We start from the raw sequence: 57,671 nt of genomic DNA on the forward strand, positions 1-57,671 counted from the left end.
AAACGAATTCATAGTAGCATTGGTTATAAAACTCCTCAAGCAATAGAAGATCTAGCTAAAAAGGTAGCTTAGATTTAACTTTTTTGTGTCCAAAATATTGACTCAAATCCACTAATAAAGAGAAGGTAAACGTACTTGATACAAATATATTGGATTATAATTTGATATTCTAAAAGATAACTAATTAATTTACCAATTCTCACTTTATATGTATTATCAGTCTTAGATTTATTTAGCAAACAGATTATCACTTCTACAATTGGTTTAAGAATAACATTATAGTATAGGAAAGTATCATTATGTTTTACAAAATTATCCGCACTATCCTTCTTAAAAATAGTTGTTATAACAACCAAATTTCTCAATACATTTTCAGGATTATAGACCCAAATTCTGTATTTAAATAATTTTAGGCAAAACTAAAGAGCACGAGTTCGTTAAGATAACAAACTCATGCTCTCAATAAACTTTCTAATATGTTAGTGTTATAAGATTACTGTCTATTTCCCAACGTATCCTCACTTATTTCAACGCACGCTTCGGTAATTTATCAATATTTTCTAACATAATACCTGTACCAACAGCAACGCAATGCATTGGGTTTTCAGCGATTAATACTGGTACTTTTAATTCTTCAGCAAGAAGCATGTCAATGCCGTGTAATAAAGCTCCGCCACCTGTTAAGATTACACCGCGGTCAATGATGTCTGCAGATAATTCTGGTGGAGTACGCTCTAATACACCTTTTGCTGCTTGCACAATGATTGCTGCGTTTTCTTTTAATGCTTCTGTAATTTCTTCTGAACATACTGTAATTGTACGTGGTAAGCCTGTTACCATATCACGTCCACGAATTTCAAGTTCTTCGCTACGTGCACCTGGGAATACTGTACCAACTTTGATCTTAATGTCTTCTGATGTACGTTCCCCAATTAATAGTTTATACTTACGTTTAATATAGTTTAGAATCTCCATATCAAACTTGTCACCAGCCATTTTGATAGAGGAAGAGGTAACAATATCACCCATTGAAAGTACGGCAATATCTGTTGTACCTCCACCAATATCAACAACCATGTTTCCGCTTGGCTGGAAGATTTCCATACCAGCACCGACAGCAGCTACTTTTGGTTCTTCTTCTAAAAAGACTGTTTTTCCACCTGAACGTTCAGCAGCTTCACGAATTGCTTTTTGTTCTACAGATGTGATATTTGTTGGACAACAAATTAAAATGCGAGGTTTTGAAAAGAAGCTCTTTACGTCCAATTTGTTAATAAAATGTTTTAACATTGCTTCTGTAATGTCAAAATCTGCAATTACACCATCTTTCAGCGGACGAATCGCTACAATATTACCAGGTGTACGTCCTACCATACTTCTTGCTTCTTCACCCACCGCTAATACTTTTCCTGTATTACGATCAATTGCCACAACTGATGGTTCATTTAATACAATACCCTTACCTTTTACATGAATTAATACGTTAGCCGTTCCTAGGTCAATTCCGATATCTCTCGCAAACATTCCTATGTTTTCCTCCTCAATATTCAAAGTCAGGTTGCACCCGAATTCTTTTACACCTAATTTCTGATTTTATCATAAATTTAACAGAAACGTAATATTCGCAAAAAGAATTCTTCTTAAAATTATGAAGAAATGCATAAGGAATGTTTGCTTTATAAGCTTTTATTGTTGCACGGTTTTTTCTGTATCTTCTTTTCTATATTTCTGTTTTGTTGCTTCTCCTCCACGTAAATGACGAATTGACTTATGATAATCAAGAATTTCCTTTACTTCATTTGCGAGCTCTGGATTAATTTCTGGCAGACGCTCTGTTAAATCTTTATGGACTGTGCTTTTTGATACCCCAAACTCCTTTGCGATTACACGCACTGTCTTTCTTGTCTCCACGATATACTTACCAATCTTGATAGTTCTCTCTTTGATGTAATCGTGCACACCACTCGCCTCCCTAAATTGGATGTGAGAAGCGTGAAATGAGACTCGCTGCATACGACTAAGAAGTAAATTCGAGTGCTGTTTGTAAGCGTTAAATATTCTAGGATTTATAATGAAATGCTTCACGATTTCTCACCTCAAACACTCTCTTTGCTTTGGTTTATACCATTGTATTGCCCGCATTACTGATATATGCTACATGTTCACTATTTTTGCGGACTAAGTGAAGAAAAATTACAAATTTGTGTGAGAAATACGTTAACAATGACAATTTTCTCGTTCAAAAAATGACACTCCTAAAAAAAGAGCGTCATTCTTCATGATCATATTCTTCTTCTAATAATTGATGGTGGGGAACTTCCTTCTTGCTCGTAATGTAATAATATAAAGTGAATAAAACGAACAATAAAATCATGACACTCGTCAGAACAAATGCAAATGACAGAGTAATCTCCTCCTTTTAGACATATATATTCGAGAATACCGTTATTTTTCCTTGTTCTTGCCATTCTTTCCTTACAATTAGTTACTTGTATATAAAAATAAAAAAATCAACCCTCGAAAGTCGGATTGATTTTTTATTGTATTATTCTTGTGTAGAAGAATTGCTAGATGATTGTGTAGAATCATTTGTTGATTTTTCTTCTTTTTGCTGCTTGTCTTCCAGGTTGCTATTTGTAGATTTATCCTCTTTTTGCCCTTTCTCTTCAGGCTGGCTATTTGTGGATTTATTTTCTGTTTTACCTTTTTCTTCAGACGTGCCGCTTGTAGACTTATCTTTGCTTTGCTGTTTATCCTCAGTTTTATTCGCAGCACCGCTTGTTGCTTTCGTTTCGCCTGCTTCTGCTTTAATGTCCGCTACAGATTTATTTAAGTAGCTCTCTGGGTTAACAGCCACACTATTTTTACGTACTTCAAAGTGAACATGAGAACCTGCTTCTTTATTCATCGCACTTAGGCCGGATTTTCCTAATACTTCACCTTGTGCAACCTTTGCACCTTTTTCTACTTTTACACTACCTAAGCTTTGATAATATGTTGTAACACCATTTCCATTATCCACTGTTACAACATAACCAAGTAATGAGTCTTTTTCCGCCTTTGTTACTGTGCCGCTCAAAGCTGCGGTCACATCGAACTCTTTCCCATTCTTGGCTGCGATATCCATTCCTTTGTTTGGAGAATATGTGTTGTTATAAAAGACTAGTGCTTGTTCTTGCTCTTTCTCCGATGCTCCGTCCTCATAAAACTTCTTCTGTACTACTACTTCTGCATTTGCTGCAGCCGGCATTTTCACAACTTCAGAAGACTTCGTTACTGGAATTCCTGGATCTTCTGCTTGATTATACGGCGTTGCTCCCTCATGATTTGGCGCTTTCTTTGGATTTGCTGCCTGAAACCATAGAGCAACTGACAAAATGACTGCCGCACAAGCAATGTATATTGCCGGAAATACCCAACGTTTTTGAAATAAATGAACTACTTTTCGCGACTTTTTATTATTCCTTCCTCGCATTCTATCATCACCTCAGCAATCATTTTGAACAAGATTCCTTCATCCTATACAACCTATAACAAATTATTTTTCGACAAAATCTGTAAAAATATGTATAGCATTTGCAAAATTTCCGAGGAAATGATGAAAAAAGAAAAAACTGAGCAGTTTGGCTCAGTTTTTAGTCTAATTGTTTCTTTTTATAAATAACGAGAAAAGCGATGACAGTTATGATTAACCAGATCGCCATATGGAATACGTTTAATTGAATAGCTGAGAAACCTTTTCCCTCTATTACACTTACAATGGCTTCCAAAATATGCGTCGTCGGTAAATACGCTGTTATCTTTTTTAAGATTTCGTTCTTAATCATTTCATTTAAAAACGGCGCCACAAATAAAATCATCGAAATAGGTGTTGCCATTACAGAAACTTGTACTAAATTTTTCGATAGTAAACCAATTAGAGATCCAAAAACCATGAATAATAACGTTCCGATTATAAAAATCATTAACAGCAAGAAGATACTTCCTTGCAAAGCATTTAATAACACTAAGCTTATCATATTTAACAAGATACTAAAAATGACGATAGGCAATGATTTACCAGCAATGATTTCAAGGGGAGATGCAGGCGAGAGCATGAGTACGCGCAATGTATGTTTTTCTTTTTCTTCTGCAATTAAAGTAGCTTGTGAAACTGTTGTGACCATGCTCATAACCATAACAACAACAATTCCGCCCATAAATTCCTTACCGCCTCCCAGTTGTTTATAGAAAAGCGCTAATCCTAGTGGCATAATGGCCATCAGTAAAATTTGTGCATTATTTTTTAAATCTTGCACCTCTTTACGTAAAATAGCTGAAAATCGTTTACTTGAAAATGTCATGCTAAATCCCTCCCAGTTACTTCAATAAAAATCTCTCCTAAAGTTGGTTCATAGGAATGAATGGATAGCAATTCCCCTTTTTTCATCCATTCCGAAATACGTTTTGCACCTAATTCATCTTTTTGTACCGTTTCTTTTTTCTTATCTTTTAATACAACTTCAATTTTATCTTTCGCATATTGTAAGCGAAGGTTTTCGGGCGTATCAAGCGCCACAATTTCCCCGCCGCATAAGAAGGCAATGCGGTCACAAAGCGTTTCTGCTTCATGCATGTTGTGCGTTGTTAAGAAAATTGTTGTCCCCTCTTTATTTAAGTCTTTTAAGATATGATGAATGTTTTGGACGTTTCCTGGATCAAGTGCTGATGTTGGTTCATCTAAGAAGAGGATGTCCGGTTTATGAAGAATAGCTCTCGCTAATGTGACACGCTGCTTCATCCCTTTTGATAACTTCTTAACTTGTGTTTTTTTATCTTCTATTAAGTTCACTTGCGTGAGTACTTCATCAATTCGTTCCCTTTTACAATCGTATAAGTCACAAAATAATAGTAAATTATCATAAATGCTAAGTCTTTCATATAAGCCGCTATTATCTGTTAAAATACCCATTCGCTTATAGTCGATGCTGCTTGGCCCTGTAATATCCGCCCCTAATACTCTCACTGTTCCAACACTATGGAGTAACTGAGACGTTAAAATTTTCACTGTCGTGGTTTTCCCTGATCCACTTGGTCCAAGGAAACCGAAAATTTCTCCTTGTTTTACTTCAATATTGACATTTCGAAGTGCTGTTTTTTTGTCAAAGGTTTTCATTACATCTTTCATTTCAATTGCCAATGTCATTTCGTCATCCCCTTTGTTTTTCTTTTATAGATCATTTCGCCTCAGCTTGCTGCGTTCGCTGTTTCTGACCTAATCATATGAAAAACAAAGGGTTTACGCAGTAAAATACCGGTAAAAGGAGTATTTTTACCGGTGAATGCATCCCATTTCGGCTCTACTAGAGCATCATTTATAGTCCAATGACATCTTTCAATTCATCCATTCTTCCTTTTGAAAGCGGAATGGAACTTTTGCGCTCATCATCTAAAATTAAACTGAAACTATTTCGCGTCCAAGTGATGACTTCTCTTACACGTTGTAAGTTCACAAGGTACGATCGGTGACATCGAAAGAAACCGAATCCTTTTAATCTATTTTCTAACTCACTTAATGTTAATGTACATATAAAATCCCCTTCATGAACATGAATATGAGTTGTGCCACTTTGCGTTTCAATAAAATGAATCTCCATCGGATCCAACAAAATAATTTTGTCATTCACTTTTGCTGGAATTCTTTCTAATTTCATTTGCGGAATCATTTGAATGCCTTTTTCTTCCTCTTTCTCTTCTGCTTCTTCCTGTTCAAATTCAATCTTTTTTACACCTTCTTGATTTAATATGTAGACATCCTCCGTTAAGGATAGTGCATCAGATAAAAAGGATGATGTAATAAAAATGGCTTTTCCATTCTCTTTCATCTTCATAATTGCCTTGCGAATGATAATTGTACTTTCAATATCTACATTTTGCTCTGGTTCTTCTAAAATAATTAAATCTGGATTATGAATCATCACTCTACCAATATGAAGACGACGCTTTTCAGAAAATGATAGCTTCTCTATCTTTGTATCCAACTTATCGACTAGCCCAACGCATTGTACAACTTCTCCTATGCTCATATTTGAGTCATACAACCCGGACAAAAAGGAAAGATATTCTTTTACTTTCAAACGGTTATATGCTTCATCTTTTAAAAAGCAAAATCCAATGCGGGAATATGCACTTTTACGAATTGGTTCTTCTTCAAATAATACCATTCCGGAAGAGGCCTCTTCTTCTCCAATGATAATGCGGTGCAATACTTTAGCGGTATGATTATTACATTGCAGTACAACGCATTGCCCTTTTTCAACGCTCATATCTATAACCGGTAACTGATTTGTCTTCCCTAGTTGTTTTAACTTGAGTAACGCCATCTTTTCTCCTCCAGATGATTTTTTTATCTTATTATATCAAACACCCCATGGAAAATTATGATATTTTTTCCATCACAAAAAGGAGCTCATGTAAATGAACTCCTTTTTGTTTCGAATCACCGATCTATTTTTAAACGAGCGACACTCACATATGATGAATCCCTTGTCACCTAATTTTTTGCCATTAACTTGCCTTCATAGTCATTCAACGTTTTAATTTCGATTCCTTTATAATAATGCGCAACAATCTCTGTATACCCTTTTCCCTCTTTTGCCATTCCATTGGCACCATATTGACTCATGCCAACGCCATGCCCGTATCCTTTCGTTGTGACGACAATATGATTCCCCTGTTGTTTCCATGTAAAATCAGAGGAGCGTAAGCCAAGCTTTGTTCGCACTTCTTTCCCTGTTAATACTTTCCCTTGAAACTCGACACCTTTTACACGTTTTCCTTCTGTACGCTCTTGAATATGACCGACTTTTCCATTTTCCAGCACCTTTACCCCAAGGCGCTTTTGAAAGTCAGCTACAGTAAATGTTTGTTCACTCGTAAATTTCGGCGAAGCTTGATCCCATGGACTGTCTACACTCTTTAAGTACGGGTAGTCATTTCCCCAATAATCCGCAGCATTTTCCGTGCGTCCATTACTTGTGGAGAAGAAGGACGCTGTAATCGGGTTACCTTCATACGTTAAAACTTGTCCGGCCGTTTTCGATACAGCTTCTTCAATTTTTTTAAAATTTTTATCATAGTCCTTACCCCATATTTTCTTTAATTCTTCTTTACTTTTGTACACTTGATCATTCACCGTGTCTGTCACATCTGCATTCTGTTTCTTCGTACCGCTTAACATACGCTGTACGATAAATGTTCTAGCTGCTAGTGCCTGTGCTTTTAACGCCTCTAACTCGAAGCTCGCATTCATTTCAGATGCTACAACGCCTGTAACATATTCTTCTAGTGGTAACTGTTCGATACTTTTTTTGGCATCGCGATATACTGACACTTGAACAGCAGTATTTACCTTCTGGGGAGCTGGCACATTTTGAACGACTGGAGGATTTTTAAACGACTGACTTACTTTCGTTTTTGCATATGGAATGACAAGCATGGCTGGCACAATAATAACGAGCGCTATTAAGAGCGCCATTGTAATGAAAAGTGGCTTTGAAATTTTCATCTTTTTCCCCCGCTATAAAATTAGATTCATTTTATTTTTATGGGGAATGGGAGATTTTTAGAACAAGTCTTACTTTCCATTTTACTCTTTAAATTTTCTAAATTTTTAAGCAAAACAGGCATAAGTCACGGAATTATTGACTATAACAGTAATAGAACAAAAAAATAGCCCCCAGTCATGAGACATAGGGACTATTTTCATCATTATGCATGAAGGTCAGAAACTTCTTGTTCTTTCACTTCTTCCATGTTTTCATTGATACGTTCAATCGTTGCACCTAGTGCAGCTAGTTTCTTATGGAAGTTTACATACCCACGATCTAGATGTTTTAGTTCGGTTACACGAGTGTGACCTTCTGCTACTAAACCAGCTAGAATTAACGCAGCTGCTGCACGCAAGTCAGTTGCTGATACTTCTGCACCTTGTAAATTATTCGGTCCGTTCATAATAACAGAGCGACCTTCAATTTTAATATCCGCGTTCATACGACGGAATTCTTCAACATGCATGAAGCGGTTCTCAAATACCGTCTCGGTAATCATACTTGTTCCGTCAGCTTGTAATAATAATGCCATCATTTGTGATTGCATATCTGTTGGGAAGCCTGGGTGAGGCATTGTTTTAATGTCAACGGCTTTTAATTTGTCTGGCCCGATAACACGTAATCCTTCATTTTCCTCAATCACTTTTACACCCATCTCTTCCATTTTCGCCGTAACAGAGCGTAGATGTTCTGGTACTGCATTTTCAATTAAGATGTTACCACCTGTAATTGCTGCTGCAACCATAAATGTTCCCGCTTCAATACGGTCAGGAATAATAGAGTGGTGCGTACCATATAATTTATCAACGCCTTCAATGCGAATGGTTCCCGTTCCAGCTCCGCGTACTTTAGCACCCATTGCATTTAAGAAGTTCGCTAAGTCAACAATTTCCGGTTCTTTCGCAGCGTTTTCAATGATTGTTGTCCCTTTTGCTAATGCAGCAGCAGACATAATATTTTCTGTTGCACCTACGCTTGGGAAGTCTAAGTAAATTTTTGCACCTTTTAGTTCTCCCTCTACGTATGCCTCAACGAATCCATTACCAACTTTTACTTTTGCTCCCATTGCTTCGAAGCCTTTTAAATGTTGGTCAATTGGACGTGAACCGATTGCACATCCGCCAGGCAGAGCAATGCGAGCGCGACCGTTACGTGCTAATAATGGCCCCATTACTTGGACAGATGCACGCATTTTACGTACATATTCAAACGGCGCTTCAATTTTTAACTCTTTTGAAGCATCGATTGTTACTTGGTTATTTTCAAATACGACTTCAGCATTTAAATGACGTAATACCTCATTGATTGTGTATACGTCAGACAAAACTGGTACTTCAGATAGTACATTCTTTCCATCACTCGCTAATAGGGCTGCAGCGATTATAGGTAATACAGCATTTTTCGCGCCCTCAACACGCACTGTGCCGTTCAACCGCTTTCCGCCACGGACGATGATTTTTTCCAATTTATTCCCCTCCGTGTCCTTTTTTCAATATCTATTCATTCAATACTCAGAAGTTATGATCGGTGTGCCAACCACAATTGTATCTTTGTTGTCTGTAGAACGTATTGCTATTTGCACATTTATTTTCTCTCTATTTGTTGAAAGAGCGTCATTCCACTTTTTATTATATGCGGAGACTGACACAAATGCTCTTTCTTCTATTTTTTCGATCGCTCTTGCTGAAAGATCTTTTAAAACCTGGTTGGTTTTATTTTGCAAAACACCTTCAATCTTATCATTCAGTACACCCTTAACACAAGTGTAAATTATAGGTTTTGTACTAAAAATTGTATCCATTTTTCGAATGTTTTTTGGATCCCATTTTTCCCCGCTTACTTCAAAGATAATGAAAGTGTTTTCTTTATTATTTTCCTTACTCCAAGTGACTACTATTCGTTCTTCATAAGAAGAAAATTTTTTATATGCCGTTACTTTATATCCATCGTGAGATTGTTCTAATTCCCACTTCTGAACATTTGCTTTTTCCTTTACATCGTTTAACAATTTTTGAAACGTATGTATGTTAGAGATTGTTTTCGTCTCCCGCGCTAACCATGACCATCGCTCCACTTTTGCTCCATTCTTTTCAAGAGCGGCGATCATACTCTCCATTTTCTCTTCATCGTTTATCGGTTTAACCCCTTTATATCCAACTAAGAATACGACCATGATTCCGACAACGATAAGAATTGTTTTTAGACTCTTCAAGTTTCATCCCCTCCTATCCCCATTCTTAACGGAGATATGAGGTTCTATACCCTTACTTGACCAAATACGTTAAACTCTTCGAATACCCTAAATAATCAAGAAAGAAGTTACTTACAGACGTACCAATTGCAATTGTAACAAGAATAAGTAAGATTCTTGTTTGCAGTACTTTTCCAGATTTCATTAGGCGTTCGATATGAATTCCTTGCAAAGCCCACCATGTAATGGTAATAAACAATAAATGCGACACCATTGCAATCAGTGCTTGTTGCCCTAAAAGTTGCGCCAAAAAAATCGACCCCTTTTTGACCGGCTTTCATGATTAAGATGTGCAGCGCAATCTTAACGCTGGAAGCCATCATACTTTTTCTCGCATACATAGACGCCATAACCTTCAAAACACGAGAAATCATGTTTCTACGTGCGCGTTTGCACGCAAATAAAAAGTGTAGAGTAATCACTCTACACTTTTTATTTCCACTATTGTACCATGTTCCCTGTAAAGAAGAAATCCTTCATAAGCGGAAAATAGTCATGAAAGAAATTGTAGCTAATTTCTGGTAAAACTCCGAGCATGACAGTTGCGAGTGCGCAAAAGCAAACTACGGCTTTTACATTTATCGGAATGTGCACGCTGTCCTCTTCATTTCCTTTCCGGAAAAATATTTGCTGTAAAATTCGGAAATAATATATATAGGAAATAACCGTTGTTCCCATCATTACAGATGCGAGTACGTAATAGGACGGCTCTATCACAAATGCTCCTAAGAAAATATTTACTTTCCCAATAAAACCGGCTGTTCCTGGAATACCTGCTAAAGATAAAATGAAAATTGTCATCATCAACGCTAGGAATGGAGAACGTTTGTACAAACCAGAGAAAACATTTATATTTTCATTTTCACTTTGTAAGATTAATGCGTGAATAATCGCAAACGCCCCGGCATTCATCAATAAATAGGCAAGTATATAAAACCACATGCTGTCCATTGTAAAAGGGGATAGCGCCACTAGCGGAACGAGTAAATAACCAGCATGAGCAATTCCTGAGTAAGCAAATAACCTCTTTATATTATGTTGCTTTAATGCAATCACGTTACCAATAATCATCGTAATCCCTGCTAAAACAGCAATATAGACACTCATATAATGAAACAGTGTTTCTTCCTTCCCTTGGATCGTGACGCTTCCAAATGTCATCAAGAATAGCCGTACAATCATAATGAATCCAGCAATTTTAGAAACTGTTCCGAGAAACGCTGTTACTGGTGTCGGCGCCCCTTCGTATACATCCGGTGCCCACATATGAAATGGTGCCGTTGCAATTTTAAATGATAATCCGACGAACATTAATAAGAAGGCAAGCGCTAATAAGAGTTGAATACTACCTGCCACACCTCCAGCAAGAACACGCTGCATTTCCACTATGTTTGTTGATCCCGTAATACCATATACATAACTCATTCCAAACAACGTAATAGCTGATGCAATCCCTCCATTAATCACATATTTCATCGCAGCTTCATTGGAAGCACGCCTTTTCTTTCGAATCCCAACTAAAATATATGACGAAAGGGAAAGTAGCTCTAAACTGATAAAGAGTGTAATAAAATCGACGCTAGATGCCATAAACATCGCACCAAGTACCGCCATGAGAAGTAAGTAGTAATATTCTCCTTTATATGGAATTGGCTCTTTTTTATCGTCGCTTATCGCGATACATAAAACGAGGATTGCCCCCACTAAGAGTAATGTTTTAAATCCTTTCGAAAAGCCATCTAACACGAAGGAACCGTCCAAAATGGTTCCTGCTGGTTCATCATAGAGCATAATGAGTGCAAAAAGGGAGAAACCAGCGGTGAGAACAGCTCCAAATGATACGTACTTTTGATTCACCTTAAAAAACAAATCAAGAAGAGAGAGAAGAATGGCTCCGCCAAGAAGAATAAACTCCGGAATCATAAGATGCCACGGTAACTGAAACAACACCTCCATATCCATCCTATCTCACCCCCAATGTTTTTAATGTATCTTGAAGTGGTTCTCCTAATACATCCGGTAATACACCGATCGTTATAATACACGCAAGTAGCAACAGAACCGGAATGTACTCCCATCCACGCATATCTGACTGTTCTTCTACTTCTCGTTTTCCAAACGTTACTTGTAAAGTTGCTCTTAAAACATATGCGGCTGTTAATACAATGCCAAGCACCCCAACGGCGGCTACAATTGGCTTCTCTTGGAATAGACCGAGAAAAGCAAGAAATTCGCTTACAAATCCAGACATTCCTGGCAATCCAAGCGAAGCCATGCTTCCTGCCAATAAACATCCGCTGAGCATCGGAACTTGTTTAGCAAGGCCCCCAAGCTTCGTAATGTGCGACGTACCAAATCGTTCTTCAATTACGCCAAGTAAGAAAAAGAGTAGCGCGGCAATTAAACCGTGCGACACGACTTGAAAGAGCGCCCCTTGTACACCTGCTGCATTCAGTGCTGCAAGTCCAATTAACACAATTCCCATATGCGAAATACTAGAATAGGCCAGCACCTTTCGGAAGTCGGTTTGAATGAAGGCAAGGAAAGCGCCGTATAAAAAATTTACTACGCCTAAAATAGCCAAGATAGTAGCAAAGCTTTGAAATTGCTCTGGAAATAACCCTTTTCCAAAACGAATCATACCGTACGCCCCAATTTTTAGCAGCACACCCGCATGTATCATCACAACTGCCGGATGTGCTTCCACGTGTACATTCACCATCCATCGGTGCATTGGAAATACCGGTAACTTAATACTAAACGCAATCATCAGTGCGATAAATATGCTGAGCTGGAGCGAATGAGATATCCCGCTAAAAAATGATGAATCCGTCCCTGCTAAAATCGTTTTCAACGCTTCAAAATTTGTTGTGCCTGTTTTAGCAAACAAAATGGAGAAAATAATGAGTAAAATCGCTGAGCCAATTCCGTTATATATTAAATAGCGATACGATGCCTGTTCGCTCGACAACTTCCCCCATTTTCCAATTAGCAAAAACATCGGCGGTAATGTAATCTCGAAGAAAATAAAGAATAAAAATAGGTTTTCCGCCGCGAAAACACCAAGCACTCCGATTTCAAGCGTTAATAACAGCATGTAAAAAGCCTTCACATGATGCTGAATTGAAAAAGCTGTCAGCGCCGCAAGCATGACTAACAGTGAAGCTAACATCATCATTACAAGGGAAAAACCATCCATTCCGAGTTCATAGTCAATGACAAATAAGTTTTTGTCTAATTCAGGAAAGTTGCCGAATTGAATCCATTTTACCTTTTCTGAAAAAATGGCTAAATTCTTCCCAGAAGCATATGTGCAGGCGAAAAAAATTGCTGTTCCAAGCGGAAGCATCGTGCCAAATAAGCCAATCCTGCGCAATGCACGTACTTTTGTTTTTGGTATAAATAAGAGTAAGAAGACACTAAGAAGTGGGGAGAAAATGAAGAAAGATAATAAGAAAGCACTCATTGCCAATACCCCCCTGTATATAACAAAATGACAACCAATGCAGCTAAAGAAATAGCAGTCACCGTTCCGTACACTTGTACATTACCGTTTTGAAGTTTTGATCCTCCGTAACTTCCCCCTTTAACGAGGCTTTGGATGAGCTTTGCAATTCCCTCCACGATACATACTTCAAAAAAGTGAAGTGCATAAGCAATACCTTTTACAATCGGCAACACCGTCACCTGATATATTTCATCTATATAATATTTTTTTATAAGTAGATGAGATAGAATTGTCCCTTCTCCCTCAGCCCAGTCTTTAGAAAGGGAGCACTTGCTATACATCAAATAGGCAAGGAGGATTCCTCCAAAAGAGACGAGCGTTGCTATGGCCATAATCCAAGCAGGTCCGTGTCCGTGCTCTACTTGAAAGGAAACATCCTTTATGAGCCAATCTCCAAGAAATGTTCCGAACCAAGGTGTATGAATGTATCCTATCGCAACAGCGAATACCCCAAGAGCAGTCATCGGCAATGTCATAATCCGCGGAGATTCATGTACTTCCCTCTTTGCTCTCTCTTCTCCGGTAAAGACAAGAAAGTACAAACGGAACATATAAACGGACGTTAAGAACGCTGCTAAAATGGCGAGGACAAATAAAACATAATTGCCGTGCATCCACGTTGCCATTAAAATTTCGTCTTTACTAAAAAATCCTGAAAAAAACGGAACGCCACTAATTGCAAATGTACCGACTAAAAAGAGTACTCCTGTAACTTTCATCTTCTTTTGTAAGCCGCCCATCTCATGAATGTTTTGTGTATGCACCGCATGAATGACACTGCCAGCCGCCAAGAACAGGAGTGCCTTAAAAAAGGCGTGTGTCGTTAAATGAAAGATACTAGCGACATATCCCGCCGAACCAAGCGCAAGCATCATATAACCGAGCTGACTCACTGTAGAATACGCTAGAATGCGTTTTATATCAGTTTGTACAAGCGCAATGGACGCCGCAAAAATCGCCGTAAATCCTCCCACAATTGCTACGGTCTGCATAGCTACAGAGCTGGCTACGAAAAGCGGAAACATCGCCGCAACTAAATAGACGCCGGCCGCGACCATCGTCGCCGCATGAATAAGTGCTGAAACTGGTGTAGGCCCTTCCATTGCATCCGGTAGCCACGTATGCAATGGAAATTGTCCCGACTTCCCCACGGCACCAATAAATATGAAAAGCGCTGTAAGCGTAATGATAGAAGGAGAAATTGCCTCCGTTTGTACCGCTTTAAAAATAACATCATAATCAAAACTACCCGCTTGCCAAAAAAGAAGAATCATCCCGATAAATAAGCAAGCATCGCCAATGCGCGTCATAATAAAAGCTTTTTTAGCAGCTGCTTTTGCCTCTTCTTTAAAAAAGTAAAATCCAATTAATAAAAAGGAACCGAGACCAACAAGCTCCCAAAACACGTAAAGTTGCAATAGATTTGTTGAAATGACAAGCCCGAGCATCGCAAATGTAAATAATCCGAGATACGCATAAAAGACCGGCAAGCGTTCGTCGCCTTGCATATATCCTTTTGCATACACATGTACAAGAAAACTGACAGTAGTCACAATAAAGAGCATTAGCGCATTCAATGCATTAACCTCAAATCCAAATGAAATGTCAACACTCCCAGCCTTTAGCCATAACCAAGTGTGCTTGACATTGTCTGAGGAAAAGCGTTCTAATAAGACAATTACCGCACCCACTAATGAAAGAAATGTGAAAAGGCTGCCAAGGAGGCTGCTAATTCCTTTTAATTTCCTCCCAAATAAAATGAGTAATATAAACGAAGCAAGCGGGAAAAGCGGTATGAGCCATGCATAATCGATCATCGTTTCCTTCCCCCTTTTCAGTTACAATTAACCTTTCAACTTATTCATCTCATCGACATGAACAGTTGTACGATTGCGATATAGTGCAATTAAAATTGCGAGTCCAACCGCTGCTTCTGCCGCCGCAACAGACATCGTAAATAACGAAAAGATTTGCCCTGTTAAGTTCGGAAAAAAACCAAGCTTACTAAAGGCAACTAAGTTTAAATTAGCGGCATTTAACATCAGTTCCATACAGACTAAAACAATAACCGTATTCCGTTTTGTTAAAGCACCGAATAGCCCGATGCAAAATAAAATAATTGCTAAAGTTAAATAGGCCGAAGCTGGGACACTATTCATGAGAATCCCCCTTTTCTTCATCCTTCTTAGCAAGGACAATCGCTCCAACAAGCGCGACAAGTAAGATAACTGATGTTAATTCAAATGGAATTACATATTTCGAATACAAAAGGGTACCAATTTGAAGTGTATTTTGTTCATGAAGAGGTAAAATTTCCTGTGTATTTTGATTTGCAAAGTCGATGTTATGAACTGCAAAGTACATCACCATTCCAAATAATATAACTGCGAGGAAAACAAGTATTTTGCGAAGACTAATCCTTGACTCATTCTCCGCATCATGCTGCGTTAACATAATGCCAAAGATCATAATAATGGTAATAGCTCCGGAGTAGATTAAAATTTGCGCTACCCCTATAAATTCAGCTGCTAGAAGAAAGTATAAACCTGCAATGCTGAGAAATGTGAACACAAGGGCAAGCATCATATGCATTACTTTCGTTACATTCAGCATGAACACTCCGCCAATAACCGCAGTGAAAGATAGTATAAAAAATGCAATCAGCTCACCGGTCATGCTTTATTCTCCTTTCTAACGTTTTCATCATTTTCATCTAACCATTGCAAGTTTTTAAATAAATCATCACGTGTATACTCCGCTAGTTCAAAGTTATTTGTCATAACAATAGCCTCTGTCGGGCACACTTCCGTGCATAAATCACATAGAATACAAATTTCAAAATTAATATCATACGTATCAATGATCTTCCCTTTTTTCGTAGGATCTGGATGTTTTTTTCCGGTTAACTGAATGCAATCAGTGGGGCAAATATTGGCACATTGATTACAAACAATACACTTTTCCGGATAGAATTTTTGAATGCCGCGAAATCGATCTGGCAGCGGCAATGGTTGGTTTGGATAATCATATGTCACCTTTTTCTTACTCAAATTAATTAGCGTATATTTCAACCCTTTCAATAACCCTTTCATCTCTTGCTAACGCCCCCTCACAGATTAGAAGAACAACTCCTTAATCAATGCCGTTAAAAAGATATTAGCCAGTGCAATCGGTAATAGTACCTTCCAGCCAAACTCCATTAACTGATCCCCTCGCATACGAGGGAATGTAACACGGAACCAAATGAATAAAAAGACAACCGCACTAAATTTGAGTGCAAACCATACAGCACCTGGGATAAAGCCAAGAAAGAGTACCGGGTTCCAGCCGCCTAGGAAGAGTACTGTCATTAAAGAAGCCATTCCAAAGAGATACACATACTCAGAAAGCATAAAGAAGGCCCAGCGGAATCCAGAGTATTCCGTATGATATCCAGAAACAAGTTCAGATTCTGCCTCAGGTAAATCAAATGGTGTCCGATTGAGTTCGGCAACCGCCGCAATAAGAAAAATAATAAAGCCGATTGGCTGCGCAAAAATGTACCAAACCTTTTCCTGCGATGCGACGATTTCGTTTAAATTCAGGCTACCTGTCAATAAGACAATGCCGATTACACTCATAACGAGAGGAATTTCATAGGAAATCATCTGCGCCGCCGCTCGCATCCCGCCGAGCAAAGAATATTTATTATTCGATGCCCAGCCGCCAGTCAAAACGCCAATCGTTGTAATTCCTGAAATAGCAATATAATAAAGAAGGCCAACACCGATATCAGCAAACTGAAATCTAGATGTAAACGGAATAACAGCCAGTACCATAAAGGCTGGTGCAAAAGCGATGATCGGCGCCAATATAAATAACGGTTTATCGGCCGCTTTCGGAATACTATCTTCTTTTAAGAGGAGTTTGAGCACATCCGCTACCGTTTGTAATAATCCGAAGCGTCCCCCGACTTGGTTTGGACCGACCCGCCCTTGCATAAATCCCATTACCTTTCGTTCTGCTAAAATCCCGTATGTAACAAAACCGAGGACTGCAAATAATAGAAGCACAGCTAACCCAAAGAAAATAAAAAAATTCGACCAACTTGCAGATGACTCTAGCAGCCTTTCAACCATTAGCCATCAACCTCCCCAAGCACAATATCAACACCGCCTAAAATCGTAATTAAATTGGCGATATTTTCTCCCTTCAAAAGCTTCGGTAAGATTTGTAGATTGTAAAAAGATGGCCTGCGAAACTTTAAACGATACGGCTCTTTCTTTCCTTCGCTCGCAATATAACAGCCAATTTCTCCTCGCGGCGATTCAATACGGACGAAGGCCTCGCCCTTAGGAGCCTTAATAATTCTCGGTACTTTCGCCATGACGCTTCCTTCTTTCGGAAACTGCTCGGCCGCCTGCTCAATAATTTTGAGTGACTCTTCTATTTCCGTCATGCGGCACATATACCGATCCCAAGCATCGCCTACTTCTCCAACAGGGACATCAAAATCAAACTGATTATAAATCGAATACGGTTCATCCTTCCGAATATCCCATTTCACACCTGTACATCTTAAATTTGCTCCACTCAATGAATAGGAAATCGCTTCTTCCGCGCTATATATACCAACGCCTTTCACACGATTTAAAAATATTTCATTTCCACTAACAAGATCATGATACCCTTTCAATTGCTCTCTCATATAAGGAACAAACTCTCGCACCTTTTGAATCCAACCGTCCGGCGCATCCCACTTCACGCCGCCGACGCGCATATAATTGAACGTCAGCCTTGCGCCGCACAGTTCATTTAGAAGATTAATCACCATTTCTCGCTCCCGAAATGCATATAAAAATGGACTCACTGCACCAATATCTAAAAGATTCGTCCCCCACCAAACAAGATGGCTTGCAACGCGGCCTAGTTCCATTGCGAGAACGCGCAAATACTCAGCGCGCTCAGGAATCTCAAGTCCCATCATTGTCTCCACTGCGTGACAAATGACATAATTATTAGTCATGGCAGATAAATAGTCCATTCGATCTGTATACGGAATAATTTGTGTATATTGTAAACTCTCAGCGATTTTCTCTGTTCCTCGGTGCAAATACCCGATGACAGGCGTAGCTTCTTTAATGATTTCTCCATCAATTTTAATAATAAGTCGGAACACTCCATGAGTACTCGGGTGCTGCGGCCCCACATTTAAAAGCATTTCCTCTGTACGGATCATCTGCGCTACACCTCCACATCAAAAGGTTCATAGTCTTTTCGGAGCGGATGTCCCACCCAGTCATCTGGCATTAAAATACGCGTTAAATTAGGATGCCCAGTAAAAATCACTCCAAGTAAATCATAAGCTTCACGTTCGGGCCAATTTGCCCCTTCCCAAAGCGGTGTAATCGAGGCCACTTGCGGCGCCTCCCTTTCTACTTTCACCTTCACCGCCACTGATTGTTTCTTTCCATATGAATATAGGTGTACATATATTTCCATATGTGTAACAAAATCCGTTGCATGTAACTCTGACATATAATGAAAAGCGAGGCGCTCATGACTCCGTAACAACTCCATTACTTCATAATAATGCTCCTTGCAAATAACAAGCGTCGGAACATCTTTAGACAATCTATTAATATAGAAATCTACCAATGCATGCTCCCCTATTTTTCCATTAATAAGTTTCGCATATTCCTCTACATATGGCTGATTCGCCGACGGTTCTTCCGGCACTTTCTCTTCTTCCTTTTTACTAACAGCACTCTTTGCTCGCGCAGCAGCCGCTGCCTTTGCCTTCGCGGCAGCGATCGCTTTCGCTTTTTCATCACCATGTGCCGCGCTTTCTTCCTTCGCCTTTTGCTTCGCTAACGCCGCAGCCTTCGCTTTCGCTGCTGCGGCTGCTTTTTTCTTCGCTTTTTCTTTCTCCTCTTCTGTTCCTTCAGTATCTTTTGATAATGCTTTCTCTTTTCCTTGTTCTCGCGCCTCTATTTTCGATATTTCTGCTTCATGCTTAGCAGCAAGACGCTTTCGTGCCTCTTCCTTTGCACGCCTAGCCGCTTCTCGTTTCATATCCTCTAACTTTTTATTCGGATCGCTCATTTATTCGTCACCTGCTTTCCTGTCTTTGCTTCGTAACGAATTTTCTCTTTTAATTTATTAATTCCATAAATTAAAGCAGCTGGGTTAGGGGGGCACCCTGGAATATATACATCTACAGGGACAATTTGATCGACGCCTTTTACAACAGCATATGAATTTACGTAAGGACCACCAGCAGTTGCACAAGATCCCATTGCAATAACCCATTTTGGTTCTGGCATTTGATCATATAAACGCCGGACAATCGGCGCCATTTTCTTCGTCACCGTTCCAGAAACAATCATGACGTCTGACTGCCTTGGAGATGTCCTGAAAAAAGAGCCAAATCGATCTAAATCGTAATGTGAGGAACCTACTCCCATCATCTCAATCGCACAGCATGCCAGTCCAAATGTCATCGGCCATAAAGAATTGCTACGCGCCCACCCTTTTATCTGCTCTAACGTTGTAAAAAAGATGTTCCTTTCTAATTCCGCTCGCTCCTGTGGGTGTAATTCTTCGAAATTTATAGCCATTGTAACACCTTCTTTTTCCAAGCATAGACTAATCCAATCAATAACATAGCGGCAAAAATAAACATTTCAATTAGCGCAAACAATCCAAGCTTGTCATATGCCACTGCCCACGGATATAAAAATAACGTTTCTACATCAAAAATAACGAATAGTAACGCAAACATATAGTAGCGAGCATGAAAGCGAATATTTGCATCATGATACGGTTCAATCCCACTTTCATATGTTGTCTTCTTTGCCTCACTTGGTTTATGTGGGCGTAGTAACTTTCCTAATGTCAGAGCCACTACCGGAAGTAATATGCCTAGCAGCAAGAAAATACCAATAATCATGTAACTATTTTCGTATACATTTTCCACTTTGAAACCCTCCCCCATGAACGAAGAACAAGTTCACTTAGTAAACAATATGTTTCATCTTCTTTTTTTATTATTTTTAAATTTTTCTAAATAATTAGACTATTTTTCTCATTATAACAAAATTTAAATTCCTATGTCGATACATGAAATAGTATGTATATGTATTCCATAAATCGTTCAAACTTTTCTTAAAAGTAGAAACCAAGGTTTTTATTAGAATACATGTAAAGCAACATTCATTTAAAGCTTATGAAGGTGATTATTTTGGACAAACAGAACGATTGGCATATTTCAATCCTTATCGGAGCATTAATCTCCTATGTATGCTTCTACTACATACCTATTTATGTTTTTCCCGACAGTTACTATATTACTGACCTTGACATCCGCTTATCTTCCATATTTGTTGAAGTGATTGGTCTTATTTCATTATGTTATTCCATTCTATACAAAAAAAAGACGTTTAGACCTTTTTGGATATTAATCTTAATCGGGATTTTTTGTTTTTCTATCGGAGATATATTAGGAACTTATCATCCTTTTGAACTTCCTATGGATGAATTTGATATTTCAGATCTATTCGTTATGCTTTTTTCTATTTTCTTCCTCTCTGCATTCTTTTATAAACTAATGAAAGAGTGTGATAAATGGGGAAAAGCCTTTCTCATTTGCGACATATGCATCATTGTGACAGCTGTTTTCACCTTAGAGTGGTATTTATTTAATCAACCTTCTATACGTATTTATGACTTGTCATTTGCAGATGCAGTAATGAAATTTTTCTTTCCAATTACAGATGTATGCTTTCTACTACTTGGAATCAGTTTCTTTTTCTATCCAACCATTTTTCAATCAAACAAAAAGTTATACCTTTTTATTACTGTACTAATTGGGTATGCACTTATTGATTATACATACACTTTTTTTGCAGATGATTTACCAAGTTATATCCTTGTTAGCCTTCGAGCTCTTTACCGAGTTTTATTATTATGTATTGCAATCGCTGCAGCTATTCGCGATACTACAAGCAGAACATCTTACTTTATTATGAATCCCGTATTAGGAAAGCAACTACTTATTATCTTTCCTTATCTTGCGATTACCATTTTAATTGGCTTTACATTAAAAGAAAACACAGCTTCCTCAACTTTAATTATAGGAAATTGTATTACTTTTATCTTTTCGCTGATTCGGCATGTGCTTGCAAGAATGCAAAATAGAGGATTAACGAAAACTTTACAATTATTTAATAAACAATTAGAAAATACGGTAGAGCAAAGAACAAGTGACTTAATGTTACAAACCGAAATTGCAAATAGAAAACAACAAAAGTTTCAATCGTTACATGAATATCACCCTGATCCAATCTTTACAATTGATTTAAATGGGATTGTTTCAAATGTGAATAAAGCAGGCAGTACGATGTTAAAGGTTCCTGTTAGTGAATTATTAGGAAAGTCTTGGTTCTCTGTTATTATCGACAGAGACAAACCTAAACTTGCCGCTGCCATTCAAAACGCAAAAGAGAAGGAATCGACTTCTTTTGAAATACTCGCTAACTATAACGGGCAATCTTACTCTTTCCACTTAACAATCGTCCCCATTATATTGAATGAGCAAGTAACTGGTATTTACATTCTCGTGAAAGATATTACGGAAATGAAAAGACAACAAGAACAAATTCATTATTTAGCATTTCATGACTCTTTAACTACTCTTGGAAATCGTGCTTTCTTTCAAAGAAAATTAGACGATTATATTAAACAATCCAAAATAAATGATAGGAAATTCGCATTACTTTTTATAGATATAGACCGCTTTAATCTTATTAACGATACACTGGGACATAAGGCAGGAGACATTGTACTAAGAGAAGTTGCAACTCGCCTACAATCTTGTATTCCTCAAGATACTCCGCTGGCGAGAATTGGCGGAGATGAGTTTACCATTTTAATCCGTCATGCTACGGACAAAGAATCATTATTAGACTTGTGTAACCAGCTAATTCATACTGTAAAAAAACCTATGCAAGTTCATAACCATACTTACCATCTATCACTTAGCATCGGTATTGCAATTTATCCAGAAGCCGGAACAGATGCTACTTTACTATTCCAACACGCAGATATAGCAATGCATGATGCAAAACTGAAAACGGAGCATGCCATTTCATTTTATGATGAGTCGTTATCAAAACGAACGGGTAGACGTTTACGTTTAGAAAAAGATTTACCAAAAGCAATCGAAAATGAAGAATTCTTCTTATTGTATCAACCGCAAGTGGACAGTAGTTCTTATGAAGTAATTGGTGCCGAAGCGCTCATTCGCTGGGATCATCCAGAATTAGGCATTGTATCTCCTTACGAATTTATTCCAATTGCCGAAGAAAGTATGCACATTCTTGAAATTGGAAAATGGGCATTACAAAAAGCTTGTAGGCAAATGAAGGAATGGCAAACGCTTGGATATTCTTACTTAAAAATTGGAGTAAATGTGTCAGCTAAAGGGTTTCAACAAGATTTTTTTGTCCCATCCGTTCTTTCCATTCTAAAAGAAACTGGATTAGCACCACATTTTCTAGATTTAGAATTAACGGAACGAATTGCCATGGTGGATGAAAAAGAAACATTGCAAAAACTTCGTAAGCTAAAAGAGAGCGGTGTACATATATCAATCGATGACTTTGGAACAGGCTATTCCTCACTAGCCTATTTGCCTTTATATCCAATTGATATGCTTAAAATTCCACGTGAATTTATTTTAATGGCTGATGAATCTAAGGAAGGAAAAGAGATTATTACAACGATTATTTCTTTATCTCATACTTTGCATATGTCTGTTATTGCAGAAGGGGTAGAAACAAAACAACAATTAAAGTTTTTACAGCAAAATGATTGTCACTACGTACAAGGATACTATTTTAGCAAGCCCCTTACTCCAGAGGACTTTCTTTTATTTTTACAAACTCATGTACGTTACAATAAATAATGAGGATGAAATAAGATGCACATTTTATAAACATGTGCATCTTTCCTTTACTATTTTTACTATTGGCATAAAATATGTACAATAAAGCGAAACTTTAATCAGTGGGCTTTGACTGCTTCTCTCCGAATCTTGAGATAGGAGTCTTACTGTCCTAAAATAACGGGATACAATATGAAAACAATATTCATCCCATACAAATTATATAAAAGAGCATATAATAAAATAATTTATATTTTCTATACCGTAGGTGAATTCCATGAAGATAAAAACACACGTAACGATTCTTATAAGTAGTTTACTCATTTATCTTAGCATTCATTATATCGGGGTACTCATTTACTCGAAAGACTCTCTTATATTTCAAATCATGATATGGGTAACAACGATTTTAATTGATATTATCATTTGTAGTTACTTATTTTATTTTTCATCCATTAAACGTAGTCATGCTTATCGATTTTGGATGCTACTAACACTCGGTTCCATTTTATATTTTATTGGTGATATCATCGTTGCCTACCAACGTTTGATTTTACATGACTCTGCTATATTTATTGATCCGTCCGACTTTTTTTATTTATTATTTCTCGTTATTTTTGTAGCTGCCTTCTTATATGAATTACTTTATGAGCGAAATATATGGGAACAGTTATTTATCATATGTGATGTTTGCATTGTCGTGACTGCACAATTTACATTAAGCTATTACCTTCTTATCGAGCAGGCTATCCATATTATCGCTACCACTTACTTTAATATAATCGTGCAACTCATGTATCCCATGGCAAACTTATTATTTCTTCTAATAGGCATTAGCTTATTATTTCGACCGCTGTCACTTCTTTCAAAACAAGTTTCCATCTTTTTAGCAACTTCAGTCATTGGTTATGCAAGTATTGATTCGATCTATGCTTATATGAAATATTTTACAGCTAATCATTCTGGATTTATCATTGCGCCTTTATATCAAGCTTTTTTAATGCTAATTGTTATCGCTTGTGTGCTGCACACAAAAGAAGCTGAGCAAACTGAGCAAGTATTACTAACACCGCAAATCGGTGAAGCAATTCATTTATCACTACCCTATCTCTCCGTTATTGCACTTAGTATATTTGTATTAATAGAGCATGCTTTTTCACCCGTATTAGTAATAGGCCTTATTGTTACATTTTTCTTTGTATTGATACGCCATATTTTAGTTCGTAGACAAAATAAAGGACTACTGCTAACGCAGATGCGATTTAACCAACGTTTAGAAGAACAAATCGAGTTACGCACACAAGATTTAGTGCAACAAAAAGATGCGTTATATCGAAGCAAAAAAATGTTCGAATCTCTATATGAACACCATCCTGATCCTATTTTCACATTGGATTTACACGGCAATTTCTTAAATGTAAATAATGCTGGAATTACATTGCTTGGTTATCAAACAAATGAACTATTAAATCAGCCTTATTACTCACTTGTATATGAGAAAGACTTAAAAAAAATAATAGATGCGTTTCATCATGTGAAACGAGGGAACTCGATTTCGTTAGAGATACGAGCATATCATAAAAATAGAGATATTTATTTTTTGCATGTTACAGCTGTTCCCATTATCTTAAAAGAACATATTCCAGGTGTCTATTTAATGATTAAAGATATTACAGAAAGCAAACAGCAACAAGAGCAAATTAACTTCCTAGCATATCATGACACATTAACTGAACTTTCCAACCGCCGTGCCTTTCACAAGCAACTAGAAGATGCCATCATACGAGCTAAAATAACAAAACAACCTTTTGCTGTTTTATTCCTTGATTTAGATCGTTTCAAAATTATCAATGACACTCTTGGACATCGAATTGGAGACCTTCTTTTAATTGCTATAGCCAAAAGACTGAAACAAATTTCAAATCCGAATGTAAAACTTGCACGGCTTGCCGGAGATGAATTTACGCTCCTCATCGAAAATATTAAGCAACCAGCTGAAGTTCAAACATTAGCAGATCGTATTTTGACCGCATTAAATGAACCATTTCAAATTGAAAATCATCATTTACAAATTTCGTCGAGTATTGGTATTGCGATTTATCCAGAGGCCGGTGAAGATCCGATGTCAATTTTGCAGCATGCTGACATGGCCATGTATGAAACGAAAAACAAAGGAAAAAATGGAAGTTCCATCTATACACAGGAGCTATACGAAAAGATGGAGCGTAAATCACGAATTGAAAAAGATTTGTCGCTTGCTCTAGCAAATAACCAATTCTTTATTTCGTATCAACCACAAGTTGATATTAGAACGAAAAAAATAGTTGGCGCAGAAGCTTTAATCCGCTGGAATCATCCGATTCTAGGTAATATCTCACCTTGTGAGTTCATTCCGATTGTCGAAGAAACACCTCAAATCATTCCGCTCGGTCATTGGATGTTAAAAGAATCATGCAAGCAATTAAAGCGTTGGCATAAGCTTGGCTATACTGATTTGAAAATAAGTGTTAACTTATCAGCAAAAGAATTTCAACAAGATAATTTAATCGAAAATATCTTAAATATACTTAAGGAGGTACAAGTAGAACCGAGATTTCTCATACTGGAATTAACTGAACGCATCGCCATGATAAATGAAAAAGAAACATTACTAAAGCTTAAAAAGTTAAAAGAACATGGCATTCAAACTTCAATTGATGACTTTGGCACAGGTTACTCTTCTCTAGCTTACTTATCCCTTTTCCCAATTGATACATTAAAAGTGCCACGAGAATTTACACAACTGGCCGATCATCGAGATGAAGAAAGAGCTATTATTTCTACAATACTTTCACTTGCAAATACATTAAACCTTTCCGTCGTTGCAGAGGGGATTGAGACGGAAAAACAATTTAACTTTTTGCAAGCTAACAATTGCCGATACATGCAAGGGTATTACTTTAGTAAACCACTTACAAGTAAACAGTTCCTCGACTTTCTACAAAAACACCCTTTCTAAATAGGACGATTTAGAAAGGGTGTTTTTTGATTGCTACCTTTTTCAATTAATCTTTTGTGATTTCCTCATAAAATGCTGCGCTTGTTGTATAGAAATAGGGAATTAACCATAGGAATCCAATTCCAATTGTAACAATACTTAATAAAAACCAACCAATAAAACTTAAGCATACTAGAAAATAATCCAGTTTATGCCCATCCATTATGCGACGACTTTCTGTAATCGCTTGATTCATTGTATATTCAGGATGATCGTTCAAAATGAAGTACGTCATCGAATAGGAGAAGGACTTAATAATTCCTGGAATAATCAATAATAACGTCCATAAAATTAAATATACATATATTAATAAATACGTTAAAAATGACTTTATCAACTTACTTCCATCTGTAAACCAGCTAAATAGTTGACTTGCTTTTACATCTTGCTCACGAACTGCACGCAATACAAGGGAGTATGCTCCTAAAGTTAACGGCCCAATAATAAGCATGGCAACCACATCTACTGAAAGAGATCTACTTGCCTCTTCCCAGCCCCATATAAATGAGAATGGGACTGTAATAACTGTTCTACAGATGGATATTAAAATAATAATAAGCAGCGTGATTCCTACCGCTAAGCCCCATTTCCCTTCTAAGGCATCAAGAGCCCTTCCTTTTAAATCACTAATCATGTAAACCCTCCAAGCTTCTATTTCATCATCATATAGTCTTATAAAAAGCGAGAGCACATTATCCTTGCACCCTCCACTCCATATCCTTTTAGTATAATTCTTTTTCTGATATATATTGATAAAAATGCGCTGTTGTTGTAGTGAAATATGGGTATAACCAAAGGAATCCAATTCCCAATGTAAACATAGCTAAAATTCCCCAGCCAATAAAGCTAAGCCATAAAAGAAATAAATCCATTTTATGCCCTTTCATGATTGATTTACTTTCTTTTAACGCTTGTAAAACACTGTATTCCGGATTCTCTACTAAAATATAAAACGTCATCGCATACGAAAAAGAAGCAATGATCGATACTATAATTGAAATAAATATGAAACAAAATACAACGATTACCAATGCTATACTTTCAGGTGGATTATTTTCATCCCCAACTAAAAACATGAGTATTCCCATAAATATAACCGGAACCCAAGATAGCGAATATATAAATACACCTAGCATCGCTTTTATTGACTTCCAAATTCTATTTACACCACGAAACCCTTCAAATAAATAATCTATCGTAACATTATTTCTCTTACTTATATTGACATACAAATTCGTATAGCCATATACCATAATTCCATATGCTCCATAATTCACAATGAACATTAGTATATATATAAAAATAAATGCAATAGCAGCACCAATTCCTACTACTCCCTCTTCAAATGCATACAATGAGTCGCCAGTCGCTATTATTAACAGTACTGCTGGAATAAAAATTATTAATGATGCAACTAGCGAAACAATATAACTTAAAACAAATTGTAAAATCGTTGAGCCTACACCAAGCCCCCACTTCCCCTTTAGTGATTGCAAGGCTTCTCGTTTCATTTCACTAATCATGTTCCCCTCTCCTTTCATACGCCGTATATCATATTTATATAAAAATACCTTCTCATTATATCATTTTTCTTAATATTTTCTACAAATCAGGAATTCATTCTATTTAGACAAATAAAAAAATCCGTAAAGGCAAGAACCTTTACGGATTTTTTATTTCATCTCAGAAACGTCCAAACGATTAATTGCACGTTTTAGCGCTAGTTCTGCACGCTTAAAGTCAACATGAGCTTGTTTATCTTGCAGACGTTGCTCAGCACGACGCTTCGCTTCATTTGCACGATGAATATCAATATGGTTCGCTTCTTCAGCAGATGGTGCTAATACTGTTACTTTATCTGGACGAACTTCGATAAAGCCGCCGCTTACTGCTACATAATCAGTATGACCGCCATTTTTCAAACGAACCGCACTAATTTTAAGCGGCGCAACAGTGGGAATGTGACCTGGTAAAATCCCCATCTCCCCACTTTCTGCCTTAACGCTTACCATTTCTACTTCTTTTTCATAAACTGGTCCATCAGGAGTTACAATACTGACTGGAAATGTCTTCATAATTCGTCCCTCCTAAGGCCTTACGCCATCATTTTCTTCGCGTTTTCAACAACTTCTTCAATTCCACCTACTAAGCGGAATGCATCTTCTGGAAGATCATCATGTTTACCTTCTAGAATTTCTTTGAAACCACGAACTGTTTCTTTTACAGGTACATAAGATCCTGGTTGACCTGTAAATTGTTCCGCCACGTGGAAGTTTTGTGATAAGAAGAATTGAATGCGACGAGCGCGATGTACAACTAACTTATCTTCTTCAGATAACTCATCCATACCTAAGATAGCGATAATATCTTGAAGCTCTTTATAACGTTGAAGAGTTTGCTGTACTTGACGAGCAATCTCATAATGCTCTTCTCCTACGATTTCTGGAGAAAGCGCACGAGATGTAGAAGCTAATGGATCTACCGCTGGATAAATACCCATTTGCGTTAAACGACGCTCTAAGTTTGTTGTTGCATCTAAGTGAGCGAACGTTGTAGCAGGTGCTGGGTCAGTGTAGTCATCGGCTGGTACATATACCGCTTGGATAGACGTAATAGACCCTTTATTTGTTGATGTAATACGCTCTTGTAATTGACCCATTTCAGTTGCAAGTGTTGGTTGGTAACCTACCGCAGATGGCATACGACCAAGAAGGGCAGATACTTCAGAACCCGCTTGCGTGAAACGGAAGATGTTATCGATGAACAATAGTACGTCTTGTCCTTGCTCATCACGGAAATGTTCCGCCATTGTTAACCCTGTTAATGCAACACGTTGACGTGCACCAGGTGGCTCGTTCATTTGTCCGAATACCATCGCTGTTTTCTTGATTACGCCAGAGTCACTCATTTCATGGTATAAATCGTTCCCTTCACGAGTACGCTCACCTACACCAGCGAATACAGAAATACCACCGTGTTCTTGTGCAATGTTATTGATTAACTCCTGAATTAATACTGTTTTACCTACACCGGCACCACCGAATAGACCGATTTTACCACCTTTAATGTATGGAGCAAGTAAGTCTACTACTTTAATACCAGTTTCAAGAATTTCTACTTTTGTAGATAATTCTTCGAATGCAGGTGCTTGACGGTGAATTGGGTCACGGCGTACATCCGCTGGAATTTCACCATCTAAGTCAATTGACTCACCTAATACGTTAAATACACGACCAAGTGTTGCATCACCAACTGGAACTGAGATTGGTCGACCTGTATCTTCTACTTCTGTGCCACGAACAAGTCCATCAGTGGAAGACATTGCAACCGTACGAACTGTATCATCACCTAAGTGAAGTGCAACTTCTAAAGTTAAGTTAACTTCATCTTTTTTAATTCTAAGGGCATTGTAGATTTCAGGTAGCTTTCCGCCGTCAAACTTAACGTCTACAACCGGACCCATGATTTGCGTAACGCGCCCTTTATTCATCGGGTTCCCTCCTAGCTTTCTTTATATTAGCCAGCTTTCTATCAGTCGGCTTTCAATTTTTTATGAATCTAGCTACAGCGGTTAGAATGCTCGGTGGCTTCGCTTCTTCCTGCGAGGCAAACTACGCCTCTATGTCTGAAGCTCCATCCCCCTCCCATTCTGAACGAACCGCTTCCGCCTTTTCTTACAATCTAGCTACAGCGGCTAGAACAGTCGGTCGTTTCGCTCCTTCCTGTGAGGCAAAGAGCGCCTCTTCGTCAGGAGCTCCAACGCCCTCCTGTTCTGGACGAGCCGCTTCCGCCTTTTCTTACTATTCTAACGCTGCTGCTCCGCCAACGATTTCTGTGATTTCTTGTGTAATCGCAGCTTGACGAGCACGGTTGAATGAAAGTGTAAGTGTATCGATAACTTCCATTGCATTGTCTGTAGCACTCTTCATTGCTGTCATACGCGCTGCGTGCTCACTTGCTTTTCCGTCTAGCAGTGCACCGTACACTAAGCTTTCCGCGTATTGTGGCAATAGTACTTTTAAGATTTCTTCTTCTGAAGGTTCAAACTCATATGGAGTTAACTTTTTATCAGATTTCACATCTGTAAGCGGTAAAACTTTATTTTCCGTTACTTCTTGTGAAATTTTACTTACATAGTGATTGTAATAAATATACAATTCATCATAAGCACCATCTGCAAACATCGCAATTGCTCGAGAAGCAAGATCTTTAATATCTGTAAATGATGGGTGATCAGATAATCCAACTACTTCATCAATGATGTTAAAGCCACGACGTTTTAAATAATCACGTCCTAGTCGTCCAACTACAATAATTGAATATTGATTTGGATCCATATTGTGACGCTCACGAATTACGTTACTTACCTCACGTAATACGTTACTGTTATAACCACCTGCTAGTCCGCGATCAGATGTAATAACGATGTACCCTGTACGCTTTACAGGACGCGCTGTTAGCATCGGATGATTGATTCCTTTGCTACCTTGCGCGATACTCGCTACCACTTCTTGAATTTTTTCCATATATGGAACGAAAGATTTAGCATTTTGTTCTGCACGGTTTAATTTCGATGCAGATACCATCTCCATCGCTTTCGTGATTTGACTCGTTTTCTTTGTCGAGTTAATTTTCGCTTTTATATCGCGTAAAGATGCCACAGGTTTTCACCACCTTTTTTCGGGAAGTTGGCATGATTAGTAAGATTCCTTTTCGTTCATCTTTCTAATCCATATTGCAAGGCATGCTTGCTCATGATTGAAGGAAAAGAATAGGTGCACCTACTCTTTTCCTCTGTAAATCGTTAGTAATTCTAAGACGAACTACCTTTTGTATAGTTTAGCTTCAGCCGCTTGGACAGTCGGTCGTTTCGCTCCTTCCTGTGAGGCAAAGAACACCTCTTCGTCAGGAGCTCCAACGTCCTCCTGTTCTGAACGAGCCGCTTCCGCTTTTTATTCAATTTAGCTGCGGCGGCTAGGAGGGTCGGTCATTTCACCCCTTCCTGCGAGGCAAAAAGCGCCTCTTCGTCAGGAGTTCCAATGCCCTCCCCTTCTTGGACGAGCCACCTCCGCTTTTTATTGTTCAGAAGCTACGAATACTTTTTTAAATCCATTGATTGCTGCTGCAAATTTATCGTCATCCGCAAGTTTCTTCGTTGTGCGGATTTCTTCTAATAAATCAGCTGCATTTGAATCTAACCAAGCATAGAATTCTTCTTCAAAGCGAGTGATATCTGCTACTGGAATATCATCTAGGAATCCACGTGTTAAAGCGTAAAGAATCGTAACTTGTTTCTCTACTCGCAACGGTTTGTGTAATCCTTGTTTTAACACTTCAACTGTGCGAGCACCGCGGTTTAGTTTCGCTTGTGTTGCTTTATCAAGGTCAGAACCGAACTGAGCGAACGCTTCTAACTCACGGTAAGATGCAAGGTCAAGACGAAGTGTACCTGATACTTTACTCATCGCTTTAATCTGAGCAGATCCACCAACACGAGATACTGAAGTACCTGCATCGATTGCTGGACGTACGCCAGAGAAGAATAAATCAGATTGTAAGAAGATTTGTCCATCTGTAATGGAGATTACGTTTGTTGGGATGTATGCTGATACGTCCCCTGCTTGTGTTTCGATGAAAGGTAGAGCTGTTAATGAGCCGCCGCCTTTTGCATCGCTTAATTTTGCTGCACGCTCTAGTAAGCGAGAATGTAAGTAGAATACATCCCCTGGATATGCTTCACGACCTGGAGGACGACGTAATAGTAATGATAGCTCACGGTAAGCAGCTGCTTGTTTTGATAAGTCATCATACACGACTAATACGTGTTTTCCGTTGTACATGAATTCTTCCCCCATTGTTACACCTGCATAAGGAGCTAAGTATAATAATGGAGCTGGTTGAGAAGCTGATGCTGTTACAACAATTGTGTAATCTAATGCACCATGCTTACGCAGTGTTTCTACTACGTTACGTACTGTAGATTCTTTTTGTCCAATTGCAACATAGATACAAATCATGTCTTCATCTTTTTGATTTAAGATTGTATCCAGTGCTACTGCCGTTTTACCAGTTTGACGGTCACCAATGATTAACTCACGTTGACCACGACCGATTGGTACAAGTGCATCAATTGCCTTAATACCAGTTTGAAGTGGCTCATGAACAGATTTACGATCCATTACACCTGGTGCTGGGCTTTCGATTGGACGAGTTTTTGTTGTATGGATTGGGCCTAAACCGTCTACCGGTTGACCTAATGGGTTTACAACACGACCGATTAGTTCTTCACCTACTGGCACTTGCATAATACGGCCTGTACGACGAACTTCGTCACCTTCACGGATTTCTGTGTAAGGTCCTAGAATAATAATACCTACGTTGTTTTCCTCTAAGTTTTGTGCTAGTCCCATAACGCCGTTAGCAAACTCTACAAGTTCACCAGCCATAACGTTATCAAGACCATGAGCACGCGCGATACCGTCACCAACTTGGATAACTGTACCAACATCGCTAACTTCGATTTCAGACTGATAGTTTTCAATTTGTTGCTTTATCAGTGCGCTAATTTCTTCAGCTCTGATGCTCATGTGCTTCACCCCTATCTATTCTTCATTAGTTCACGCTGAATACGTGCTAATTTTCCTTGTAAACTTCCATCGTAAATGCGATTTCCAATGCGCACTTTAATACCGCCTAGTAAATCCTCATCTACAATATTTTTTACGCGAATTGCATCTTTTCCAGTTCTTTTTGCAAATGCTTCTGCAATGTTCAGTTTCTCTTCTTCAGATAGAAGACGAGTAGAATAGACAGTTGCATCCGCTACGTTACGCTCTTCGTTTGCAAGAGTTACGTATTCATTTGCAATGGCAGGTAAAATTTCAATTCGTTTATTATCAACTAAAATATATAACGTATTTAAAATAGACTCAGAAACAGAAGAGAATACGTTAGAAAGAAACATTTTTTTCTGTTCCTTTGAAATATTTGGCTTTGTTAAAAAGCTATGTGGTTCTTCGTTTTTCATAAAAACGCTTTGTACAAGGCCTAATTCTTCTTCAAACGTTTCTAATACGTGTTTTTCTTTTGCAATTTGAAAAAGAGCGACAGCATAACGTTTTGCTACAATCTCATTGCTCATCGCGCTTCTCCTACTTCTTTAATATAATCGCGAATTAATTTCACTTGGTCTTCTTCTTTTAGTTCTTTTTCAATTACTTTGGAAGCAATTTGAACAGATAAAGAAGCGACTTGTTCTTGTAATGTAGCAATTGCTTGCTCTTTTTCGCGTTGAATTTCTTGTACAGCAGATGTTTTAATTGATTCTGCTTCTTCTTTTGCAGCAGTAATAATACCATCTTTTTGCTCTTCTGCTTGCTTTTTCGCTCTTTCGATTAACTCTTGTGCTTCAACACGTGACTGTTTTAACATTTCACGTTGTTCTTCTACTAACTTTTTCGCCTCTGCATGATTTTTTTCTGCAGCGTCGATTTCGCTAGCAACATGCTCTTCACGTTCCTTCATAATTCCCATTAAAGGACCCCAAGCAAATTTGCGTAGCATCACTAATAAAATTAGGAAAACGACCAACGTATAAGCGATCGTTCCAAACGGAATGGCAGCTCCTAATAATAAAGTTGGCACAAGGATTCACTCCCTTCAAGGTATCTAAATTAACTATATGAAAAAAAGACATACATTTCGTTCATAAAGCAATGGCGAAGAAAGTTCAAAAAACACTCTTCGCCATTTATGTAAGGGGAGTATCCCTTATCTGTTCATTACGATGAATGCAATAACTACACCAATGATTGGAAGTGCCTCAACTAATGCAACCCCGATGAACATAATTGTTTGAAGTGCGCCTTTTAATTCTGGTTGACGAGCAACACCTTCGATTGTACGTGATACGATAAGACCGTTACCAATACCTGCACCTAATGCTGATAAACCAATTGCAATTGCAGCTGCGATTACACCTAAACTCATTTAAAATGTCCTCCTTTTTATTAGAAAAAAATAAATTTTATACTTACTTAAGATATATTAATGGTCATGACTTACTTTATGAGCCATGTAAACCATCGTTAACATTGTGAAAATAAATGCTTGGATTGATCCAACGAATACACTGAATCCCATCCATGCTAACATTGGCACAACCGCGCCTAATGCTCCAAAAGCACCACTTGCACCTAATTGAGCAAGCAATGTTAATAAAATCTCACCAGCATAAATGTTACCGAATAGACGAAGGCCCAACGTTAACGTGTTAGCAAACTCCTCAATAACCTTTAAAGGAAATAAGAACTTCATAGGTTGGAAATAACCCTTTATATATTCCTTTGTACCCTTCATCTTAATTCCATAGTAATGGGTGAGGGTAACTACCATCACGGCTAATGTTAAAGTAACTGCTGGGTCAGACGTTGGCGATCTCCACCATGCAATATGTTCACCAGCCTCAGTTGTTGAAAACATGAATGGTAAACCGAGCATGTTTGATACGAAAATAAACATCATAAGTGTAACGCCGAGTGTTAAGAAGCGCCCACCTGTTTTCCAGTCCATCGTACTGCCAATAATGCCTTTCACAAAGTCTAACACCCACTCAAGGAAGTTTTGCATTCCTGTCGGACGAAGAGCTAAGCTTCGAGTTCCAATCACAGCGACTAAGAAAACAATAACTGCTGCTACAGTAACCATGATAACTGCGGACAAATCGAACGTTAAACCTAGAAAATCAACCAATTTACCGTGTTCCACTAGTAATTCACCTCTCTTCCCTGTTCTTATACTCTAAATAAAGAAAATCTATGATCATGACAAGATACCCTGTCAGCAATCCTACACCTAAGCTCCACATCGCAATGAAATGCTGATACTTTGCCGCAAATAAAATTAATAATCCAATCGTCGCAAACCTCGAATATGTACTTACAGCTGTAGCTTTAAATTTCACGCTTCCTCCATTGGTAACGCGATCTATAAGCTTGTCTGTTCTACGTGCAATGATGCGCAAACTAAGAAAACTGAAAATCGTTCCGATAATCAGCCCAAGAAACACATCCTTGTAAGAGGTAAATCCCCATCCTAGCACTAGAAGTGCAAGCAAGTAGTACATATATTTCTTTTGTCTTTGGACAAGCCCATGTACATCTATCATCATTGCTCTCCCGAATAGTAATGTCGAATGAGTCGAATCATTGCATAAATTCCTGTTCCTAACCCTAGTAGTAAGCCGATAACTAGAAACAATGGAAACGTTCCAACCTTACTGTCAAGCCATTGCCCACCAAAAATCCCAACAAGAATGGAACCGACTAGCTGAGCTAAAATCCCTGACATTAAAGCATATGCTTTTATAGGGCTGCGATCGTTTTTTTGCAAGGATTCATCCCTCCAATATGTAAGCCTCATTCAAGATGTGTTAATAATAACTCATTTTTTTGCATAAATCTTAAACAAAACCAAAAGTTTACTTTTTCGTCACGGAATAGATACAAAATTGTCACTGAAAGCCCTACCATCTATCCCCGTTGTTAGCATACAATAGGGTATTAGCACTGTCAACGAGAAATCGTAAAAAATCAAAAAATTTGAGTATTAGTTATTTCCTCCCAAAAATGAAAACGTTCCCCTTCTAAATACTGGTGGAATTTATGTGAAATCTAGTAGATTTCTCTCTATATATAGAAGAAAATGTTCACAAGTTTGTCACCATTCTATTTTTCAGATATAACGTTTTCTTTCTATAATATAGCCCCTTTTAGTTGTTAGACTTCTATATTATATGTTATCCATATGCAATTTATGTTGCATATACTTTGTATATTTATCCCCCTCCCCTACTCCCAATCTATAAAAAAAGACGAGCAGGGAATCCCTCTCGTCTGTTGTCTTACTTCGTTCCAAATAGGCGGTCTCCAGCATCACCTAAACCTGGAACAACATAACCGTGGTCATTTAATTTTTCATCTAACGCTGCTACATAAATATCAACATCAGGATGCTCTTCTTGTACAACTTTTACTCCTTCTGGTGCAGCTACGATACACATTAATTTAATATGTTTCGCACCGCGCTTTTTCAAAGAGTTAATCGCTTCAGCTGCAGAACCACCTGTTGCTAACATCGGATCTAGTACGATAAAGTCACGTTCTTCTACATCCGTTGGAAGTTTCACATAGTATTCTACCGGTTGCAATGTTTTTGGGTCACGGTATAAACCAATATGTCCCACTTTTGCTGCTGGAATTAATTTCAGAATTCCGTCTACCATTCCTAAACCTGCACGTAAAATTGGAATTAAACCTAGCTTCTTCCCAGCGATCACTTTTGTTTTTGCTTTGCTCACAGGTGTTTCAATTTCGATTTCTTCAAGTGGAAGATCACGTGTAATTTCAAAAGCCATTAAACTTGCTACTTCATCCACTAATTCACGAAACTCTTTTGTACCTGTATTTTTATCGCGAATATATGTAATCTTATGTTGAATTAACGGGTGATCAAATACATACAGTTTTCCCATGTGAATCTCTCCTTCAGATGATATTCATGCGTGTTTCCACGCCGTTTGCACTATTTACGATTGTAAAGAAAACGCTACTAATATTCAAGGGCAAATTTGGAAAAATATTAATTTCATAATGAATCCATCTAATATATTTACCAATTATGGAAATTATATCCTTCATTATATTCCCAAAATTTATTCATGTTTTGTATACATACTTTCAGGGGTAGTTGTGTCTCATCTTTTTTCATGAAGTTCTTTCTCTATATTCAAGCAATATGCAATCTAAAGCAAAGAAAACCACTGCAACATGATGTTACAGTGGTTTTTTTCATCTATTATAAATCAGTGTACATTGGAAACTTACTTGTTAATGCAGCTACACGTTTACGAGCTTCGTCTAATACAGCTTCGTCTTCGTGATTTTTTAATGTATATGCAATAATTGACGCGATTTCATCCATTTCTTCTAAGCCGAAGCCACGAGATGTTACAGCGGCTGTACCGATACGTACACCACTTGTTACAAACGGACTTGCTGTTTCAAATGGAATTGTATTTTTGTTTACTGTAATACCTACTTCATCTAATACATGTTCTGCCACTTTTCCTGTAATATTTAAGTTGCGAACATCGATTAAAATCAGGTGGTTATCCGTTCCACCAGAAACAAGTGTAAGTCCTTCTTTTTGAAGTCCTTCTGCTAAACGCTGTGCATTATGAATAATATTTTGCGCATATGTTTTAAAGTCATCTTGAAGTGCTTCCCCAAATGCAACAGCTTTTGCAGCGATGACATGCATAAGTGGACCGCCTTGAATACCAGGGAAGATTGATTTATCAATTTGCTTCGCAAATTTCTCTTCACATAAAATCATACCACCGCGTGGACCGCGTAATGTTTTATGTGTTGTTGTCGTAACGAAATGTGCATGTGGCACTGGATTTGGGTGTAAGTCCGCTGCAACTAAACCTGCAATATGAGCCATATCTACCATTAAATATGCCCCTACTTCATCGGCAATTTCACGAAATCTTTTGAAATCGATCACACGAGGATACGCACTTGCACCTGCGACGATAAGTTTCGGTTGATGTTCTTTTGCTTTCGCTAACACATCGTCGTAGTTAATACGATGAGTTTCAGCATCCACACCATATTCTACGAAATTATATTGTACTCCACTAAAGTTAACGGGACTTCCGTGTGTCAAATGACCGCCATGAGATAAATTCATACCAAGAACTGTATCTCCATGCTCTAAAATCGTGAAGTATACAGCCATGTTCGCTTGTGCACCAGAATGCGGTTGAACATTTACATGTTCAGCACCAAAGATCTCTTTCACACGATCGCGTGCAATATCCTCTACTACGTCTACATGCTCACAACCACCATAGTAACGTTTACCAGGATACCCTTCCGCATACTTATTTGTTAAAACAGAACCTTGTGCTTCCATTACAGCTTCACTTACGAAGTTTTCCGAAGCAATTAACTCAATTTTTGAACGCTGTCTTCCTAATTCCGCTTCAATTGCAGCAAATACCTTTTCATCTTGACGTTTTAAATGATCCACCAAAATCCCCCTTTTCTGAACGAATTACATCAATTCCTAATGGTTTTTTCCTATTTATTCAGAAAAAACGAAAATTCAAGTTGTAATTCTTTTAAACCTTCATATTTTCAACTACATTCTAACATGACTTTCTATATCATAAAAGAAAAAAAAGACCAAGTTCGGTCTTTTCTTTCCCTATATATTAACGGCAAATCATTGTTTCTTCTGTCGCTTTATATACAGCACGCGCTCCCCCAATTAGTTTCGCGCGCGTTTTAGCCATCGTTACATGCGCATTTCCAACCTCTTTTATGCTTGTGCGAACAGGAACCGCCACATGTTTTAAATGCATACCAATGAATGTATCACCAATATCGATACCTGCGTCTGCTTTTATAAATTCTACCACTACAGGATCTTTAAAATTATGATACGCATATGTCGCCAATGCACCACCTGCTGATCTAACAGGCGTAACGGTCACAATTTCAAAACCATGTTTCAAAGCTACTTCTTTTTCTACCACTAAAGCACGATTTAAATGCTCACAACATTGAAACACTAATGCGACACCTGTCTGTTTTTGAAATTGTATTAGTTCAGAAAAAATCGCTTCGGCTACTTCCATCGTCCCTGAAGTTCCAATTCTTTCTCCGAGCACTTCACTTGTACTACAGCCTACTACAAAAATTTGACCACATTGTAAAGAAGCTTGTTCTTGAAAATCAGAAAGCAATGTTTGTAGCTGCTCTTTTACTTTTACTATTTCCATCATTACGCCTCTTCCTTTCACAGGTTGGTTCAACAAATTATATTATCTTTTGATAGAAGTTAGAATGTATATTATTTTTCTTCGTATGTTTTAATTTTTCCTACACGATTTTCGTGGCGTCCACCTTCATAATCAGTTGTTAGCCAAATTTTTGCGATATCACGTGCTAAGCCAGCGCCAATAACACGCTCACCCATCGCTAACATGTTGCTATCATTATGCTCTCTAGTTGCTCTTGCGCTAAATGTATCATGAACTAATGCGCAACGAATGCCGTGAACTTTATTTGCCGCAATTGACATACCAATACCTGTACCACAAATTAAAATACCACGATCTACTTCACCTTTTGCAACCATTTCTGCTGCTGGAAATGCAAAATCAGGGTAATCAACAGATCCTGCCTCACACTCACATCCTAAATCAATATACTCAATGTTTAACTCTTCTAATAGATTTACAATTTCTGTGCGGATATTGATACCGCCGTGATCAGATGCTACTACTACTTTCATTTTTACCCCTCCAGATTTTTACTGCAACGTTTATGAATCATTCCATTCATAAATGGCTACCTCATTTCAAACTTGTCTATTACAAACAAGTTGATCTCCAATATCGTATTATACACGAAACATTAAGACTCTGAATGTTTTTCCAGCAAACTTTGTACAAGTTTTTCCATCTCTACTAGTGTTGTTTCATAAATAGAGAGCGATCCACCAAATGGATCTGAAATATCTTTATTTATACCTTCTGTAAATTCATATAATGTATGCAGTTTCTCTTTTACTTTCGGATAGTATCCTAACAAAAGCTGTTTATGGTTTTCTGTCATAGTCAAAATGATATCAGCCCAATCAATTAATGTTTCTGTCACTTGCTTAGAAGCATGATTGATTGAAATTCCTTTCTTAGCTAATGCCTCCTTAGCATGCAGAGATGCATCGCTTCCAGGACTTGCAAAAACACCAGCAGATTGCACTTCAAAATTCCCTCTTCCATAATGACGAAGCAATGCCTCTGCCATTGGACTACGACATGTATTTCCAGTACAAACAAACAATACTCGCTTCATCCACAATCACTCCTTCTGCCAAATATCCTATACTTATCATAACGTACATGACACTGGAACAAAAGAATTGTGAATATAACAGAAGGCGCATTTCTCGTTTACTTTTCTAAGAGAAATGCGCCTTATCCACATATATGTGAAACCCTAGTTTCAAGTGCCTTAAATATAATACCATATTTATTTAAAACATCATAGAAATGTAAACTGCCACTTAACAGTACGACATTTCCTTTACTTTCTTACTATATAAAAAAATGCATGAAAATAAGGAATCCATTTCATACGAAATAGACTCCTTATTAAAAATGATTATTTCATTGTAACTTTCATTACTTCTGTTACACCTTTTGTAGCTGATACACCTACAGTTGTTTTAATAGATTCAGCTGCGTCTGTATTTGTAATGACAACTGGTGTAATTGTACTTTTTGCTTTTTCACGAATGAATTCTAAATCGAAGGAAATTAATTTATCGCCTTTCTTTACAGCTTGTCCTTCAGATACGTGAGCTTCGAAACCTTCGCCTTCCATTTTTACAGTTTCTAAGCCAACATGAATTAAAATTTCTGTACCATTCTTTGCCTTAATACCAACAGCATGTTTCGTATGGAATAATTGAACGATTTCACCATCTACAGGAGATACAACAACACCTTCAGTTGGAACGATTGCAATACCATCCCCCATCATGCGACCAGAGAATACTGGATCTGGTACTTCTTCAATATTTTTCACTTCTCCAGTTAACGGAGCTACGATTGTTTCTTCATTTGTTTTTGAACCAAAACCGAATAATTTTTTAAACATAGGATAGTCCTCCTTAAAAGTTGCTTGCAAATATATAGGGCAATCCCTAGTAAATATGGAAATACTCGTAAAACTTCTTACTTAAATACTATACCGTAAAAACGCTTTCGAAATAAAGTGCATGATTACGAATAGAAGTTCATTGTATCGCTTCAAAAAAATCCAGTCAATTCAAATTATTGGCATAACAACAAACTTCTTATCTATATTGTCTCTTTTTTTCACAAACTTGTCTAGAGGTCCTCACAACATATTTATTTTTTATTTATGATTTGTAAAATTTTCTTCACATTTTTTCAAAATCTCACTTGACTAAAGTAAGTAACTCATTTATTATTACTTACGTAAGATAAGTTAATAACTTTTAGGAGGTTTTATAAATGATGAACATTGGTCTACTTATTATTCGTCTTATTATCGGAATTTCATTTATGGGGCATGCTGCTCAAAAATTATTCGGCTGGTTTGGTGGCTACGGCCTAAAAGGAACAGGCGGCTGGATGGAATCTATCGGCCTACGTCCTGGTGTATTTATGGCATTTATGGCAGGTGCAACTGAACTATTAGGTGGTTTCTTATTCGCAGCAGGTATCTTCACTTGGGTTGGTGCACTATTTATTGTTGGTACAATGTTAGTTGCAATTATTACAGTTCATGGCAAAAATGGTTTCTGGGCAACAGAAAATGGATTCGAATATAACTTAATCTTAATTGCTGTTGCAGTAGGTGTCGCCTTAATCGGCCCTGGCGCTTACACTTTACTTTAAGACATGAAGAAGAGCCTATCTCCTTTTGGAGATAGGCTCTTCTTTTTACAATCATATATTAGCGATTCTTCAGATTTATCGGTGGTTCAGCATCATTTATCGGCGCAACTTCTGTTTTATCGGTGGTTCAGCATCATTTATCGGCGGTTCGACACAAGATATCGACCAGTCGACAAATTTCGTCACCTCGCCACTAGGCCACCTCACCGATCCTCTCCACAAAAATTGAAAAAAAGAAGGAGTTTTCTAGTCGTATCTTGTAAACAAACAAGGAAGCATTTCTAAAAAGAAGGGAGATTACGAATATGATTTCCATTAACCCAAATGAACAAACAGAACGAGAGAATTATAAATTATTAACAGGAAGCATTATCCCGCGCCCTGTCGCATTCGTCACTTCTTTGACACAAGATGGTGTTTTAAACGGGGCTCCTTACAGCTATTTTAATATCGTTGCTGCCAATCCTCCGCTCATCTCTGTTTCTGTACAAAGAAAAGAAGGGCAGCGAAAAGATACGTCGCGAAATGCAATTGAAAAAGGGGAATTTGTTGTACATATTTCCGATGAATCTTATGTGGAAGCTATTAATGAAACTGCCGCAAACCTTCCTCCCCATCAAAGCGAAATTGAACAAGCGAAATTAACTCCTATTGATAGTGATGTTATTTCTGTACCAGGTGTAAAAGAAGCAAATATTCGAATGGAGTGCGTATTAGAGCGCGCGATTCCTCTTGGCGGAACAGAGGAGTCTCCAGCGTGCGATCTACTCATTGGGCGTGTCGTTCGTTTTCATGTTGCTGAACACTTATATGAAAAAGGGCGCATCCATGCTGAAGGATTAAAACCAGTAAGCCGACTTGCTGGTCATAACTATGCGAAACTAGGCGAACAATTTGAATTAGTGCGCCCCATTTAAAAGAAAAACCCCCGCATATCTCGCGGGGGTTTTAAAAATAACTCAAATTTGCTCTTTATTTTCCTCAGGAAGAACATTGTTCACTTTCTTTGGTTTCCCAAGCTTTATGACAAAGAAATATAAAGATAGCAATGTAAGCAAAAATACAATTAAAAATGGATACGGTGAATAGAACGCACGAGCTGTTTCTGTTTTACCTACAATGAATTTGAAAGAATCAATATCTAGAAATTCGGCAAACATTTGTACTCCGAGCATGCTAAACCAAAAGACAAAAAAACTAATCACGATTCCAAAAATTTGTTTTACTCTTGTCATTTGTATCATCCTTTCTATATATGGAAAGTATCTTATTATGAAGAGTATGAATAGAAATGAGATTTCTTATAGAAAGGTATTTACCCATCAAATAATAGAAACTGTTAAACGTAATCTTTCTCATTTTCTTACATAATAACAAGATTATAGCGGAAAAAGAAGATACATTCCAAATCCAACTAGAATGAGCCCTCCCAAAACTTCCCCATATGTACCAAGCATATGCTTTGCATGTCTTCCTAATAATAAGCCAGCCCACGCTAAAATCATGCTGATGAAGCCAAAAAGCAATATCGTCAAAATCATCTGTGCCCCATAAATCCCGAGGCTTAATCCGACTGAAAAGCTATCAATACTTACACTAAATGCGAATATAAGCAAACTAATCCCAGTGGGAGTCGCCCTTGTATCTTCATTTTCTAAAAGTGAAGAGTAAACAATATAAAAACCTAATCCAATTAACAAACTAGCCCCAGCGAGTGTAGCAATTTGGCCAAATTTTTCTGATAACAGTCGTCCAAGAACCATCCCTAAAAAGGGCATCAGAATATGAAATATACCGATTGTTACCCCAATATAAACAATTTGTCGCACCTTAAGCGTGACCATCCCCATGCCGAGGCTTACAGAAAATGCATCCATTCCTAAGGCAAAAGCCATAATGATTAAAGGTATGAATTGTTCAATCATCGTTCTCGTCCCTCCTCGGACTTGCTACTTCACCATATGCTCATCCGAGGAAAAATAGAATCTATGTATCAATTCATGCCTTAACATGTAGGTATGAAACAAAGAGCCTGCTTTTATGTTTGTATCCATATGAAAAAGGCGAGTAATGCACTCGCCTATTCTTCAACAATAATATGGTGCCCTGCCGCTTTTGTTAAACGATTCATAATGGCATTTCCAATTCCTTCATTTGGAAACGATTCACTAAAAATGCAATCTACTTTGCTTGCATCAAACGTTCTAAGCACATCATATAATTTTGTTGCAACACTTGCTAAATCTCTTCTTAATCCACAAGATAATACAACATCCGCCTGATATACATGCTGATATTCTTCTGTTGTTAATACACCAACCGTATATCCCTCTCGTTTCTTTTTATCCACAAGTTGTTGAATAAAATCGCGCGATCCTTCCACAATACTAAGTGGTGCCTTCGGAGCATAATGCGTATATTTCATCCCTGGCGCTTTCGGTTTTTCCTTTTCATCTTTCAGCGCTGGATCGAAAGAAACCGGGCCAATTACTTCTTCTAACTGCTCTTTCGTAATCCCGCCTGGACGTAAAATGGTTGGCACCTTACTCGTGCAGTCAATGACTGTCGATTCAACTCCAACACCAGTTGCTCCACCATCAACAATCCCAGCAATTTTTCCGTTCAAATCTTCATACACGTGAGAAGCTAACGTCGGACTTGGGCGTCCAGAACGATTGGCACTTGGTGCTGCAACTGGAACGTTTGCTGCTTCAATGAGTGCCAGTGCTACTTCATGGTCAGGCATCCTAACACCAACTGTATCTAACCCTGCTGTAACCTTCTCTGAAATACCGTCCTTTTTCGGTAAAATAATTGTCAGTGGTCCTGGCCAAAAGTGCTTCATTAACATTTCGGCAACAGGTGGAACCTCCCTAACAATATCAGTTAATTGCAACTTCGAGCCAATATGAACAATAAGAGGATTATCGCTAGGTCTGCCCTTTGCTTCAAATATTTTTGCAATGGCTTCATCATTCATTGCGTTTGCTCCAAGTCCATATACTGTTTCTGTCGGAAACGCAACTGCCTCATTTTCTCGTAATAATTTTGCTGCTTCTTGTAATTGTGGATAATCTTTTTTTATTTCCACAAAATTATCCACAATCCACATATTTGTATGCATTTTTTTCCACGTCCTTTTCTCCCATGAAATACATATGTATTTTTAGTTTACTATGACAGTTATCCAAAAGACAAACCATGTTTATCCACAAATTGTGGATAAAATCAATTAATCAGTGGATAACTTTGTTAATAGCTGACAATTTAGTATTATTACATTCTGCTGTTTTACATTTTCACAAAAGTGTTCTAGCTGTTGAATCTCTACAGGAACATCTTCTTTTTCCACAGGTCTAAAATAAAAAAACTGAAAGATTGTTATAGATTGTGGATGATTTGTGAGTAAATATAGTTGTTCGATATTTTTTTCTTTCATATACTGCAAAAACATTTCAAAAAAATATAAGAAAGTCTTATTATCCACAGCTGGTGTGAATAAACATGAGCGAACGAGCGCCTTTTGCCCTTCCCGTTCATATCCAATAACAGCTTGTATCGTTCCTTTATCTTCTAAAATCATAAATTGTTCGTACAACTCATTTATTTTATCATTTTTTTTATTAGCTTGTCCGAAAAAAGAATGCAATCTTTCAATATCGTTTTTCGTTGCAAAAGAAATCTTTTTCATCATAAATCCCTCCTCATTTATATATATGAAGAGGGATTTATAAATAGTACTTATTTAGAAAATAAAGAGGAAAAAGCTTCAACAATAAATAATTTCACTTCAGGTTCTTCTTCAGACTCTACTACTTCCACCTTTTGACCTTGTTTTTTATCCGCAGGCTCCTTTGTTTTTTCCACAATTTCCACCGTTTCTAATTTGTCGCTTTTTTCTTGATCCTTTGTTTCTTTCGGATTATCTTGTGCTTTTTTCATCACTTCCTGTTTTACTACTTCTTGTACTCGCTCTTGTTTTTTAACATCTTTCTCTTGCTGATTATTCCCTTTTTGCTGCGCTTTATCTTTGTGTTCCTCTTTTGTAGGCTCTTCTTCCTTTTCAAGCTGCGGTGTTACTTCTTCTTCTTGATCCAGCGATTCAGCCTTTACAACTTTCTCCTCTTTCTCTACAGCTGTACCGCTCGAAAAATCCATAAAGCACATTGGCGGGAATAATACGCACCACCAGTTTGCCCCCTCTCCCTTTCCAATCGTAATTAATACCGCTTCATATTCTCCTGCTGGATAAATAAAATTACCATAAACCTTTGTAGGAAATTTTATATTCTTTCCAAATGTAACTTGAAATGATTCCTTACTTCCTTCTTCTTTTAACGTATGAGCAACTGTTTTTTCGATTTCTAGGATATGACTTTGAATGACTTGACGCGCTTCCTCAAATGTTTTTAAATCCGCTACCCAACCATCAATTTGCGCTTTCACTTCATCGCGTACTTTCCGCTTTAACGCTTGATCTTTATCTGAATCACTATTCGCTAAAATTCGAAGGCGAACTGCTTCTTTCGGAATCACCGCCGGCCCTTTCGCATCGGCTTTCATATATTCAAACTGCACAAGTAACTGTGCACCAATTAATAGTAAAAGAAAATAAGCAATCACTTGTTTTTTCATTTCCTCCACCGTCCCTTCTAGAAACAGTGTGGACAGACTTTCATCTTTCTAAACTATTAAATTCAAAATCTATATAAATTTTTTATACAAAAATGGAGCAAGGCTTATGCCTTACTCCATTTCCGCAAAGACCATACGATCTTTACCATTAATATCAAAAACCACTTCTACATGAGCGTGTGGGAACGTCTTTTCTAATAACCCTTTTACATCTTCCCCTTGCCCCACACCGACTTCAAAAGCAACAATTGCTTTTTTCTGTAATACACGAGGCAACTCTTCCATAAAACGGCGATAAAAATCAAGACCATCCGCTCCACCAACAAGCGCTCGCTTCGGCTCATGTTCTTTCACAACAGAAGATAATCCTTTCCAATCTTCTTCCGGTATATACGGAGGATTCGAAACAACAACGTCTAATTTTTGCCCTGTTTCATAAAATGGTGATAATAAATCTCCGTGATAAAATGTCACATTTGCTCCTAGTGATGTTGCATTTTGTTTGGCAACTTCAATAGATTCTTGCGCAATATCTACCGTATATACATGAAGATTTTGATTCTCTAATGCAAGTGTAATGGAAATAGCTCCACTTCCTGTTCCAATGTCCGCTACATGAAGCTCTTGATTACCAAAATTACGTTGAATTCTCTCCAGCACACCAACGATAAGCTCTTCTGTTTCTGGGCGCGGTATTAACACTTCCTCATTTACAAAAAAAGATCGACCATAAAACATCTCATATCCCATTAAATATTGTACAGGAATTCCATCAATATGTTTATGAATCAACTCTTTAAAACGCTTTTCCTGTTCATTACATATTTCCTCACGCATATTCATCATTAAACCCGTGCGATTTGTGTTTAATACATGACAAAGGACGATTTCTCCCGCATTTTCATCCCGCCCATTCTCTTGTAAAAAAGAAGAAGCCCATTTCAGGGCTTCATAGACACGCATTACTCAGCGGCCTCCATCTTCTTCGCCTGATCTTCCATTACTAGCGCGTTGATGAAATCATCTAACTTACCTTGTAAAATTTGATCTAGCTTTTGAATCGTTAAACCAATTCGATGGTCTGTAACACGGTTTTGCGGGAAGTTATACGTACGAATACGCTCAGAACGATCCCCCGTACCAACAGCTTGTTTACGATTTTGATCATACTCAGCTTGCGCTTCTTGTCTAAATTTATCATAAATACGCGCACGTAATACTTTCATTGCTTTTTCTTTGTTCTTAATTTGTGACTTCTCATCCTGACAAGATACAACTACACCAGTTGGTAAATGAGTTAAGCGTACCGCTGACATTGTTGTATTAACACTTTGTCCACCAGGACCACTAGAAGCAAATGTATCCACACGAATATCTTTTTCATGAATATCGATTTCTACTTCTTCCGCTTCTGGTAATACAGCTACTGTTGCTGTAGATGTATGAATACGTCCACCAGATTCTGTTTCTGGAACACGTTGTACACGATGCGCGCCGTTTTCGAATTTCAACTTCGCATATGCGCCTTTACCGTTAATCATAAAGATAATCTCTTTATATCCACCTAATTCTGTATAACTTGCTTCGATAATATCTGTTTTCCATCCTTGTACCTCAGCATAACGGCTATACATACGATATAAATCGCCAGCAAATAAAGCTGCCTCATCACCACCAGCTGCACCGCGAATTTCAACAATAACGTTCTTATCATCATTCGGATCTTTTGGTACAAGTAAAATTTTCAAACGCTCTGATAATTCCTTCTCCTGTACCTCTAAATCTGAAACTTCTTCCTTTACCATTTCACGCATCTCAGCATCTAATTTATCTTCTAACATCGCTTTTGCATCTTGCAATTGCTCACGAACATCTTTATACTCACGATACACTTCTACCGTTTCTTGAATATCAGATTGTTCCTTTGAATACTCACGAAGCTTATTAGAATCATTAATAACCGCTGGGTCACTTAATAACTCATTTAACTTCTCATAACGATCCTCTACAGCTTGCAAACGATCTAACACATCATTCACCTCAACATCCTAGTATCTAATATCAATAGTATATGGCACAAAATAAAAAAAACGCAAATTATATTTAAAAGCGCAGGCGGCTCGCTCAGAATGGGAGGAGGATGGAGCTTCTAACAAAGAGGCGATTTTTGCCTCGTCGGAAGAAGCGAAGCCACCGACCATTCTTGCCGCCGGAGCTAGATATCTCCTAAAAGCGCAGGCGGCTCGCTTAGAACAGGAGGACGTTGGAACCCCTGACATAGAGGCGCTCTTTGCCTCGGCGGAAGGGGTGAAACGACCAACTGGTCTTGCTACCAACTTTCGAAAAAAAACCCGCCTTATGTAGCGAGTTTCATTTATCTTTGCTTTGTAGGCACTGCATGACAATGACGGCAACGCGGCTCATACGATTCTGAAGCGCCGACTAAAATAATTGGATCATCAAACGCAGCTGGTTCACCATTAATTAAGCGTTGTGTACGACTAGCTGGAGAACCACATACGGAACAAACCGCCTGTAATTTTGTTACATGTTCAGCAATCGCCATTAGCTGAGGAACTTGTCCAAATGGTAGACCACGGAAATCCTGGTCTAAACCGGCCACAATGACGCGATAGCCTCGATTTGCCAACATTTGCACCACTTCCACAATGTCCTCATCAAAAAATTGCACCTCGTCGATTGCAATAACGTTCATATCTTCTGTCACATATTTAAATACATCTTTTGAAGCTGATACAGGAACTGCTTTCACCTTCATGCCATTATGTGAAACAACATCTTCTTCACTATAACGATTATCAATACAAGGTTTAAAAACAATCGCATTCTGCTTCGCAAATTGCGTACGACGTACACGGCGGATGAGCTCTTCTGATTTTCCAGAAAACATACTTCCGCAAATCACTTCAATCCAACCGTTTTGATTTATTAAGTACATTGAGTTCTCCTTTCAGCTACTTTTCCTATATAAAGTAGGGTAAAGGTTATATTTTCGCAAAAAAAACAGACAAGCGAATAGATACACTTGCCTGTTTTATGTTTTTATTACTTAAGACCGTATTTCTTATTGAAGCGGTCAACACGTCCGTCTGCAGTAGCAAACTTCTGACGTCCAGTGTAGAATGGGTGAGAATCAGAACTGATCTCAACTTTAATTAATGGATAAGTGTTTCCATCTTCCCACTCGATTGTTTCGCTAGAACCTTTAGTAGATCCGCTTAAGAATTTGAAGCCTGTGTTTGTATCCATAAATACAACTTTCTTGTAATCTGGATGGATTCCTGCTTTCATTCTTTTCATCTCCTTCCGCCCTGAATCATTTTCGAAACAGAGTTTTTCATCTCTAGCTGCATTCACAACTATATTGATGAAGCACATATGATGAAATTATAACAAGGCTCACACCATTTTGCAACTACCTGTTTTTAGCATTATAAAAAATAAAAGCGCAGGCGGCTCGCTCAGAACAGGAGGACGTTGGAACCCCTGACATAGAGGCGCTCTTTGCCTCGCAGGAAGGGGTGAAACGACCGACTGGTCTTGTCGCCGGAGCTAGATATCTCCTAAAAGCGCAGGCGGCTCGCTCAGAATGGAAGGGCACTTGGAGCTCTCGACCGAGAAGCTGTTACCTATTCAAAACACATAAAAAACTCGCTTACTATAATATAAGCGAGTCCCAACCTTTTATCCCTTTACTTCGTTGTTACATATCTTTTGGAGTCTGCAACAATATTTTGTAAAAATTCCTCATTTGTTTTCGTTTGACGAAGTTTACGCAAGAAACTTTCAACGAAGTCTGGTGTATCACGCATTGTTTTGCGAATACCCCATAGCTTGTCTAAATGTTCTTTTGGAATTAATAAATCTTCTTTACGTGTACCAGAGCGGCGAATATCAATCGCTGGGAAAATACGACGCTCAGCTAACGAACGATCTAAATGAAGTTCCATATTTCCTGTTCCTTTAAACTCCTCATAAATCACATCATCCATACGAGAACCTGTATCTACAAGCGCTGTTGCTAAAATCGTTAAACTACCGCCCTCTTCGATATTACGGGCAGCCCCGAAAAATCGTTTCGGTCTATGGAATGCAGCTGGATCAATACCACCTGATAATGTACGTCCACTTGGCGGAATAACAAGATTGTAAGCACGCGCTAAACGGGTAATACTATCCATTAAAATAACAACGTCTTTTTTATGCTCTACAAGACGCATTGCACGTTCTAATACAAGTTCGGCAACTTTAATATGATTCTCAGGTACCTCATCGAATGTAGAACTTACAACATCACCTTTAACAGATCGTTCAATATCCGTCACTTCCTCCGGACGCTCATCAATTAAAAGCACAATTAATTCTGCATCTGGATGATTCGTTGTGATACTGTGAGCAATTTCCTTTAACAAGATTGTTTTACCAGCTTTTGGAGGCGCAACAATTAAACCACGTTGTCCAAACCCAACTGGTGCAATTAAATCCATGATGCGCGTAGATAGTTTCTTTGGTTCCGTCTCCAATTTCATTTGACGATTTGGATATAACGGTGTTAATGCAGGGAAATGTACACGTTCTTTTGCAGATTCTGGATCATCACCGTTTACTGCTTCAACCTGTAGTAATCCAAAGTAGCGTTCATTTTCTTTTGGTGGTCGCACTTTACCAGAAACTTTATCCCCGTTGCGCAAATCAAAACGACGAATTTGCGAAGCCGAAATATAAATATCTTCTGAGCTTGGAGAGTAGTTGATCGGGCGTAAGAATCCAAATCCCTCGGATTGAATAATCTCTAGTACACCTTCCATGAAAAAGAAGCCTTCTTTTTCTGCACGAGCTTTTAATATAGCAAAAATTAACTCTTTCTTTGTTAATTTACTGTAATACGAAATTTTATATTCTTTCGCATGCTCGTATAATTCTTTTAATTTCATGTTTTCTAATGCCGCAATTGACAAATTCATTCAGACACCACACTTTAATATTATTCTCTTTTTATATGGGTAAAGGGAAAATACGGAAGGCAAATACATAAAAATGAAAGGCAAATAAGTTCAAGTAAGATAATATTCACTATTGTAACCCTTTTGCCTAGTTTTAATCAATACGTTGTCACACAAATACAACAAGCGAAGACAAAAAATTTTGTCTCCGCTTGTGAAATGTAACTTCCAATTCCTCTATTTAACTCATTTCCGAAGAATATTGAGTTACTTCTTCCATTATGAACGAGCTGCTTACACCTTTTATACAATCTAGCTTCAGCAGCTAGAATCTCCAGTCATTTCGCTCCTTCCTTCGAGGCATAGAACGCCTCTTCGTCAGGGGCTCCAATGTCCTGTGATTCTGAACGAGCTGCTTACGCTTTTTGTTTGATCTAGCTTCAGCAGCTAGAATGGGCGGTGGCTTCGCTTCTTCCTACGAGGCAAAGAGCGCCTCTCCGTCTGAAGCTCCATCCCCCTTCCATTCTGAGCAAGCTGCTTACGCTTTTTACTTGATAACTAGGTTTGGTTTTTTGCTTAGGCTGTGGCGTCCGTCAACGAAGCGAACTGTTCCAGATTTTGCACGCATAACGAGAGATTGTGTTGTGCCGACGCTACCTTTGAATTGAACTCCGCGCAATAATTCTCCGTCTGTTACACCTGTCGCTGCAAAGATTGCATCATCACCTTTAACCAAATCTTCCATGCGAAGAATGCGGTTTATATCTTCAATACCCATTTTTTTGCAACGAGCTAATTCCGTTTCATTTTGCGGAAGTAATTTCCCTTGAATCTCGCCGCCCAGACATTTTAACGCAACTGCCGCAAGTACTCCCTCAGGCGCACCGCCAGAACCGAATAAAATATCTACACCTGTACGATCAAATGCAGTATTAATCGCTCCAGCAACATCACCATCATTAATCAATTTAATACGAGCACCTGCTTTACGAATTTCTTCAATAATCTCTTGATGACGTGGTCTGTTAAGCACTGTTGCTACCACATCTTCAATATCTTTATTTTTTGCCTTCGCTACGGCACGTAAATTATCAATAATAGGAGCATTAATATCAACTGCACCAACCGCTTCAGGTCCAACTGCAATTTTATCCATGTACATGTCAGGGGCATGTAACAGGTTACCGTGGTCTGCTATCGCAATAACAGCAAGAGCATTCCATCCTCCAGCCGCTACAATGTTTGTCCCTTCTAATGGGTCAACTGCAACATCAACACGAGGACCGTATCCTGTTCCTAATTTTTCTCCAATGTACAGCATTGGTGCTTCATCCATTTCACCTTCACCAATTACAACTGTACCTTTCATTGGAATTGTATCAAATACATCACGCATTGCAGATGTTGCTGCACCATCTGCCTCATCTTTCTTCCCACGTCCCATCCAACGTGCTGATGATAATGCCGCAGCCTCTGTTACACGCACTAACTCCATAGATAAACTTCTTTCCACAATAATTCCTCTCCTTTGATTCTTAATAGTTATGCCGTATTTTGCAAATTCTTTTTTCTATAAAGTACTGTTTCTGTTAATCGTAACCCTTCGTTCTTCATTAACAAAAGTACTACATATTCACTTTTTCGTCATATAATGACAATACATGTTATGCATTCTTCATTTCTTCAATTTCTTGCTGCGTCATTTGTTCTCGCCAAATATTCGCACCAAGTCCCTTAAGCTTGTCTACTATATTTTCATAACCCCGGTCTATATGTTCAAGTCCTGTTACTTCTGTAATTCCATCTGCCATTAAGCCGGCAATAATAAGTGCTGCTCCTGCACGTAAGTCGCTTGCTTTCACTTTTGCACCTTGCAGTGATACAGGTCCTGTCACAATCGCAGAACGACCTTCTACCTTAATTTTTGCATTCATTCGGCGCAGCTCATCAATATGTTTAAAGCGAGCCCCATAAATTGTATCTGTTACAACACCTGTACCATATGCTTTCGTTAAAAGCGTTGTAAAAGGTTGTTGCAAATCTGTTGGAAATCCTGGATATACTAATGTCTTTATATCCACTGTTTTTAATTTACAATCACCATTTACTTTAATTTGATCATCCTTCGTTTCAACTTGTACACCAGCTTCTCTCAGCTTTGCCGTAACAGATTCTAAATGCTGGGGAATCACATTATCAACCGTTACTTCGCCACCAGAAGCAGCGCCTAAAATCATATATGTCCCAGCTTCAATGCGATCAGGAATAATCGTATGGTGACATCCATGCAAGGACTCTACACCATCGATACGAATGACATCTGTACCAGCACCTTTAATTCGAGCTCCCATACTTGTCAATAAAGTAGCTACATCAATGATTTCCGGTTCTTTTGCTGCATTTTCAATTATCGTTCTACCTTTTGCCCTTACAGCCGCTAGCATAATATTAATGGTTGCTCCGACACTTACTACATCTAAATAAATTCGCGCCCCGCACAGTTCATCCGCTCTTAAATAGATTGCACCTTGTTCATTTGTTACGTGTGCACCTAACGCTTCAAACCCTTTAATGTGCTGATCAATTGGTCTTGGACCTAAGTGACATCCACCAGGAAGCCCAATTACAGCTTTTTTGAAACGGCCAAGCATAGCGCCCATCAAATAGTATGAAGCACGCAATTTTTTTACTTTTCCATTCGGCAAAGGCATGGCAACCATTTTGGAAGGATCAACTATCATCTCTTCCTCTTGCCCATACGTTACAGTTCCTCCAATTTCCTCTAATAAGTCCCCTAACATTTTTACATCTGAGATATTAGGCACACCACCAATGGTTACTGGAGTATCAGCCAAAATTGTCGCTGGAATTAGAGCGACAGCACTGTTCTTTGCACCGCTCACGCGAATTGATCCATTTAAAGGCCTTCCACCTTCAATCAGCAACTTTTCCATGTTGAGCTCCCTTCCTGTGAATGTATTTACTTTCCTTAAGAATCCCACTTGGTCAACAAACTATGTAAAACATTTTATTTTAGTCTGAACTTAACAAGCAGTAAGACCTCACCTAAAAATTGTTATATCTTTCGTGAATAGATGAAGACTCACTGCCTGTCAAGATTGATCGTTCATCATCTTACATACGTTATTACATTTCTTAATAGGACTGCGTTTTGTTCCATTTCTATATGGGCGTACGAATAAATTTAGAAATTTAATTAATCTTACGACTTGTTCACGCTTTCATTGTACAACGAAAGGAAACCGTCTAAAAGAGTAGACGGTTTCCAAAACGGAATTTTATTCTTACGCTTTACCGTTAGAACCGAATTCACGAATTTTACCAATAACAGTTGCTTTGATAGCTTCGCGGCCAGGTCCGATAAATTTACGAGGATCGTAAACTTCTTGGTCTTTGTTTAATACTTCACGAACAGCTTTTGTAAACGCGATTTGGTTTTCAGTGTTTACGTTAATTTTTGAAGTACCTAAAGAAATAGCTTTTGTGATGTCAGCAGTTGGGATACCAGTACCACCGTGAAGTACTAAAGGTACACCAGTTAGGTCACGAACTTGTTCCATTTCTTTAAATCCTAAGTTAGGCTCACCTTTGTAAGGGCCGTGTACAGAACCTAAAGCTGGAGCTAGGCAATCGATACCTGTTGCTTCAACAAGGTGTTTACATTCTTCAGGATCAGCGTAGATAACGCCATCAGCGATTACGTCGTCTTCTTGTCCACCAACTGTTCCAAGTTCAGCTTCTACAGATACGTTACGAGCATGTGCGTATTCTACTACTTTTTTAGTAGTTTCAACGTTTTCTTCGAATGGGTGGTGAGAAGCGTCGATCATTACAGATGTGAAACCTGCATCAATTGCTTCTTTACATTTTTCAAAGCTTGAACCATGATCAAGATGAATCGCTACAGGAACAGTAATGTTCATTTCTTCGATTAAAGCTTTAACCATAGCTACAACTGTTTTGAAACCAGTCATATGACGAGCTGCACCTTCAGATACACCTAGGATTACAGGAGATTTTTCTTCTTCTGCAGCTGCTAAAATAGCTTGAGTCCATTCTAAGTTGTTAATATTGAATTGACCAACTGCGTATTTTCCTTCTAGTGCTGTGTTTAGCATTTCTTTCATGGAAACTAAAGGCATGGTGAATCCTCCTAAAAAACGTTTTTTGTATCCGATAAGTTCTTATCGCTGGTAGTATGACCAGAATAAGGAAGATTATGTATATCAACATACCGGACTTTTTTCTACACTCAATAGGATAACAACTTGTACTCAAAAACTCAACTGTATTCACCTGCTCACCAGCCTATGTAAACGCTTTTTTCCATTTTTTTTATAAAAAATTCATTTTTTATGCTTCTACAGCGATTTCATTTCTCACTGCTTGACGAATTTCATCGATATCAAATGGTTTTGCAAAATGCATTAAAGCACCTAAATCTTTCGCTTCTTGAATCATATCTAGTTCTCCATAAGCCGTCATTAAAATCACTTTAATATCTGCATTGATCTCTTTGACATGCTTTAAAATCTCTATACCATCCATCCCTGGGATTTTCATATCTAATATTACTAAATCTGGATTATCTTTTTTTACGATATCTAAAGCTTGAAATCCATTTGCAGCTTGGAACGTTTGATAACCTTCTTTTTGAAACACTTCGTGCAATAACACGCGAATGCCATATTGATCATCAACGATTAAAATTTTCCCTTCCATAATCCCCAACCTTTCTGTGTAAGTACAAGATTTGAAGCTTCTTATATCTTATTCGATTTACTTTCGCTATTTTTTATCAAATTCCTTCCAGCTCTTTCTTATTTTACTGCTTCCCATTTTGATATGCTACCCTTATCACTTCGCCTTTCTTTTAAAAATAAGCTATAATGAAAGCCGCCTCAACATATTTGAAAGGAGCCTTACAATGTTAAAGATTTTTTCCACCCAGCTTAGCGGTTACTTTACAAGAATTTCTCAAAAAGAAGAGATGAATATAGAAGATAGTGCGCGCTTACTCGCACAAGCATTAGTCGGCGATGGTATCATTTATTTGCATGGTAAAAACGAAATGGAAGGTGTTGTAGCTGAAGCTTTATATGGCGCAGAGCCACTTCCAAAAGCGAAGCGTTTCATAGAACATGGAAAGCAAGCAGAAGTCACTTCCGCAGATCGTGTACTCCTCATCAGTCGTTTCTCAACAGATGAAGAAGTTGTTTCAATCGCCAAGAAATTGCAAGAAGAGGGCCACTCTATCGTCGGCATTTCAGCAATTCAAGAAGGTGCTGAATCCTTAGAACACTTTACAGATGTACATATTGATACAAGGTTATTAAAAGGCTTAATTCCAAATGATGAAGGCAACCGTTATGGGTTCCCAAGTTTAATCTTATCCTTATTTGCATATCATGGCTTAAAATTTACAATTGATGAGATGATTGAAGAATATAAAGTGAAACTTTAATCAGTGGGGGTTTTCTTCATCCCCCACTGATTATGAGCCCTCACCAATCGGGCTGTTACGGGCAGCCCTACTCCCACCTATCTTCCTTGCTTCTTTCTGAATCTTGAGGTGGGAGTCTTACTGCCCTAAAATAGCGGGATAAATGATACATGTCGGCTAACTGACAAACCAATACGAAAGAATGGAAAAAGAGCTCGTCCAAAAGTATAAACTTTGAACGAGCTCTTTTTTCTTACTTGCTTTCTTTATTTGTAATAGAAGCTTGTACGAAATCATGGAACAATGGTTGTGGACGATTTGGGCGAGATACAAGTTCTGGATGGAACTGTGCAGCCACAAACCATGGATGATCTTGTAATTCAATGATTTCTACTAGACGGCCATCTGGGCTTGTACCAGAGAAGATAAATCCAGCGTCTTCCATCTCTTGACGGAATTGGTTATTGAATTCATAACGATGACGATGACGTTCATATACAACCGGCTCGTTATAAGCTCTGTAAGCATTTGTTTCTGGAGCAAGCTTACATGGATATAAACCAAGACGAAGTGTACCACCTAAGTCTTCTACATCTTTTTGTTCTGGTAATAAGTCGATAATTGCATAAGGCGTGTCAGGATTAATTTCAGAAGAATTCGCTCCTTCTAATCCTAATACGTTACGTGCAAATTCGATTGATGCAAGTTGCATACCTAAGCAAATTCCTAGGAATGGAACTTTGTTTTCACGTGCATATTGGATTGCAACGATTTTCCCTTCTACACCGCGGTCACC

Annotated in this window: 61 protein-coding genes (1 of these 61 running past the window's edge); 5 read left to right on the forward strand and 56 right to left on the reverse strand. The window is 38.1% G+C overall.

The window, feature by feature from the left end; genetic code table 11:
• Nucleotides 1–522 precede the first annotated feature (522 nt).
• From mreB to MR063_RS10645, 22 genes are all read right to left on the reverse strand, one after another.
• Nucleotides 523–1,524, reverse strand: coding sequence for a rod shape-determining protein (gene mreB, locus MR063_RS10540; RefSeq protein WP_012096246.1), 1,002 nt, complete (start codon nucleotides 1,522–1,524; stop codon nucleotides 523–525).
• 162 nt (nucleotides 1,525–1,686) lie between these two features.
• Nucleotides 1,687–1,959, reverse strand: a complete 273-nt coding sequence (gene spoIIID, locus MR063_RS10545; protein ID WP_140388451.1) for a sporulation transcriptional regulator SpoIIID — start codon at nucleotides 1,957–1,959, stop codon at nucleotides 1,687–1,689.
• A 310-nt stretch (nucleotides 1,960–2,269) separates the two neighbouring features.
• Nucleotides 2,270–2,404, reverse strand: a complete 135-nt coding sequence (locus MR063_RS10550; RefSeq protein WP_242144962.1) for an ABC transporter ATP-binding protein — start codon at nucleotides 2,402–2,404, stop codon at nucleotides 2,270–2,272.
• 141 nt (nucleotides 2,405–2,545) lie between these two features.
• Nucleotides 2,546–3,475 carry a stage II sporulation protein SpoIIQ gene (locus MR063_RS10555; RefSeq protein ID WP_242197421.1) on the reverse strand — a complete coding sequence of 310 codons (930 nt, stop codon included), beginning with the start codon at nucleotides 3,473–3,475 and terminating at the stop codon, nucleotides 2,546–2,548.
• A gap of 160 nt (nucleotides 3,476–3,635) precedes the next feature.
• Nucleotides 3,636–4,343 carry an ABC transporter permease gene (locus tag MR063_RS10560; RefSeq protein WP_242197424.1) on the reverse strand — a complete coding sequence of 236 codons (708 nt, stop codon included), beginning with the start codon at nucleotides 4,341–4,343 and terminating at the stop codon, nucleotides 3,636–3,638.
• The gene (locus MR063_RS10565) at nucleotides 4,340–5,185 is read right to left on the reverse strand and encodes an ABC transporter ATP-binding protein (protein ID WP_242197427.1); all 846 of its coding nucleotides are present in this window, start codon (nucleotides 5,183–5,185) and stop codon (nucleotides 4,340–4,342) included. The genes MR063_RS10560 and MR063_RS10565 overlap by 4 nt, the downstream gene beginning before the upstream one ends.
• Before the next feature lie 169 nt (nucleotides 5,186–5,354).
• Nucleotides 5,355–6,362 (reverse strand): LytTR family transcriptional regulator DNA-binding domain-containing protein, encoded by a 1,008-nt coding sequence (locus tag MR063_RS10570; protein ID WP_242197430.1) that lies wholly within the window; start codon nucleotides 6,360–6,362, stop codon nucleotides 5,355–5,357.
• Between the two features lie 170 nt (nucleotides 6,363–6,532).
• On the reverse strand, nucleotides 6,533–7,546 hold the full coding sequence (spoIID, locus tag MR063_RS10575; protein ID WP_242197433.1) for a stage II sporulation protein D: 1,014 nt from the start codon (nucleotides 7,544–7,546) through the stop codon (nucleotides 6,533–6,535).
• Nucleotides 7,547–7,749: 203 nt separating this feature from the next.
• Nucleotides 7,750–9,054 carry a UDP-N-acetylglucosamine 1-carboxyvinyltransferase gene (gene murA / locus MR063_RS10580; protein WP_242144826.1) on the reverse strand — a complete coding sequence of 435 codons (1,305 nt, stop codon included), beginning with the start codon at nucleotides 9,052–9,054 and terminating at the stop codon, nucleotides 7,750–7,752.
• Nucleotides 9,055–9,093: 39 nt separating this feature from the next.
• Complete coding sequence (locus tag MR063_RS10585; protein WP_242197827.1) at nucleotides 9,094–9,762, reverse strand: YwmB family TATA-box binding protein; 669 nt, start codon at nucleotides 9,760–9,762, stop codon at nucleotides 9,094–9,096.
• 91 nt (nucleotides 9,763–9,853) lie between these two features.
• Nucleotides 9,854–10,090, reverse strand: a complete 237-nt coding sequence (locus MR063_RS10590) for a DUF1146 family protein (RefSeq protein WP_242197436.1) — start codon at nucleotides 10,088–10,090, stop codon at nucleotides 9,854–9,856.
• 191 nt (nucleotides 10,091–10,281) lie between these two features.
• On the reverse strand, nucleotides 10,282–11,796 hold the full coding sequence (gene nuoN / locus MR063_RS10595) for an NADH-quinone oxidoreductase subunit NuoN (RefSeq protein WP_396021833.1): 1,515 nt from the start codon (nucleotides 11,794–11,796) through the stop codon (nucleotides 10,282–10,284).
• A 7-nt stretch (nucleotides 11,797–11,803) separates the two neighbouring features.
• Complete coding sequence (locus MR063_RS10600; protein ID WP_242197442.1) at nucleotides 11,804–13,306, reverse strand: NADH-quinone oxidoreductase subunit M; 1,503 nt, start codon at nucleotides 13,304–13,306, stop codon at nucleotides 11,804–11,806.
• Nucleotides 13,303–15,165, reverse strand: a complete 1,863-nt coding sequence (gene nuoL, locus MR063_RS10605) for an NADH-quinone oxidoreductase subunit L (protein ID WP_242197445.1) — start codon at nucleotides 15,163–15,165, stop codon at nucleotides 13,303–13,305. Before nuoL ends, MR063_RS10600 begins: the two co-directional genes overlap by 4 nt.
• A 27-nt stretch (nucleotides 15,166–15,192) precedes the next feature.
• Nucleotides 15,193–15,507 (reverse strand): NADH-quinone oxidoreductase subunit NuoK, encoded by a 315-nt coding sequence (nuoK, locus tag MR063_RS10610; protein ID WP_242197448.1) that lies wholly within the window; start codon nucleotides 15,505–15,507, stop codon nucleotides 15,193–15,195.
• Nucleotides 15,500–16,024: an NADH-quinone oxidoreductase subunit J gene (locus MR063_RS10615; RefSeq protein ID WP_242197451.1), complete on the reverse strand. Its 525-nt coding sequence runs from the start codon at nucleotides 16,022–16,024 to the stop codon at nucleotides 15,500–15,502. Before MR063_RS10615 ends, nuoK begins: the two co-directional genes overlap by 8 nt.
• Nucleotides 16,021–16,440 carry an NADH-quinone oxidoreductase subunit NuoI gene (gene nuoI / locus MR063_RS10620; RefSeq protein WP_242197454.1) on the reverse strand — a complete coding sequence of 140 codons (420 nt, stop codon included), beginning with the start codon at nucleotides 16,438–16,440 and terminating at the stop codon, nucleotides 16,021–16,023. The genes MR063_RS10615 and nuoI overlap by 4 nt, the downstream gene beginning before the upstream one ends.
• Before the next feature lie 24 nt (nucleotides 16,441–16,464).
• Entirely contained in the window at nucleotides 16,465–17,466 is a 1,002-nt protein-coding gene (gene nuoH, locus MR063_RS10625; RefSeq protein ID WP_242197457.1) for an NADH-quinone oxidoreductase subunit NuoH, read from the reverse strand.
• Entirely contained in the window at nucleotides 17,466–18,566 is a 1,101-nt protein-coding gene (gene nuoD, locus MR063_RS10630; protein WP_242144817.1) for an NADH-quinone oxidoreductase subunit NuoD, read from the reverse strand. Before nuoD ends, nuoH begins: the two co-directional genes overlap by 1 nt.
• Before the next feature lie 5 nt (nucleotides 18,567–18,571).
• A complete protein-coding gene (locus MR063_RS10635; RefSeq protein ID WP_242197460.1) occupies nucleotides 18,572–19,432 on the reverse strand; it encodes an NADH-quinone oxidoreductase subunit C in 861 nt (286 codons plus the stop codon).
• Entirely contained in the window at nucleotides 19,429–19,947 is a 519-nt protein-coding gene (gene nuoB / locus MR063_RS10640) for an NADH-quinone oxidoreductase subunit NuoB (protein ID WP_087095607.1), read from the reverse strand. Before nuoB ends, MR063_RS10635 begins: the two co-directional genes overlap by 4 nt.
• Entirely contained in the window at nucleotides 19,938–20,306 is a 369-nt protein-coding gene (locus tag MR063_RS10645; RefSeq protein WP_242197463.1) for an NADH-quinone oxidoreductase subunit A, read from the reverse strand. Before MR063_RS10645 ends, nuoB begins: the two co-directional genes overlap by 10 nt.
• A gap of 249 nt (nucleotides 20,307–20,555) precedes the next feature.
• On the opposite strand from MR063_RS10645, the gene MR063_RS10650 reads away from it, so the two are divergent.
• Together MR063_RS10650 and MR063_RS10655 are read left to right on the forward strand one after the other, a co-directional pair.
• Nucleotides 20,556–23,294: a sensor domain-containing protein gene (locus tag MR063_RS10650; RefSeq protein ID WP_242197466.1), complete on the forward strand. Its 2,739-nt coding sequence runs from the start codon at nucleotides 20,556–20,558 to the stop codon at nucleotides 23,292–23,294.
• A 256-nt stretch (nucleotides 23,295–23,550) separates the two neighbouring features.
• Nucleotides 23,551–26,271 carry a putative bifunctional diguanylate cyclase/phosphodiesterase gene (locus MR063_RS10655; RefSeq protein ID WP_242197469.1) on the forward strand — a complete coding sequence of 907 codons (2,721 nt, stop codon included), beginning with the start codon at nucleotides 23,551–23,553 and terminating at the stop codon, nucleotides 26,269–26,271.
• 46 nt (nucleotides 26,272–26,317) lie between these two features.
• Here the strand turns inward: MR063_RS10655 and MR063_RS10660 are convergent, their stop codons facing one another.
• The 19 genes from MR063_RS10660 to MR063_RS10750 all read right to left on the reverse strand — a co-directional run bounded on the left by MR063_RS10660 (nucleotide 26,318) and on the right by MR063_RS10750 (nucleotide 41,045).
• Nucleotides 26,318–26,944: a DUF975 family protein gene (locus MR063_RS10660; RefSeq protein ID WP_242197472.1), complete on the reverse strand. Its 627-nt coding sequence runs from the start codon at nucleotides 26,942–26,944 to the stop codon at nucleotides 26,318–26,320.
• A gap of 88 nt (nucleotides 26,945–27,032) precedes the next feature.
• The gene (locus tag MR063_RS10665) at nucleotides 27,033–27,833 is read right to left on the reverse strand and encodes a DUF975 family protein (RefSeq protein ID WP_242197475.1); all 801 of its coding nucleotides are present in this window, start codon (nucleotides 27,831–27,833) and stop codon (nucleotides 27,033–27,035) included.
• Nucleotides 27,834–27,983: 150 nt separating this feature from the next.
• Nucleotides 27,984–28,385, reverse strand: coding sequence for a F0F1 ATP synthase subunit epsilon (locus MR063_RS10670; RefSeq protein ID WP_242144810.1), 402 nt, complete (start codon nucleotides 28,383–28,385; stop codon nucleotides 27,984–27,986).
• Nucleotides 28,386–28,405: 20 nt separating this feature from the next.
• Complete coding sequence (gene atpD / locus MR063_RS10675) at nucleotides 28,406–29,800, reverse strand: F0F1 ATP synthase subunit beta (RefSeq protein ID WP_242197478.1); 1,395 nt, start codon at nucleotides 29,798–29,800, stop codon at nucleotides 28,406–28,408.
• Between the two features lie 310 nt (nucleotides 29,801–30,110).
• Nucleotides 30,111–30,971, reverse strand: a complete 861-nt coding sequence (gene atpG, locus MR063_RS10680; RefSeq protein WP_242144808.1) for a F0F1 ATP synthase subunit gamma — start codon at nucleotides 30,969–30,971, stop codon at nucleotides 30,111–30,113.
• A 414-nt stretch (nucleotides 30,972–31,385) separates the two neighbouring features.
• Nucleotides 31,386–32,897: a F0F1 ATP synthase subunit alpha gene (atpA, locus tag MR063_RS10685; RefSeq protein ID WP_242197481.1), complete on the reverse strand. Its 1,512-nt coding sequence runs from the start codon at nucleotides 32,895–32,897 to the stop codon at nucleotides 31,386–31,388.
• Between the two features lie 11 nt (nucleotides 32,898–32,908).
• Nucleotides 32,909–33,451: a F0F1 ATP synthase subunit delta gene (locus MR063_RS10690; protein ID WP_242197484.1), complete on the reverse strand. Its 543-nt coding sequence runs from the start codon at nucleotides 33,449–33,451 to the stop codon at nucleotides 32,909–32,911.
• On the reverse strand, nucleotides 33,448–33,954 hold the full coding sequence (atpF, locus tag MR063_RS10695; protein WP_242144805.1) for a F0F1 ATP synthase subunit B: 507 nt from the start codon (nucleotides 33,952–33,954) through the stop codon (nucleotides 33,448–33,450). The genes MR063_RS10690 and atpF overlap by 4 nt, the downstream gene beginning before the upstream one ends.
• Nucleotides 33,955–34,080: 126 nt before the next feature.
• Nucleotides 34,081–34,299, reverse strand: a complete 219-nt coding sequence (atpE, locus tag MR063_RS10700) for a F0F1 ATP synthase subunit C (RefSeq protein ID WP_012096277.1) — start codon at nucleotides 34,297–34,299, stop codon at nucleotides 34,081–34,083.
• Between the two features lie 57 nt (nucleotides 34,300–34,356).
• Nucleotides 34,357–35,076: a F0F1 ATP synthase subunit A gene (gene atpB, locus MR063_RS10705; RefSeq protein WP_242144804.1), complete on the reverse strand. Its 720-nt coding sequence runs from the start codon at nucleotides 35,074–35,076 to the stop codon at nucleotides 34,357–34,359.
• Between the two features lie 7 nt (nucleotides 35,077–35,083).
• On the reverse strand, nucleotides 35,084–35,476 hold the full coding sequence (locus MR063_RS10710) for an ATP synthase subunit I (RefSeq protein ID WP_087099467.1): 393 nt from the start codon (nucleotides 35,474–35,476) through the stop codon (nucleotides 35,084–35,086).
• A complete protein-coding gene (locus MR063_RS10715; RefSeq protein WP_140388452.1) occupies nucleotides 35,476–35,700 on the reverse strand; it encodes an AtpZ/AtpI family protein in 225 nt (74 codons plus the stop codon). The genes MR063_RS10710 and MR063_RS10715 overlap by 1 nt, the downstream gene beginning before the upstream one ends.
• Nucleotides 35,701–35,726: 26 nt before the next feature.
• Nucleotides 35,727–35,840: a DUF4024 domain-containing protein gene (locus tag MR063_RS10720; RefSeq protein ID WP_242197487.1), complete on the reverse strand. Its 114-nt coding sequence runs from the start codon at nucleotides 35,838–35,840 to the stop codon at nucleotides 35,727–35,729.
• Between the two features lie 371 nt (nucleotides 35,841–36,211).
• Nucleotides 36,212–36,841: a uracil phosphoribosyltransferase gene (upp, locus tag MR063_RS10725; RefSeq protein WP_012096281.1), complete on the reverse strand. Its 630-nt coding sequence runs from the start codon at nucleotides 36,839–36,841 to the stop codon at nucleotides 36,212–36,214.
• A 323-nt stretch (nucleotides 36,842–37,164) separates the two neighbouring features.
• A complete protein-coding gene (gene glyA, locus MR063_RS10730; RefSeq protein WP_242197490.1) occupies nucleotides 37,165–38,406 on the reverse strand; it encodes a serine hydroxymethyltransferase in 1,242 nt (413 codons plus the stop codon).
• A gap of 184 nt (nucleotides 38,407–38,590) precedes the next feature.
• On the reverse strand, nucleotides 38,591–39,163 hold the full coding sequence (locus MR063_RS10735; protein ID WP_242197493.1) for a TIGR01440 family protein: 573 nt from the start codon (nucleotides 39,161–39,163) through the stop codon (nucleotides 38,591–38,593).
• A 68-nt stretch (nucleotides 39,164–39,231) separates the two neighbouring features.
• Nucleotides 39,232–39,675: a ribose 5-phosphate isomerase B gene (rpiB, locus tag MR063_RS10740; protein ID WP_242144799.1), complete on the reverse strand. Its 444-nt coding sequence runs from the start codon at nucleotides 39,673–39,675 to the stop codon at nucleotides 39,232–39,234.
• Nucleotides 39,676–39,797: 122 nt separating this feature from the next.
• A complete protein-coding gene (locus MR063_RS10745; protein WP_242197495.1) occupies nucleotides 39,798–40,238 on the reverse strand; it encodes a low molecular weight protein arginine phosphatase in 441 nt (146 codons plus the stop codon).
• A gap of 309 nt (nucleotides 40,239–40,547) precedes the next feature.
• Nucleotides 40,548–41,045, reverse strand: coding sequence for a PTS sugar transporter subunit IIA (locus MR063_RS10750; RefSeq protein ID WP_242197500.1), 498 nt, complete (start codon nucleotides 41,043–41,045; stop codon nucleotides 40,548–40,550).
• 380 nt (nucleotides 41,046–41,425) lie between these two features.
• Here MR063_RS10750 and MR063_RS10755 point away from each other — a divergent pair, with 380 nt between their 5' ends.
• Together MR063_RS10755 and MR063_RS10760 are read left to right on the forward strand one after the other, a co-directional pair.
• The gene (locus MR063_RS10755; protein WP_242144796.1) at nucleotides 41,426–41,812 is read left to right on the forward strand and encodes a DoxX family protein; all 387 of its coding nucleotides are present in this window, start codon (nucleotides 41,426–41,428) and stop codon (nucleotides 41,810–41,812) included.
• A 305-nt stretch (nucleotides 41,813–42,117) separates the two neighbouring features.
• Nucleotides 42,118–42,729 (forward strand): flavin reductase family protein, encoded by a 612-nt coding sequence (locus MR063_RS10760; RefSeq protein ID WP_242197503.1) that lies wholly within the window; start codon nucleotides 42,118–42,120, stop codon nucleotides 42,727–42,729.
• A 42-nt stretch (nucleotides 42,730–42,771) separates the two neighbouring features.
• Here MR063_RS10760 and MR063_RS10765 read toward each other — a convergent pair whose 3' ends face one another.
• The 14 genes from MR063_RS10765 to spo0F all read right to left on the reverse strand — a co-directional run bounded on the left by MR063_RS10765 (nucleotide 42,772) and on the right by spo0F (nucleotide 56,154).
• A complete protein-coding gene (locus tag MR063_RS10765; protein ID WP_242144794.1) occupies nucleotides 42,772–43,047 on the reverse strand; it encodes a DUF3935 domain-containing protein in 276 nt (91 codons plus the stop codon).
• A gap of 144 nt (nucleotides 43,048–43,191) precedes the next feature.
• Nucleotides 43,192–43,737 carry a manganese efflux pump MntP gene (locus tag MR063_RS10770; protein ID WP_242197506.1) on the reverse strand — a complete coding sequence of 182 codons (546 nt, stop codon included), beginning with the start codon at nucleotides 43,735–43,737 and terminating at the stop codon, nucleotides 43,192–43,194.
• A 155-nt stretch (nucleotides 43,738–43,892) separates the two neighbouring features.
• On the reverse strand, nucleotides 43,893–44,936 hold the full coding sequence (locus tag MR063_RS10775; protein WP_242197509.1) for an L-threonylcarbamoyladenylate synthase: 1,044 nt from the start codon (nucleotides 44,934–44,936) through the stop codon (nucleotides 43,893–43,895).
• Nucleotides 44,937–45,044: 108 nt separating this feature from the next.
• Nucleotides 45,045–45,503, reverse strand: coding sequence for a GNAT family N-acetyltransferase (locus MR063_RS10780; protein ID WP_242197512.1), 459 nt, complete (start codon nucleotides 45,501–45,503; stop codon nucleotides 45,045–45,047).
• A 50-nt stretch (nucleotides 45,504–45,553) separates the two neighbouring features.
• Nucleotides 45,554–46,456 (reverse strand): stage II sporulation protein R, encoded by a 903-nt coding sequence (spoIIR, locus tag MR063_RS10785; RefSeq protein ID WP_242197515.1) that lies wholly within the window; start codon nucleotides 46,454–46,456, stop codon nucleotides 45,554–45,556.
• A gap of 102 nt (nucleotides 46,457–46,558) precedes the next feature.
• Nucleotides 46,559–47,410: a peptide chain release factor N(5)-glutamine methyltransferase gene (gene prmC, locus MR063_RS10790; protein ID WP_242197519.1), complete on the reverse strand. Its 852-nt coding sequence runs from the start codon at nucleotides 47,408–47,410 to the stop codon at nucleotides 46,559–46,561.
• Entirely contained in the window at nucleotides 47,410–48,477 is a 1,068-nt protein-coding gene (gene prfA / locus MR063_RS10795; protein ID WP_242144958.1) for a peptide chain release factor 1, read from the reverse strand. The genes prmC and prfA overlap by 1 nt, the downstream gene beginning before the upstream one ends.
• A gap of 344 nt (nucleotides 48,478–48,821) precedes the next feature.
• Nucleotides 48,822–49,406: a thymidine kinase gene (locus MR063_RS10800; protein WP_242144788.1), complete on the reverse strand. Its 585-nt coding sequence runs from the start codon at nucleotides 49,404–49,406 to the stop codon at nucleotides 48,822–48,824.
• A gap of 107 nt (nucleotides 49,407–49,513) precedes the next feature.
• Nucleotides 49,514–49,759 carry a type B 50S ribosomal protein L31 gene (locus MR063_RS10805; protein WP_012096298.1) on the reverse strand — a complete coding sequence of 82 codons (246 nt, stop codon included), beginning with the start codon at nucleotides 49,757–49,759 and terminating at the stop codon, nucleotides 49,514–49,516.
• Nucleotides 49,760–50,160: 401 nt separating this feature from the next.
• A complete protein-coding gene (gene rho / locus MR063_RS10810) occupies nucleotides 50,161–51,432 on the reverse strand; it encodes a transcription termination factor Rho (RefSeq protein WP_087099490.1) in 1,272 nt (423 codons plus the stop codon).
• A gap of 526 nt (nucleotides 51,433–51,958) precedes the next feature.
• A complete protein-coding gene (gene glpX, locus MR063_RS10815; protein WP_242197522.1) occupies nucleotides 51,959–52,924 on the reverse strand; it encodes a class II fructose-bisphosphatase in 966 nt (321 codons plus the stop codon).
• A 151-nt stretch (nucleotides 52,925–53,075) separates the two neighbouring features.
• Nucleotides 53,076–54,365 carry a UDP-N-acetylglucosamine 1-carboxyvinyltransferase gene (gene murA / locus MR063_RS10820; RefSeq protein WP_242197525.1) on the reverse strand — a complete coding sequence of 430 codons (1,290 nt, stop codon included), beginning with the start codon at nucleotides 54,363–54,365 and terminating at the stop codon, nucleotides 53,076–53,078.
• A gap of 351 nt (nucleotides 54,366–54,716) precedes the next feature.
• On the reverse strand, nucleotides 54,717–55,574 hold the full coding sequence (locus MR063_RS10825) for a class II fructose-bisphosphate aldolase (protein WP_242197528.1): 858 nt from the start codon (nucleotides 55,572–55,574) through the stop codon (nucleotides 54,717–54,719).
• Nucleotides 55,575–55,785: 211 nt separating this feature from the next.
• The gene (gene spo0F / locus MR063_RS10830) at nucleotides 55,786–56,154 is read right to left on the reverse strand and encodes a sporulation initiation phosphotransferase Spo0F (RefSeq protein ID WP_242145179.1); all 369 of its coding nucleotides are present in this window, start codon (nucleotides 56,152–56,154) and stop codon (nucleotides 55,786–55,788) included.
• A 205-nt stretch (nucleotides 56,155–56,359) separates the two neighbouring features.
• On the opposite strand from spo0F, the gene MR063_RS10835 reads away from it, so the two are divergent.
• Complete coding sequence (locus tag MR063_RS10835; RefSeq protein WP_242197531.1) at nucleotides 56,360–56,896, forward strand: DUF2529 domain-containing protein; 537 nt, start codon at nucleotides 56,360–56,362, stop codon at nucleotides 56,894–56,896.
• Nucleotides 56,897–57,128: 232 nt separating this feature from the next.
• Here MR063_RS10835 and pyrG read toward each other — a convergent pair whose 3' ends face one another.
• Nucleotides 57,129–57,671, reverse strand: partial view of a CTP synthase gene (gene pyrG / locus MR063_RS10840; protein ID WP_242145177.1) — the 3' end only. Its footprint extends 1,065 nt past the window's final position; the window shows 543 of its 1,608 coding nt (coding positions 1,066–1,608); its start codon lies off the right edge, out of view — the gene reads right to left on this strand; it ends in the stop codon at nucleotides 57,129–57,131.

Origin of the sequence: Bacillus cereus group sp. BfR-BA-01492 (genome assembly GCF_022662815.1) — a bacterium.
Classification (GTDB): domain Bacteria; phylum Bacillota; class Bacilli; order Bacillales; family Bacillaceae_G; genus Bacillus_A; species Bacillus_A cereus_BD.

Bases quoted from the DNA above. Each gene is read 5' to 3' on its own strand.
- mreB (WP_012096246.1), bottom strand. From the start codon at position 1,524: ATGTTTGCGAGAGATATCGGAATTGACCTAGGAACGGCTAACGTATTA.
- MR063_RS10555 (WP_242197421.1), bottom strand. From the start codon at position 3,475: ATGCGAGGAAGGAATAATAAAAAGTCGCGAAAAGTAGTTCATTTATTT.
- MR063_RS10560 (WP_242197424.1), bottom strand. From the start codon at position 4,343: ATGACATTTTCAAGTAAACGATTTTCAGCTATTTTACGTAAAGAGGTG.
- MR063_RS10565 (WP_242197427.1), bottom strand. From the start codon at position 5,185: ATGACATTGGCAATTGAAATGAAAGATGTAATGAAAACCTTTGACAAA.
- MR063_RS10570 (WP_242197430.1), bottom strand. From the start codon at position 6,362: ATGGCGTTACTCAAGTTAAAACAACTAGGGAAGACAAATCAGTTACCG.
- spoIID (WP_242197433.1), bottom strand. From the start codon at position 7,546: ATGAAAATTTCAAAGCCACTTTTCATTACAATGGCGCTCTTAATAGCG.
- MR063_RS10585 (WP_242197827.1), bottom strand. From the start codon at position 9,762: ATGGTCGTATTCTTAGTTGGATATAAAGGGGTTAAACCGATAAACGAT.
- nuoN (WP_396021833.1), bottom strand. From the start codon at position 11,796: ATGGAGGTGTTGTTTCAGTTACCGTGGCATCTTATGATTCCGGAGTTT.
- MR063_RS10600 (WP_242197442.1), bottom strand. From the start codon at position 13,306: ATGAGTGCTTTCTTATTATCTTTCTTCATTTTCTCCCCACTTCTTAGT.
- nuoL (WP_242197445.1), bottom strand. From the start codon at position 15,165: ATGATCGATTATGCATGGCTCATACCGCTTTTCCCGCTTGCTTCGTTT.
- nuoK (WP_242197448.1), bottom strand. From the start codon at position 15,507: ATGAATAGTGTCCCAGCTTCGGCCTATTTAACTTTAGCAATTATTTTA.
- MR063_RS10615 (WP_242197451.1), bottom strand. From the start codon at position 16,024: ATGACCGGTGAGCTGATTGCATTTTTTATACTATCTTTCACTGCGGTT.
- nuoI (WP_242197454.1), bottom strand. From the start codon at position 16,440: ATGAAAGGGTTATTGAAAGGGTTGAAATATACGCTAATTAATTTGAGT.
- nuoH (WP_242197457.1), bottom strand. From the start codon at position 17,466: ATGGTTGAAAGGCTGCTAGAGTCATCTGCAAGTTGGTCGAATTTTTTT.
- nuoD (WP_242144817.1), bottom strand. From the start codon at position 18,566: ATGATCCGTACAGAGGAAATGCTTTTAAATGTGGGGCCGCAGCACCCG.
- MR063_RS10635 (WP_242197460.1), bottom strand. From the start codon at position 19,432: ATGAGCGATCCGAATAAAAAGTTAGAGGATATGAAACGAGAAGCGGCT.
- nuoB (WP_087095607.1), bottom strand. From the start codon at position 19,947: ATGGCTATAAATTTCGAAGAATTACACCCACAGGAGCGAGCGGAATTA.
- MR063_RS10650 (WP_242197466.1), top strand. From the start codon at position 20,556: ATGAAGGTGATTATTTTGGACAAACAGAACGATTGGCATATTTCAATC.
- MR063_RS10655 (WP_242197469.1), top strand. From the start codon at position 23,551: ATGAAGATAAAAACACACGTAACGATTCTTATAAGTAGTTTACTCATT.
- MR063_RS10660 (WP_242197472.1), bottom strand. From the start codon at position 26,944: ATGATTAGTGATTTAAAAGGAAGGGCTCTTGATGCCTTAGAAGGGAAA.
- MR063_RS10665 (WP_242197475.1), bottom strand. From the start codon at position 27,833: ATGATTAGTGAAATGAAACGAGAAGCCTTGCAATCACTAAAGGGGAAG.
- MR063_RS10670 (WP_242144810.1), bottom strand. From the start codon at position 28,385: ATGAAGACATTTCCAGTCAGTATTGTAACTCCTGATGGACCAGTTTAT.
- atpD (WP_242197478.1), bottom strand. From the start codon at position 29,800: ATGAATAAAGGGCGCGTTACGCAAATCATGGGTCCGGTTGTAGACGTT.
- atpA (WP_242197481.1), bottom strand. From the start codon at position 32,897: ATGAGCATCAGAGCTGAAGAAATTAGCGCACTGATAAAGCAACAAATT.
- MR063_RS10690 (WP_242197484.1), bottom strand. From the start codon at position 33,451: ATGAGCAATGAGATTGTAGCAAAACGTTATGCTGTCGCTCTTTTTCAA.
- atpE (WP_012096277.1), bottom strand. From the start codon at position 34,299: ATGAGTTTAGGTGTAATCGCAGCTGCAATTGCAATTGGTTTATCAGCA.
- MR063_RS10710 (WP_087099467.1), bottom strand. From the start codon at position 35,476: ATGATAGATGTACATGGGCTTGTCCAAAGACAAAAGAAATATATGTAC.
- MR063_RS10720 (WP_242197487.1), bottom strand. From the start codon at position 35,840: ATGGTAGGGCTTTCAGTGACAATTTTGTATCTATTCCGTGACGAAAAA.
- upp (WP_012096281.1), bottom strand. From the start codon at position 36,841: ATGGGAAAACTGTATGTATTTGATCACCCGTTAATTCAACATAAGATT.
- MR063_RS10735 (WP_242197493.1), bottom strand. From the start codon at position 39,163: ATGATGGAAATAGTAAAAGTAAAAGAGCAGCTACAAACATTGCTTTCT.
- rpiB (WP_242144799.1), bottom strand. From the start codon at position 39,675: ATGAAAGTAGTAGTAGCATCTGATCACGGCGGTATCAATATCCGCACA.
- MR063_RS10745 (WP_242197495.1), bottom strand. From the start codon at position 40,238: ATGAAGCGAGTATTGTTTGTTTGTACTGGAAATACATGTCGTAGTCCA.
- MR063_RS10750 (WP_242197500.1), bottom strand. From the start codon at position 41,045: ATGTTTAAAAAATTATTCGGTTTTGGTTCAAAAACAAATGAAGAAACA.
- MR063_RS10755 (WP_242144796.1), top strand. From the start codon at position 41,426: ATGATGAACATTGGTCTACTTATTATTCGTCTTATTATCGGAATTTCA.
- MR063_RS10760 (WP_242197503.1), top strand. From the start codon at position 42,118: ATGATTTCCATTAACCCAAATGAACAAACAGAACGAGAGAATTATAAA.
- MR063_RS10765 (WP_242144794.1), bottom strand. From the start codon at position 43,047: ATGACAAGAGTAAAACAAATTTTTGGAATCGTGATTAGTTTTTTTGTC.
- MR063_RS10770 (WP_242197506.1), bottom strand. From the start codon at position 43,737: ATGATTGAACAATTCATACCTTTAATCATTATGGCTTTTGCCTTAGGA.
- MR063_RS10775 (WP_242197509.1), bottom strand. From the start codon at position 44,936: ATGCATACAAATATGTGGATTGTGGATAATTTTGTGGAAATAAAAAAA.
- MR063_RS10780 (WP_242197512.1), bottom strand. From the start codon at position 45,503: ATGAAAAAGATTTCTTTTGCAACGAAAAACGATATTGAAAGATTGCAT.
- prmC (WP_242197519.1), bottom strand. From the start codon at position 47,410: ATGCGTGTCTATGAAGCCCTGAAATGGGCTTCTTCTTTTTTACAAGAG.
- MR063_RS10800 (WP_242144788.1), bottom strand. From the start codon at position 49,406: ATGTACTTAATAAATCAAAACGGTTGGATTGAAGTGATTTGCGGAAGT.
- MR063_RS10805 (WP_012096298.1), bottom strand. From the start codon at position 49,759: ATGAAAGCAGGAATCCATCCAGATTACAAGAAAGTTGTATTTATGGAT.
- rho (WP_087099490.1), bottom strand. From the start codon at position 51,432: ATGAATTTGTCAATTGCGGCATTAGAAAACATGAAATTAAAAGAATTA.
- murA (WP_242197525.1), bottom strand. From the start codon at position 54,365: ATGGAAAAGTTGCTGATTGAAGGTGGAAGGCCTTTAAATGGATCAATT.
- MR063_RS10825 (WP_242197528.1), bottom strand. From the start codon at position 55,574: ATGCCTTTAGTTTCCATGAAAGAAATGCTAAACACAGCACTAGAAGGA.
- spo0F (WP_242145179.1), bottom strand. From the start codon at position 56,154: ATGGAAGGGAAAATTTTAATCGTTGATGATCAATATGGCATTCGCGTG.
- MR063_RS10835 (WP_242197531.1), top strand. From the start codon at position 56,360: ATGTTAAAGATTTTTTCCACCCAGCTTAGCGGTTACTTTACAAGAATT.